Raw genomic sequence first — 57,493 nt, forward strand, 5'->3', positions numbered from 1 at the left:
CCGTCACCGTGCGCAACCGGCTCGACCGCACCACGTCGGTGCACTGGCATGGCATCGCGCTGCGCAACGACATGGATGGCGCGTCGCCGGCCACACCGGACATTGCCGCCGGCCGTGATTTCACCTACCGGTTCTCCGTTCCATATCCAGGCACCTACTGGGCTCATCCGCACACTGGACTGGACGCTGACACGGGCTTGTACTTCCCCGTCATCGTCGACGACCCCAACGACCCGGGCAGCTATGACGCCGAGTGGGTGGTCATGCTCGACGACTGGACCGACGGCGTCGGATCGAGCCCGGCCCAGATCTATGACGGGCTTCGCAATTCAATGGGCGGACACGACATGCCCGGGATGGGCGACATGCCCGGCATGTCCGGAACGGGAACCGTTCCGGGGGTTGGGGGAGCGGGCAGCAGCACACTGCTCGGTGGCGACGCCGGAGATGTCAGTTACCCGTACTATCTGATCAACGGGCGTATTCCGCAGGCCGCCAGCAGGTTTCGTGTCAAGCCTGGTCAGCGTGTGCGGATTCGGCTGATCAACGCCGGCTCGGACACTGCCTTTCGGGTCGCGTTGGCCGGGCACAAATTGACGGTGACCCACACCGACGGCTTTTCGGTCGTGCCCACCGACGTTGACGCGGTGCTGATCGGGATGGGGGAACGCTACGACGTGGTGGTCACCGCGGGCGATGGCGTCTTCCCGCTCGTCGCGGCCGCGGAAGGAAAGAACGCGTCGGCACGGGCACTGTTGGTCAGCGGGGCGGGTTCACCACCGCCCGCCGACTATGCGCCTGCGGAGCTGCGGGGTCGTGTCGGCACCATTGACATGTTCGGCGCTGCGCCGGGTGCGGCGTTGCCGGCTGCGCGCGCCGACGTGGAGCTGCCGGCCGATCTAGGCGGGTCGATGATGCTCTACGACTGGACGATCAACGGTCTGCGGTTCGCCAACACCCGGCCATTGGAAGTTCGTGAGGGGCAACGCGTCACGCTTTCGTTCAAGAACACCTCGATGATGTGGCATCCCATGCATCTGCACGGCCACACCTTCGAGGTGCTCACCACCAACGGGCGTCCCGGCGCACGCAAGGACACCGTGATCGTGCTGCCCATGCAGCAGCTGCGCGTGTCGTTCGTCGCCGACAACCCCGGCGAATGGATGCTGCACTGCCACAACACCTATCACCAGGAAGCCGGGATGATGACCAGCCTCAACTACATCGGCTGACCGCCCCTCGGTACCAGCCTGGTGGTGGCACCTCACAGCCACGCGCGGCGGCGAAGGGGATAAGACGGCCTGGCCACCTGAGGGTGTCAGTACTCGATGAGCCGGGTGACGTAGAGCATCATGCCGCTGGTACGTACCGGCGAGATCTCAACGACCGACCCGGTGTAGGGCGCTTCGATCATCTGCCCGTTGCCGAGATACATCGCCTCATGCTGGCTTGCATTGGGCCCGTAGAAGTTCAGATCGCCGCGTTGCATTTGTGAGGAGGGGATCTTGCGTCCGGAGTTGTGCTGCGTCCCGGAGTAGTGCTCCAGTTTGATGCACACTCCGGCGAAGGCGTACAGGATCAGCCCGGAGCAGTCGAAATCCGACGGTGTTGGCGCCCTGGTCGATACCGCGGGAGGGACCGCCGGCGTTGCCGCCGCCCCAGGAATAGGGCACACCCAGCTGCGACGTGGTCCGGCGGATCACGTATTCGACTGCCTGGCTGCCATACCCGGGGGATGCGCCCGTTGGTGAATCCAGGGTCGGCGGGGGCGGAGGCTTGCCGACCGGACTATCTACTATGGCAATTAGTACTAAGCTGTTGATGTTCTCGCTGAGCGTTCAGGATGGTGATCATGCGATGCTGCGCCGGATGCAATTTCGGCAGGTGACCGTGGCAGTTATGGCCGCAACCATCGTCGCGCTGCTCACGGGGGTGCCCAGTTCGCTGCTGCCCAACCCCGTTTTCGTGCGCATGACCCCGGCGCCGTGGTGGAGCTATGCGGTGTGGGTTCTCACCGCGGTACTCAGTGGAGTCCTGGTCGCCACCTATGTCCGTCACCGGACAGCAGGGTCCTTCTCTGCTGGGCGGACCGCTATCGTGGCCAACGTCGGATCTGTGCTGGCGGTGGGCTGCCCGGTGTGCAACAAGCTCGTGGTGGCCACTTTCGGGGTCACTGGGGCCCTTACCCTGTGGGCGCCGCTTCAGCCACTGATCGGGGCCGCTTCGCTTGCACTTCTGGGTTGGGCATTGTGGCGACAGCTGACGACATCGCTGTCCTGGCCCGTTCGCGACGACGACGCGCTGTTGCCGACCACCGCCATGGTGCTTGCCGCGCCGGAGCGTGACATCTAACGGTGCGGCGTCGGCTCTTTGTCTTGCTGGTTGCTGTGGCGGCCGCTATCGCTGGTGCCGTTGTCAGTCACGATCCGGTATCTGTGCCGGCGACACAGCGGCTGTCGATCGGCGAGGTGAAGTTCGCACAGACAGCTGCGGCCGAGGCCGGCGCCGCGCCATGCCCCGCCCCGAACCGCGGGGCGTCTGCGGTGCCGACACTTTCCGGGGTGATGGCCCGCTGTCTAGGATCCGCGCAGCCCGTGGATGTCGGCACGGCCGTGTTCGGTACGCCGACGCTACTGAATCTGTGGGCTTCCTGGTGTGCACCCTGTCGTGAGGAAATGCCGGTGCTCGACGCCTACAACAACGTCACCGGCGCCGTGCAGGTCATTGGCGTCAACGTGCGCGACCGGTCGTCCTCTGCTGCTGCCCTGGTCCGCGACCTGCGCATCGGCTATCCATCGTTCACCGACGCCGATGAGGTGGCCGGCGCGTTGGGAGCACCCCAACTGCTGCCGCTGAGCTACCTTGTCGGTACCGACGGATCTGTGCGCCGACTGCCGATGGTCGTCTTCCGCGACGTCGACCAAGTCCAGAAGTCAGTCGCCTCCGCCCTCGGCGAAACGCACCAACGATGACGGCCCGCAAGACAACCAGGCGGACATCGCAGCGCACACCATCGCCTCAGGGACGCCCCTCACCCGGGCTGGGCGAATTAAAGCCGCGATTATGGAGGTGTTCTGGCGCCGACGATGTGGTGCGAGTCCGCGACGTTCTCGATCAACTCGAACCGGCCCGCCAGCTCGCCTATACGACCGTGATGACGGTCATGGATAACCTATACCGCAAGGGCTGGTTGAGCCGTGAGCTCGACGGTCGCGCCTACCGCTACCAAGCCACCCGAGACCGCATTCAGGCGGCCACCGACGCGTTGCGCGAGCTACTGGCGGACAGCGGCGGCCCCGCTGCGGCCCTGTTGCACTTCGCGCGCAGCGCCACCACTGCGGAGACGCGGGCCTTGAGCCGCGGGTTGAAGCAACGGGGTCGGCGGCGGTGACCGCGGTGCTGTGGTGGACCGTCGGCGGAATCGCCATCGGTATCCTCGCGCCACCGATCTTGCGGGCGTTGACCCGGCGCGGTACCGACGCGGCAGTGCTGTTGGTCTCGTGGGGACTGCTGGCGTGTGTCACGCTCGCGGCAGTCGCGCTGCCGGGGCTGGCCGTACTACTGCACCGGTGTTGGCTCGCCCTGCACAATGATCCGCCCGGACAAGTGGACACCGTCGCAGGAATCCTCAGTGCTGCCGCGTTGAGCATCGCCGGCATTCGCGGAGGTTGGCAGCTGAGCCGCACCGGCCGGCATCGACGTCGCTTGCATGCCAAACACGTCGAGCTTGCCTGGTTGCTGACCGGCCGCGGCCCGCACGCCGGCGCGGTGCTGTGGCTGCCTGCCGGCGAGCCGCTGGCCTACAGCCTGGCTGGTAGCCCGCCGCTGGTCGTGATGAGCACTGGACTGCGGCAGTGCCTCGACAGTGCCGCGGTTAGCGCCGTCGAAGCCCATGAGCGCGCCCACCTACGCCGGCATCATCACCTGATGATCGCCGTCGCCCAAGCCGCCGCAGCCGGATTGGGATGGCTGCCGCTGATGCGTCACTCTCCGTCATTGGTGCGCGCATGGGTCGAGTTGGACGCCGACGCACATGCTGCCCGCTCCCACGGCCACCTCGGTCTGCACCGCGCGTTGAAGACGCTGCAGAGCGCGCCCGCGCCGGCGACCGCGCTGGGCATCGCCAGCGACTGCACCCAGCTGCGGCTGGCTCGGCTGGCGGGCAGGCATTCATCTGTGGGCCGCTTCGCCGGACTCAACGCGGCCTGGGGCGCAGCGCTAATTCTGGGCATGACCACGCTGCTGACCTTTGCCGCTCTGACAGGGCTAGTGTCCTGCACGGCCGGCTGACGTCGCACCGTCACCACACTGTGTGACATCGACACTCGCCGCGATTAAGACAGCCTGGTCTTGATCGGCGTGGGACCGGCGTCGTTGAGATCGCGTCGCTCAGTGGCGCGATGTCATGCGATCCGCGAGTCAAGCGACAGGCCAAGACGCGCGGCATTGGCCGCGCCCGCGCTTGCGGGACCACGCCAGAGCGGTTCGATGGCGCGACGTCGCCGCAGCCGCGGAAGCTGGAGTCCATTGCCGTAGCAGGCTGTGCACGCGCTGACCAACGGTGCACGTAGTAGATACGTAAGATGATTTTAGATTCGCATTGCGGTGAAGGGAGGCTTCGTGCACGGCACTCTTCGGGGGCTGCTGACGGTGGCCCTGGCGGCTGCGGCGGTGGTGCTGGCGCCACCGCCGGTGGGGTCTGGGTCGGCCAAAGCATGGGGCGTGGACCCCTCAGTGGAGATGCTAAGTCCGGCGCCTGGTCAGGTGGTAGGCGTTGCTCACCCAGTGCTGGTGGGATTCGGTCGCTCAGTTGACGACCGCGCCGCAGCCGAACGCAGCATCACGGTGTCGGCGTCGCGACCGGTGAAGGGTCAGTTCACCTGGCTGACAGATCGTCTCGTGGAGTGGGTTCCGCGGGGCTTCTGGCCCGCGTATTCGACGGTGACGGTTGCAGTCGGGGGCTTGAAGACCGAATTCAGTACCGGAGCGGCGGTGGTGGCTGTGGCCGATATCTCGGCCTACACGTTTACGGTGAGTATCGACGACCAAGTCGTGCGCGAAATGCCGGCGTCGCTTGGTAAGCCCGGCTTTGACACCCCGGTGGGGACGTTCAAGGTGCTGGAGAAGCAGCGCAGTGTGGTCTTTGATTCCCGCACGATTGGGATTCCGCTCGACGACCCCGAGGGCTACCTGATCGACGGGGAGTACGCCGTGCGAGTGACGTGGGGCGGTGTCTACGTGCATTCGGCGCCCTGGTCGGTCGGTTCGCAGGGCTCGGCCAATGTCAGCCATGGCTGTATCAATCTCAGCCCGGAGAACGCCGAATGGTATTTCAACACTGTCAAGGTTGGCGACCCGGTGATTGTGCAGAGCTAGCCGATGCTTGTGTGACAGGATTTTCGGCGCCACCCTCTCGGGCCGACGTGCGATGGCCGTTTCGCCAAACCCGGACACGTTCACGCCGCCATCTGCGGGTCACAGCATGGCCTAACAGGCTGCACCAGGTAGGCTCTGCAACGACATTCCTGGAGGCTAAACGGTGCGTGTACGAGGATTCGGCGAGCTGGAAGCCGTCGTGATGGATCGCGTATGGAATCACGATCCCGAGATGGTAACGGTGCGCGACATTTTCGAAGAGCTTTCGACCGAGCGTCGTATTGCCTACACCACGGTGATGTCCACCATGGATAACCTGTTCACCAAGGGGTGGCTGGAGCGCGAACGCGATGGCCGGGCCTACCGGTATTGGGCCACCATGACCCGTGAAGAACACAGCGCCCAGTTGATGCGTGACGCGCTCGACGGTGGAGGCCGCTCAGAACTGGTACTGAGCTACTTCATCGAGCAGATCGGCCCCACGGAATCCGAGCGGCTCAGGGAAGCATTGCGGCGACTGGCAAGGCGATCGAGCAGGGCCAAGAAACGGTGAACGTCGCGGCGTGCCTGCTGCTCTACAGCCTGGCGGTGATCGTGGCAGGGCCACCGGTGTTGGTTTTTCTCACCCGTGGCGGGCACGCTCCCAGATGCGGAGTCGCGGCGTGGTTGATCGCAATCGCCAGTGTCTTGCTGAGCTGGCTGACAGTTGTGGTGCTCGTGATTGTCGATGTGGTCGCGCACTGGCACGAAGGCGGCTCTTTCGTTGTGTCTTGCGTCAGGTTCCTGTGCGATCTCGCTGCGGGTAAGGCAGGTACAGCACCACAAATGATCCTGCTGGCTTCAGCGGCTGCCGTGGTGGGCGCCGTCGCTGTTATCGGTATCCGGTTCGTGCGCGTCCTTAGGCGGCTACGTGAGCATGCCTCCGGGCACGCAGAAGCTGTTCGGCTGGTGGGCCGGCCGACCGGCGAACGCGACGTGTATGTCGTCGACGCCCCCGAACGCACTGCGTATTGCGTGGGAGGAAAGCCTCCCGCGATAGTCGTCACCACCGCGGCCGTAGGAGCTCTAGGAAAGCGGGAGCTAGCAGCGGTGCTCGCACACGAGCGAGCTCACCTTGATGGCCGCCACCCCAGAATTCTCACGGCGCTGCGCGGCTTGGCGTTGGTTTTTTCCTGGCTGGGACTGATGACGCGTGGTGCCACCGAGGTATCGCGGTTGTTGGAAATGTGCGCCGATGATGCTGCTGCGCGCCGGCACGGCAAGGCTGCCCTACTGGCCGGGCTGATGGCTCTGGCTGCGGGAGCGCCGGCCGCCGCGCTGGGCGCGGCCGATATCGCCGTATTGAACCGTGCTGAGCGCCTTGCCATCCCGGCTGCCCACCATGTCCGCGTGCGTGCGCAAGCCGCGCTCACGAGCGCTACGGCGATGATGGCGATCGCGCCGCTGGGCACACTTATACTCGGTATTTCCGGGGTCCTTGTGTGCGGCTAGGTGGCTGTCGGCGCGTTTGCGGTTTCCCACCCTTCGCGTCGTGGACACCGACGGATCTCGCCGGTAAGGCAGAGGCCACACTCTGTCGGCGAGGTCTGCGCCACGGCGCTCTCAGCGCAGTGCGGTGTGGGAGAGGCCCGGTCGGTGTGGTCGGCCGAGCCTGCGTTGATGTCGGCCGAGTTCATCTGACAGACCGGCGTCCCCTATTTTGCCTAGTACTGAGCAGCTACGCGCACTGAAGCGCGTGCTCGACAGCTGACCGGCGATATGTGCGCGCACGACACGTGCGCGCTCGGCAGCAGTGCTCGCCGGCAGATCCCGACAATTGCGGCATTTCGCCGGGCTCAACGACGGCTGTCGACCCGAAGCTGGCTGGGCCGACCTACATCCAGCAGTGGCCGCCGTTCGCGGTTCTCCCGGGTCAGCCGCCCATCCATGGCGCTGTCAGCAGCGCCACGTTGGACTGCTGATGGACCTGCAGCGCGATCAAAACCACCACGGCGATCGCGATCACTGAGCGGCGGGGCATCTGGACGTGCACCCAGCGTCCGGTCCACCACCCCGCGGCGCCCCGCAAGACCAAGCCGGCCGCCGCAATCAGCAGCAGGGGAGCGGCGGGGTTGTAGCTCAGCGCCGCCGTCCATTGACCGTGCGTGGTCAGATACACCGCGCGTGTCGCGCCGCAGAACGGATCCATGATTCCGGCGTAATGCAGCGGACCATGGATGTCGACTGGCGGGACGCCGAGCGTGGCGAGCACCATGGCTCCGAGTAAGCCGGCCAGTGCCAACCACGTCCACACTGCCGACTCCGGTTGCCGCGCCGCCAGCGACACGGTGAGCCACCTGCTTGGACGAGCGGCCGACGAAGTGGTGAAGCCCATATGGTCTCCCGCGGTTCTGGACTTCTGCCATGCTACGAGTCCCCTCAGTGACAGCACCAGCGGCGCGCGGGGCCGCATCGAGACCGTAGTCGACCAGCGCGTAAAGCATGCAACCACAAGGCTTTCCGCCTCCAGCAACAGCGCGCCGGTGTCCGAGTGGGGAAGCCAGGCGCGTCCGAATGGTGCGGAGCGTCCGATGGTGGTGGGCGGGCAGCTGGTTGCGGTAGTCGTGGCCGTGCGCGTGATCAGGAGAGTGCCCAATTCCCACGGAAAGTCGGCGCCGACAAAGTGGATTGCGTCGTACAAGTGCCTGGCCTGGACCTTCGAGGAGACCACAATTCATCGACAAGCTGCCAGCGGTGTTAGCGACGCGGGCGCCAGGCGACCTTGCTCATCGCCAACAATCCCTACCGCCGGGGCCGCAACCGGCGCACCGCCGAGCACCGGCACAGGGTTGGCACCCATACCCGAGGGCACCGGGATATCGCCACCATCGTGCCACCGATGATGACAGCAACGGGGGAATGCCATCGAGGCGGCGTGAGCCGCCTGCGGCGGTGATCCAAACGGATAGTGCCCGCAGGGGTGGACTGTCCATAGCGGCAGTGGGCGCCGAAGCGGCAGTGTCTGGCGGGATTCCTTACCCAGAGTCATTCCCTTCGACCGCGCTCAACCAGGCCGACTGGCGGCCACCACCCACATGTCCCAACCGCAGAGGACCGGATCCGAGGATAAGTTAGCTGAATCACGGATGCCCTGACCGCGACGATCAGCATCTACCGGTCAGAAGTGTGCCGTGAGGTTTAACGACTTGCCCTGTTCAGAGGTGCTTGAAGACACTCACACAGCTTGCCGAGGCACATGGATCGGCTCGGCGCCGAGCCGATCCCCCTGTTACTTTTGTGGTTGCTGATGCCAGTGTGATAAGCGTCGACTGAACCTAGGACGCGACGGCGGGCCGGCAAGGCGTCAATGTGGGCGTTGTTTGAATATCTGGAATAGCAGAGCACATGAGCTGCACTTATCGGGCCGACAAGGTGGTGTGGCAGAGCTCATTCAGCGAAAAGAACTGCCCCACTGAGACAGTCATCCACATCACACAATGGGTGTGGTTTGGTTTGAACCGTCGAATCGCGACTGAATAACAACACGGACTCGACTTAGGGACCTACGGAGTATGGCCGTACAAGCTGCTACAGTGGGCGACATTGTGAGGTACCACGACGCTCCCACGAGAAGGCGACTGCGGTCGGCGGTAACGCTGGCTGTCGTTTTTTGGGTGCTGCTTGTCGGCAGTAAAGCGGCGTTGCCGTGGTCGGGCGGTCTCGATGATCACCCGCCTCACGCGCCTCACGCGCTGGTGACGACGACGGCAGATGACTTTGCTGCCGTGATGGATCACCCGCACTTACGAGAGTCGGTGGCGTGGTCGCCGGAGATTCTTTCCGCCGCCGTGGTGCCACGGATCGCCACCCTGTTAGTGGCTTTGGGCATGTTCATTGCCGTGGCCGCGGCCTGGTTGTACGGCGGTCACGGGATTTGGGCGGCGGTGCGCGGCCCGCCGCGTGGCATCGGCCATGTCGCACCGGGTCGCCAATTGCTGACCCGCTTCTGTATTTCACGGCGCTGATTAGGCAGCCCAGACCGACCGCGCTCAGGCGGCACGGCCGGTCGCTCACTGCTGCCCATCGTCAGCTGCCGCGCAGTCAAGTCGCGGCTCCAAGCAGAAGCGACACTCATATGAACCATGTCCTATCCGTCCATTCCACCGACCTGCACTTTTCACACCATCGCACGTTGGGCCGAAACCACCGCCTGGCCACCATGGTGGGACACACGCCTGTGCTGCGGATATCGGCGCCCTTCAGTGACGATGAGCGCGGCTTCTGGGCCAAGCTCGAGGGATCCAATCCCGGCGGCATGAAAGACCGTCCCGCCATGCACATGGTGGAGCGGGGTCGCGCCCGCGGCGATCTGCGACCGGGGGCCCGGATCGTGGAATCCACCAGCGGCACTCTCGGTCTGGGGCTGGCCCTGGCGGGTACTGTGTACGGCCACCCCGTGACACTGGTCGCGGACCCAGGAATGGAGCCGATCATGCACCGCATGCTGTCGGCCTACGGCGCCGAAGTCGAGGTGGTAAGCGAACCCCATCCAGAAGGGGGCTGGCAGCAGGCGCGCCGTGATCGAGTCGCTGAGCTGCTCGCCGTGCACCCACACTCCTGGTATCCCGACCAGTACAACAATCCCGACAATGTCGAGGCCTACCAGGGCCTGGCGCTGGAGCTGATTGCCCAGCTCGGCGATATCGACGTGCTGGTGTGCTCTGTCGGCACCGGCGGTCACTCCGCCGGGGTCGCACGGGTGCTACGTCAGTTCAATCCCCATCTCAAATTGATCGGTGTGGATACAGTCGGTTCGACCATTTTCGGCCAGCCGGCGGCGACCCGATTGATGCGGGGACTGGGCTCGAGCATCTACCCGCGGAACGTCGATTACGACGCCTTTGATGAGGTGCATTGGGTGGCTCCTGCTGAGGCCGTGTGGGGCTGCCGCACACTGGCGGCGACACACTATGCCACGGGCGGTTGGAGTGTCGGCGCAGTCGCGCTGGTCTCTGGCTGGGTGACCAGAACACACCCGGTCGGCACAACGATCACCGCCATCTTCCCCGACGGGCCGCAACGCTACTTCGACACCATCTACAACGACGACTACTGCCGCCAACACGATCTTTACGGTTGGCAACCGCCCGACGAGCCCGATATCGTCGCTCACCCATTCGAACGGGTGGTCAGCTCATGGACACGCTGCCTCAACGTGGTCGATCCAGTGCGGAGTGAGCACTGATGGTGGCTGGGCTCAGGCAGTTCACCAGCTTCGGATGGCCCAGCCGGATGCTGATGATCAATCAGTTCGGCATCAACTTGGGCTTCTACATGCTGATGCCCTACCTGGCCGGATACCTAGCCGGGCCACTGGGTCTGGCGGCCTGGGCGGTCGGTCTGGTTCTGGGCGTGCGCAACTTCTCCCAACAGGGCATGTTCATCGTCGGCGGTACGCTGGCCGACCGGCTTGGCTACAAGCCGCTGATTGTCGCCGGCTGCCTATTGCGCACGGCTGGATTCGGGCTGTTGGTCGTAGCACAGTCATTACCCGCCGTTTTGATCGCTTCGGCGGCCACGGGTTTCGCCGGAGCGTTGTTCAATCCTGCGGTGCGCGCCTACCTTGCTGCGGATTCCAAAGAGCGCAGGGTCGAAGCATTCGCCATGTTCAACGTGTTTTATCAAGCGGGCATTCTGGCGGGCCCGCTGGCAGGACTGGCCCTGATGGTGACGGACTTTCGCATCGTCGCCGCTGTAGCGGCCGCAGTGTTTGCCATGCTGACCGTGGTGCAGCTTTTCGCATTGCCGCAACACAGCGCCGAACCGCCCGCCGAGAAGACCGCGATACTCGATGACTGGCGCATCGTGGTGAGAAACCGGTCATTCCTGTGGTTTGCGGCCGCGATGATCGGCTCCTATGTGTTGAGCTTCCAGGTCTACCTGGCCTTGCCGCTGCATGCTGCCGTGCTGGCTCCGCAACATGAATCAATGCTGATTGCCGCAGTGTTCGTCGTCTCCGGGACCGTCGCTGTCACGGGGCAGTTTCGCATCACGCGATGGTTCTCCGCCCGCTGGGGTGCCGGACGGTCGCTGATGATCGGCATGCTCATTCTTTCTGCCTCGTTCCTGCCGCTGCTCGTTGTCCCCACCAGCGGGCGCTTCGGTTCCGTTGCCGCCGTCGTGGCGTTGCTGGTCTCGGCCGGGCTGCTGGCCGTCGGATCGGCAGCCGTCTTCCCCTTCGAGATGGACACAGTGGTGTCCTTGTCGGACAACCGCCTCGTCGCTACGCACTACGGTTTTTACAACACGATTGTCGGAATCGGCATTCTGGCCGGCAACCTGGCCACCGGCGCACTCATGCAGGCCGCTCGTGATGCCGGTGCCGACGAATTGCTCTGGGCCGGATTGGCTTTGGTTGGGTTGGCGGCGGCACTAGCGCTGCATCGACTCGATCGCCGCGGGCATCTAGTGCCCCGGACAGCACTGGCCGATGCGGCGCGATGATGAGATTTCGAGTCGACGAACGCAAGATGTGACTCCAAGCCCGTGCATCGTGCACTTGCACGACAAGGGTGACCAATCGGCTCTCAGTCGGGGCTAGCGATTCGAGGTAACACCCGCCGTTATCGCCGGAGCTGGGAACGCTTTGGTCGTCTCCGGCATTTGCTGAGCGGCGCCCGGCGCGCCAGTTGGAGTGCAGGGCTGAGACGCGGACTAGCCCGATGCTGCCTGCATGAAAGACCCTGCAACTCAAAGCTTTAACCTGTTACCAAATCGTGGCGCGTAAGGCTTGGCATGTGTCTGTAAGCAGGTACCCTAGAGTCATATACGCATTAGCTACGTACTGAGCGCGACCATAAAACGTCTTGGTACGCGAAGGGAGATCAACCGTGAAGAAATCCGCACTGGTGACCATCGCACTTTCAGCTCTCGCGACAGCCATGATTGCCGCAACAGAGCCGGCCGCTGCAGCACCGACCGGGCCCGGCTCGGTCCAGGACACAATCAACAGACTGGAAGGAAACGGCTACAAAGTGATCCTCAACAAGGTCGGGTCAGCACCGTTGGAGAAGTGCACGATCAGCGGCGTGCGCCCAGGCCGAGAGGTCACCGAGTTTCGACAGAACCGGCGCGATCAGCTCGTCGAGCGCGTCCTGTACGAGACCGTGTACGTCGACGCTTCCTGCTAAAGCAGCGGGCGGGGTGTCTTTTCCGGGTCGGCGCCACCCCGCCCTGTCGAATCCACTTCGCCGAACCCGTGACGGCCTCGCCTTGTGCCTAGCGAAAAGTGTGGGGTGCCGACGATGTGGGCCGCTCGCACGTTGATGCACTGATCCGTCATCAAAGATATTGGCCACCAAGGCAACTGCTGGACCACCCAACGGCTGCGGCGATCGTGTCATCGCAGCGCCACTGCTTGCCGCGGCGCCGAGCGGTGTTACCAGCCGTGTCGACGCGTCGCCGACTGAACCGGCATGACCTCGTCGCTTCAGATGCCCGGACACCTCGTGGTCCGCGGGAGGCCGTACGCCATGAAGGCCAGCGCTTATGCGCAGCAGGTGCGGTCGTTTTTCATAGCACGCCGACGCCTGGTGTTGGCGCCAAGCGCGCACATCAGCGCGCACTTGGCGGCCGCACGCACCGCAGGGTGCCGGGCAACGCGCACCAGCGCCCGCTCCGGCTTGACCTCGTTACTCATCCCAGTCTCCTCTCCCGCATCCTATACCCTGCCAGGGTATAGGCGGGATTCGTCTCGCGTACAGGGGACGGCCACCCTGCACGTGTGTGCTTTGATCCCAGGTCAGCGCCGCCAATGCCGAGTCATGGCCCAGTTCTGATCTACTATCACACTTAGTACGCTCAGTCAGGTGGTGTCGTTGATCCGTAATCTCTGCGCCCGTGTGGCCATCGTCGGTGCGGTGCTGACCTTGGCTGGGTGTTCTACTCCCGCCGAACAATTGACGCCGTCGGCGGCACTGCCGTCCGCAGAACAGGCCGACACTGTGCCACACGCACCGCGCTCAGTCGGACCGAGCGAATTTGCGGAGGCGATTGCCGCGCCCGAGCGGGTCACCATCAATGTGCACGTGCCCTACGAAGGCGACATCACTGGCACGGATCTCAGCATTCCGTTCGACCAAATCGAGACCAGCATCGGCAGGCTACCGTCCGTTCGCAACACTCCGCTGGCGGTCTACTGCCGCACCGGACGGATGAGCACAATCGCCGCCACCACTTTGGCCGACCTTGGGTATCACGACGTGGTGGAGTTAGCAGGTGGAATGCAGGCGTGGCAACAAAGCGGCCGTGAGCTCGTCCGGCGCTGACCTTCTGCGCTTCTGCGGATGAGGAGTCGGCATTTTCGTATTTCACCGGGCGTCTGAGTCGTCTCTACGTCTGTATCGATAGGAGCCCACCGGGGCCACGAGGCCTCGGGCGCCTTGGCCAGCTGTGAACGTGGCTGCCAAGCCCATTAGCTGCCATTGGCATTCCCAGCGTTCCTCAAGAAGCTCATCTATCAAAGAGGTGTCGGGGCGGCCACCGAGCCTGCGAATGGCCGCGCTAACCGCGCTGAGCAGTTCTAGTTGGCGGTCGATGGCTTGCAGCCTTCCCACGTCGCTCCGTTCGCTGGACCGGCGGACTGCGGCGCTGACGGCACGCGCCCGGATCTACGGTTCTGGTACACAGATGCTAGTCGATTGGTGCTTGCGATCGGCGCGATTCCTCGGTTGGCACGACCGCAGTCAGCGCAGATGGCCCAAAGCCCAATGCGGCTCTCGTCGACTCTGAAACCTGGGCGTATCGCCGGTATTCGGGCGCCTGGCGTGATGATGGCCAGCGGCCGCGGCGATGGTAGGTCATGACCGCACGGGGCTAGCCCGTCGAGGGAAGGGTATGCGGCGATTCACGATCGCACGAGTCGATTGATGGCGTCGGTGGCCTCTTTGATCTTAGCGTCGGCGTCATCGCCGCCAGCATGCGCGGCGTTGAGCACGCAGTGTTTGAGGTGGTCGTCGAGCAGGCCGAGCGCCACTGCCTGCAAGGCCCGGGTCAGGGCGCTGACTTGGGTGAGGATGTCGATGCAATATTGCTCGTCGTCAACCATGCGGTGCACGCCGCGCACCTGTCCTTCGATGCGCTTGAGACGATCAAGGTAGCGGTCCTTGTCAGTGATGTAGCCATGTCGCGGCGGCGCCGCCGAGGGTTTGCCTTCGGCTGCCGATGTGGGCATGTGTTCCTCCCAGTGGTGTGGCCGAATTTGACGTTCGGGACAAAAGGGCCCGCGCTTAACACCGGATATCTGGGCGTCGCAGGTTCAGAGACATTGTCGCAGGAATTGTGACGATGGGTGATTCTCGCCACGCGCGCCCGCGCGGGGCGCCGAGCCACCCATCGCCGATAGCTGGCTTATGCTGCAGCGTATCTCGCTGGGTCGGCGTCGAACTTGGGGACGCATCCAGCGCAGCACAACCAGTAGGTACGCCCAGCGTACTGGCGCACCCAGCCCTTGGCTTCGGCTTTGGCCTTGGCCACGAACCGCCCAGGCATGACCGGGCACTCGGCGGCGTCGACGCCAGGATCCACCGTGTCGTGGTCGTGGTCGTCGCGGTGGTGATCGTCGCTGGTGCCGGTGGCAGCACGGTGATCTGTCATGGTCGAGGATGTCCTTTCAGGTTCGGTCAGAAGTCCGGGCAACGGTCGCCAACGTGCGGTTCGGCTGTCCCAAGATTTTTAGCGGCGATAAGTCATCCGACGCGCGCCGCGGTGTAGCCAGCTTCGTCGACGGCGGCGAGTACAGCCGCGTCGTCGACCGGCTTAGCGCTGGTGACGACCAGCTTGCCGGTAGCCGCACTGACGTCGACCTGCTCGACACCGTCGATCTGGCCGACTTCCTCACGCACCGACATCTCGCAGTGCCCGCAGGTCATTCCTGTGACCTCATATTCGCTGGTGGCCATGAATTACGCCTTCCTTGCTAGCTGTGAGCAACGACTGTGTTAACAGCGCCTTTCGCCATGCGAAGGCGCCAACCGACAGTCACCTGCTTGTGCACATGACGCGCCTCCTTGCATACCCGGGCGGGGTAACCACACATAGAGACAATATACCCCTGGTGGGTATTCCACCAGGGTGGTCATTCGCCCTCTTCGCACAGCCGACGAACGGATGTCCGCTGGAATCGGGTTGGCGACGCCACGTGGATGATCGCCTGCAAGGATTCCGCGTTTTGTGTGGCCTCATGGCGCGGAGCAACGCCCTGTGTCGACGCGGGTCAGGTGACTAGTTGCCATACCGGTCCGGCGATGATGCCCAGAAGGAGGCTGAGCGTGGCGGCCGACACCGCGGCGCGGGTGGGCCAGTGCTGGGCCGCCGGTTTGTCGGCATCGCCGGTCTCGTGGGGACGCCCGAAGGCGGGGATGATCCAGCGTAGGTAGTAGAACAGGCTGACCAATGTGTTGACGAACACCATGACGGCCAGCCATGCATACCGGCCGTCCCAGGCCGCGGTGGCCGTGGTGACCTTGCCGATGAACACCGCGGTGGGCGGAGTCCCCACCAGACCGAGCAGCGCCACGACCAGCGCCCCCGCCAGCCACGGGTGACTTCCCGCCAAGCCGCGGTAGGAATCGAGATCGTGGCACCCGGGCAGCGCCGCGGTGACCGCGAACGCCGCAATGTTGGTGACGGTATAGCCGACTAGATAGAACAGCAGCGAGGGCAGCGCCAACTCGCTGCTAGCCGCGACGGTGATCGGCACCAGGAGATAGCCGACCTGGCTGACCGTGGACCATCCCAACAGCCGACGCGGGTCCTGTTGCCAATAGGCGGCTAGATTACCCAAAGTCATGCTGGCGACGGCAAATACGCCGATCAATACCGGCCACGCCAGGGTGTCGGGCAGCACGGTGGTGAGGCGGTACAACGCCACCAGAGCCCCGATCTTGGGAATGGTGGTCAGATACGTCGCCGCCGTGGCGTTAGCGCCCTGCGCGGCGTCAGGCACCCAAAAGTGCGCCGGCACACCACCGGCCTCGAACATCAGGCCCGCCAGCACACCGACCACTCCGGCGGCGACCGCTATCGTCGGAGCGCCGCCCAGGACCATCGCCAGCTGCGGGTAGCGCGTCGCGCCGGTGAGGCCGTAGAGAACCGTGACGCCGAGCATCAGCAGGATCCCGAACAATGCGCCCATCAGATAGGCCTTCATGGCGGCCTCGGCCGCGGCGGCCGAGCGGCTCAACCCGATGAGACCGTAGAGCGGGATGCTGGCCAGGAAGTAGCCGGCCACCAGCAACAACAGGTCGTCTGCGCCTGCCAGCACCAGGACCCCGGTGCTCGAAAACATCAGCAGCGCATATGTTTCGGCTTCCCGCGGCGAGGACCGCATCTCAGCGCCGGCCACCGCCCATATCAACAACAATCCGGCTGCACAGGCGATCCGTGCTACACCGGTGGCGGTGTCGACGGAAAACGCGCCCTCGAAAGCCATCTGATCCGGGCCGACCATCTGCACCACTGCGACGCCGATAACACCGACCTGCACCGCGGCCGCCATGACGCCGACCCACCACTGCCGCTGCCGGGGCAGAAACGATCCCGCGATCAGCGCCACCAGACCGGCGCCGAACATGAGCATCTCCGGCCCCATTAGCAGTGGCCGCATCGCCGCCTCGGGATTCACGGATTATCTCCCGACGAGCGCGACCAGCGCTGTCGCGGCGGGTTCGATGAGGTCCAGCAGCGGTCTGGGCAGTAGGCCGATGGCCACGCTGAGCACGAGAAGGATTGACACCGAAGCGGTCTCAGGGACCCGCAGGTCAGTGAAGTCGACAGCATGCCCACGCGTGGGACCGGTGAAGACGCGTTGCAGCGCGCGCAGAAACAGCGCGGCGGTGATCAGGATGCCGGGCAGAGCCAGCGCCGTGACCGGAGAGGCGGCGATGCTGCCGGCGAAGATCTGGAATTCGGCGATGAAACCGGAAAACCCCGGCAATCCCAGTGAGGCGAACGCGCCCACGGCGAACAGCGCGGCGAGTTTGGGCGCCGGGCCGGCCAGTCCGCCGTAGGAGTCCATGTCATAGCTGCCCGCCCGGTCGTAGAACACCCCGGCGAGCAGAAACAGGGCGGCCGTGATCAGGCCGTGGCTGACCATCTGGGTGACCGCACCGACTACCGCGACCTCCCGCGCGTCGGCGGTGCCCGCCGCGGTCAGCCCGGCAGCGCCGACGGCCATCACGATGTAGCCCATGTGGTTGACCGAGGTGTAGGCGATCATGCGTTTGAGGTCGTTTTGGGCCAGCGCGACCAGCGCCCCGTAGATCACCGATACGACCCCGACGGCGATGATGGGCCACGCCCACTCGCGCCATGCCTGCGGCAGCATCGGCATTGCGATTCGCACGAACCCGTAGGTGCCCATTTTCAGCAGCACCCCGGCGAGCACCGCCGACCCGACGGCGGGCGCATCGGTGTGCGCCGGCGGCAGCCACGTGTGGAAGGGGACGGTGGGTGTCTTGACCGCCAATCCGAGCAGGATCGCGGCCAGCACCAGGCTGCCCGCCAGCGGGCTGCGCGCCAACGGTGTGGTCGCCGCCAGCTCGACCATGTCGAAGGTGTGCGGGTCGGCGGCGATGTAGAGGCCGATAAAGCCCACCAGTAGCGCCAGCGATCCCAGGAATGTGTAGAGGAAGAACTTCAGCGCCGAGCGGGTCGCGTCGCCGTGTCCCCAGCCGGTGATGACGAAGTACATCGCCACGATCGACAAATCGAAGAAGACGAAGAACAAGATCAGATCTGCGGCGACGAACAACCCAAGGCTGACGCTTTGCAGGAACAAGAACAACGCGGCCTGCAGCCGGGGCCGGTCCTCGTTGCGCAGCCCGTAGATCGCGCAGGCCAGGAAGATCACCGCCGTCATCACCACCAGCGGCAGCGATAGACCATCGACGCCGATGTGGTAGCTGCTGTTGACGCCGGGAATCCAGGGGACCTGCTCCTCGAACGCCAGCTCGTTCGGCGCCGGCGCGTCGTAGCGCGCCCAAACCCCGACAATGAGCACCAGGTCGATTGACGTGACCACCACCCACATCACGTTGGCGGTGCGGCCGGCTAGCCGGGATGCGGCCAGTAGCACCAGCGCAGCGGCTAGCGGCAGGAACACGATCACACTGAGCATCAGGTCACCTCGCCGTCACGATGAGTACGAAGCCGGCGACCAATAGCACTCCGGCGGCCAAGTAATAGTGATGCAGCTGGCCGGTTTGCGGTCGGCGCGTCAGCTGAGCGAACCGTCCCACTCGCGCGGCTACCGCTTCCACCGCGCTGTCCACACCACCGATGTCGATGCGAGCGGCCCGACCCGCCGCGCGCAACACCGCGATCGCCCCGGCGTCGACCACCCGATCGAGCACCTTGTCATCGAATCGGGCTGCCACCCGGGCGGCAGCCATTGTCGGGGCAACCACCAGCACATTCGCCGCGCGTTGCAGCCCCAACCAGGATGCGGCCCAGCGAGGTTCGGGCACGCCCCAGCGTGCCACCACCGCCACCACGATCAGCGCAAGGACGGCCGAACCGAGCAGCTCGGCCACGCCGGGATGACTGATCGGCTGCTCGCCGTCGAGGGCACGCCCAATGATGGACCCAACCGGTGGCAGGGCCAGCACTCCCGCTACCACCGCCCCTGCTGCGAGAACCACAAGAGGCGCCTTTTCGAGACCGGTGAGCCGTCGTGGGACGGGTCGGGCCGCCGCGGTCGGCGGCCCGGCGGTCTCCTCGGTCGAGGGCAAAGCCCACATCACCACCAGCATCTTCGCCGCATACGCCGCCGACAGCGCCGAGGCCAGTAGTCCCAGGCCGTACAACACGGGGGAGTGCTGCGCGGCAGCGGTCAACACCGCATCCTTGGTAGCCCACAACGACAGCGGCGCGATCCCCGCCAACGTCAGTGCCGCGATCGTCGCCGACCACCCCACCACCCGCCAGCGCCGCGCCACACCGTGCAAGTCGTCCAGACGCTGGGTGCCCAACAGCGACAACCAAGCGCCCGCGGCGAGGAACAAACCGGCCTTGGTGGCGGCGTGCGCCACCAGGTGCGCGGCGCCCCCGCCGACGGCGGCCACCCCGGCGGCCATCACCACGAATCCCAGCTGCGCTGCGGTGGACGCGGCGAGCAGCTGTTTGATGTCGCGCTGGGCGACCGCGACGGCGCCGAGCATCACTGCGGTGATAACGCCCACCCATGCCGCCGCGGTCGCCGCCCAGCCGGTGGCGGCCAGCAAGGGTTGCGTCCGCAACAACAAGAATCCGCCCATCGCCACCATCGCCGCCGAATGCAGCAGGGCGCTAACAGGACTGGGACCCGACATCGCCCGCGACAGCCAAAAGGAGAACGGCAGCTGCGCCGCCTTGCCGAGCGCCGCCACGAGCACGCCGAACGCCATTACATCGCGCCACCCACCCTGGGCATCGGCGAAACTGTTCAGCGCCATCCCAGCGCCGCCGGCCAGCGCGGCACCCGCGGCCAGATACAAACCCAGATCGGCGGTGCGGGTGGTCACGAACGCGGTGAGCCCATCGGAGACGCGGTATTGCTCGCGCCACCAAAACCCGATCAGGGCATAGGACGCCGCCCCCATCATCTCCCAACCCAGCAGCAACGTGGGCAGCGTCGCGGCGGTCACCGTCAGAATGGCGGCCGCGGCGAACACCAGCATCAACCCGTGAAATCTGCTCCGCGCCTGGCGGATGCTCCCGGCAGAAAACATCAGCACCAGCAACGTCGCGGTGGTGACCGCCGGCAGCACGGTCGCGGCGAGCGCGTCGACCCGAAGACCCAATGGCGCGCCCGCCATGAACGCCACTTGCACCGACGGCCGCGCGACGGCCACCACGACCGACACAGCGACGCACCCGAGCATGCTGGCCAAAGAGATCACGTTCACCCACCGATCGTCGCGGCGGGAGATCAACACAACGACTCCCACCGCGGCCGGCGCAGCGACCAGCAGCCACAGCAGCGCCGAGATCACGGGCTGCTCATCGGGAAAGGTCGCTTGCCATGTCGGTCATGTCAACACGACGCTCGCGGTGCAGCGCCGTGGCCACCGCGAACCCCATCGCCATCTCCACCGTCATGGCGGCGATGACCACCAGCAGCAGCACCTGGCCGCTGGGTGCGGGCATCACGAACCACCAAAACCCGGCGGCGGCAAGGATGATCGCGTTGATCATCAACTCCAGGCCCATCATCACCATCACCACAACTTGCTGAGACAGCGCACCGTAGAGCCCGACGCTAAAAATCGCTGCCGCTACCAATAACACCGTCTGCAAGGTCATCGATCGACTCCCCCGGGCTGCGGGTCACGTGCGGGCCGGCGTTTGAGATCGTCACCGAAACGGTCATAACGAGTACGGGCGGCCGCCAACACCACCCCGGCGACGATCGTGGCGACCATCACCGGGCTGATCACCACCATGGTCAGCATGTGCGGGCCCATCAACGCCTCGCCCAGTGCCATGGTGACGTCCGGCGGCGGCTGGCCCTGCCGGGCGGGCCAGTCGATCAGCGCAATCCCCGAAGCCAGGAAGACAAAGGTGGCCCCGGCAGCGACTAGTGCGCGGCGGTTGTCGTGAACCATGCTCATCGGCATCAGCGCCGGGTTCATGCCCATGAACATGACCATGTAGACCGCCATCACCGCCATCTCCATCACCATCATCAAGATGGTGACCACGCCGATGTAGTTCTGCTGCAGCAGCACAACTGCGACACCGACCGCAATGAACGAACTCGCCAGCGCATATGTTGCGCGCGCCATCGAATTGACCCAGAACACCGCGGCACCGGCAGCGACGGCGATGACCGCGAGCAGCCAGAACACGATATGAACAATCATGGTGTGTCAACTCCTCCAGATGGCGATGAGCGCCACCACTAGGTCTTGGGCCAAAACGGCTGGCAACAACACGACCCAGCCGACCTCCATGAACTTGTCGGGTCGCAGTGCTGGAATTGTTCGGCGCAGCCATACCAAGACGCTCAGCAGCGCAAGGGTTTTCACAACTGACCACATCCAGTCCGGCAGCAGCGGACCAGCACCGCCGCCGAGAAACATCGGCACGGCGAACGCCGCGCCCGCGGCCAACAGCGCATAGCGGCCTGCCTGAAACAGCAGCCGGTCTACGCCCGACAGCTCGGAGGTCACGCCACCGGCGATGTCGGCCCCCAGCGCCGGCGCGAAGGGGCCCCCTACCGAAAAAGCGACCACCCCAAGGCAATACACCACGAATGCGACGGGCATCCACACCACGAACCACACGCCGTGCTGGGCGTTCGCCACGTCACCAACCCGCAGGCTACCCGCCGCTACGGCGGGCGCGACCAGGGCGAACATCAACGGCAACTCATAGCCCAACGCGTGGGCGAGGAACCGATAGCCACCGATCAATGCGTGCACCGAATTAGGGCCCCAGCCGGCCAGCCACACCAGCGCCCACATCATCACATCCATGGCGTTGAACCACACCACGCCGACCTCGATATCCAGCAGCGTCCAACGGCCCAGCGGCACAACCACAATCATCAGCAGAGCGACCACGATCGGGCCGGCGCACCCGATGCGCCACAGCAGCGTGTCGGCAGCCACCAGGGTCCGGCGACGCTGACGCATCAGGCGGGCCGCCTCAAACAGCGGTGCGGCCACCGCGCCGCTCGCGCCGTCGGCTCGTGCGGAAAGAGTGCTGTCCAGGCTCGCCGCGAACAGGACGAGCACGGCCAACAGGGCAGCGGCCGCCAGCGCCCACACGCCACTGACTGTCGTCACCTCAGGCATGCTGACCCCGCTCCGAGGGTGACAGCTCGATACCTAAACCGGCGACCACCAGCCGTGCCGTGGCCACGTCTAAACCCTCGACCAGATCGGGCAGTATGTCCTTCACGGCGCCGTGGGGCACGTGCAACTGGGGCGCATCGGCCTCGTCTCTAACCGCACGTTGCACCACGTCGAGCCTTGTGAGCAGCCGATCGTAGGTATCTCCGGCCAGAGCCGCGGGCATTCCATATCGGTCGATGTCATCGACCGCGATTGGGGCGAGATCGCGCAGCGCCCACCGCAGCACCCGGGAGCGGCGCACCACGGTGGCCAACGCGTCGGCCTGCTGGCGGGCGGCGCGGCTGTCGACGGTGTCACCCAGCAGCACCTCGCGTAGCCGTCGTGCGCGCCCCGCCGCGCGAGGCCAGCCGGCCAGTACCAAGAGGTCGACGATATGGTCGGTGTGGCGGGCTGCCTGCATCCAGCTGCTCAGTAGCGGCTGCGGTTGTTCGTTGGAGGCGGCGCCCATCATCTGAGGCTGAGCCGCAGTGATGACATCGCCCTGCAGCGCGCAGCGCAGCACCAGCCCGGCTGGCCAGTACGCGAGGAACGGACCCAGCCGCACGTGCAGCTCGTCCATCTCCAAGCCGTCGCGGTCTTCACCGCCCTGGGCCAACGCGATTCCCGCCGGAGCCATTTCCATATCGCCGTGGTCCATGTGGTGACCGCTGTGGCCCATATCGTGATGACCATCCTCGCCGGGGTCACCGTGTGCGCCGCGGTCGTGGTGCTGGTGTGCGCTGTGGTCAGCCGGCTCGTGGCTGTTCTCCTCGGGATGGTGAAGATCTGAGCCGCCGTGCGGTGAAGCGTCACCTTGCCCTTTGTGGTGATGGGTTGCGTGGTCGTCGCTGCCGTCGTCTCCGTTCGCATCGTGGCCGCCGTGGGCTGTTTCGGAGGGGGCACTGTCGGCCGGGCGGCCGTGCCCGGCGGCGCTGTGGGGCATGTGGTGACCTTCGGCGCCGGCGTCGTGCTGAGGCATCGGTGCGGCGGACTGTATTCGGTCGCGGGCATCTGTGCGCTGCCACTTGGTGTCGACAAGGACGCCGGCCGCGCGGTCCAGTTGCGAGCGCGTCGCCGACAGATCTCGGATGACGACCCGAGCGCGGGGGCCTGGCAGCTGGTCCCAGAGGCGATCGATGAGGTCGGCGAATTCATCGTCGACTGCGGTTCCACAGACCGCCAACACGTCGGCGCCGGCCGGTGAGACGGCTTGCCGCCATCCGCGCGCAGCGATCAGGTTCTGTGTTGCGGCGCGAAGCGCCCAATTGCCTGGCAGCTCGGCGATGAACACATGCGGACGCCGGGCGGCGTACTTGGCCAGCCATCGATTCAGGTCCACCGCAGCGCACCCTCTCGCCATGCCCAGGCGACCGCGACGAGCAGCGCGGCCAGAAACAGAAACATCTCGATGACCGCGGTGGCGCCCATCTCGACGACGACGACCGCCCAGGGATACATGAACAGCATTTCGACGTCGAAGGCCAGGAACACTAGCGTGGCCAAGTACCAGCGGACGTGATAGCGCGACAACGCGTGCTCCTCGGGTAGCCATCCAGACTGGAAGGGCAGCGAGACCAGCGGTCTAGACGACACGGCCGTAAATCGGTGGGCAGCGTAGAGACTGGCCACCCCACTGACGGCGACCAGCAAGACCCCCGTCAACCCGGCATACATACGCACCTCCGGGGTTCGCGATGTCCGAGCCGCGACACGCAATGATTGGTGACGCCCTCTAGACATACCCCGAAGGGGTATCTGAAAGCAAGGGAATGCTGACCGTCAGTTCGCCCTCCGGAAAGGAGCGCACGAAGCCGAGATCCTGCTCGAGCTCGAAGGCGAGAGCCGTATCCGGTCACGGCCGTGGAGACAGCCTGGAAACCTGGCTTTGACGAAGAGCACGACCAGCCGGCCAACCTGTGCACCTGCCATCGCGAACAAGTTCGTCGTGTTCATGCTGTGCGCGCCCGAGGTGCCCGATGATGACGTTCCAGGATAAAGACGAGATCGGGACGCAGGCGCAGTTGCGCCACCCCGCGGCCGCCAGCTGAGCAGGTCACGTCAAATTTCTGTGTCACTGATACTTTCTTCGCTACAGCGGTCGTAGTCGTCGAAGTGAGCTGAATGTTGACCGACGCGTCCGGATAATCCCGCGCTAATCGCACCACCGCGCCGCGATCGGCGCGGTGGCATCGGCATCGCGTTCCCGACAGAGGAAGAAGCCGGCGTCAGCTCCACCCGGTTCGGTACGGTCGGTGGTTCCATAATCTCGGCGAGACGTCAGCGGGCAGCATGGTCTGCCCACTAGGTCTCGTTGACCGGGGAGATCCTCGAACCGTCTCGCTTACCAGGGGAGGTTTCGGACCCGCGCCCATGCCGCCGCGGACGTTGAGCCTTCGAATTGGCCCTCGGTCTCCGCACCGGATAAAACGGCATTACGCTGTGAGTACGTAGACATACGCATTCCGCCGAAGGGGCGCACCATGCGTGACACAGGCTCGACAGGGACAGCCGGGAGGCCAACGGTGCGCGCACGCGGATTCGGCGAACTCGAAGCCGTCATCATGGAGCGCATCTGGAACCGTGGACCCGAGACGACCACGACGGTGCGAGAAATTTTCGAGGAACTAGCCGCAGAACGCGACATCGCCTACACCACAGTGATGTCCACGATGGACAACTTGCATAGCAAGGGCTACCTGGCTCGCGAGCGTGACGGCAAGGCCTACCGGTATTGGCCAACCTTGACTCGGGAGCAACACAGCGCAAGCCTCATGCGGCAAGCCTTGAACTCCGGCGGCCAACCAGACCTGGTGCTCAGTTACTTCCTTGAACAGATCGGCCCCCAGGAGTCGGCGCGCCTACGCGCCGCGCTACGACGACCCAGGAAGCGAGCAGCCAAAGGCTGAGTGGCCGGCTCAGAAGCGAATCGGTCGCCGGGCGCATACGCCAACCCCGGGCGTGATCCGATACCTGAGCACGTCCAACGACGCACCATGCCTCACTCCAGCCTCGTCCCTCGACGTGGCGTTGCCAGTTCATGTGCCACGACCGACCTTCTCCGAGCTAGCGGCCGACTACAACTTGTCGCCGATGACATGCTCTGCATCGGAACTGCAAGACCAGCGACTAGATCCAGTATGCGGCTCCGCGCGCGGCCGAGCGGCAGATCGAGACGCGTTGGCCGCCTTTGAAGCCGGCGATCTGGCGGGGGGGAGGAGTCGCAACCCCGCCAGATCTCCGCCGCGGTTGCCACGCCGCGCAATCTGGTTATCGCAGCAAGTGAGCGACCCGTTAGCGACAAGAGTTGGATTTGTCGGACCTCTAATGGCCAATGTCGAGATTAGGCATCTCGGCGCAATGGTCGAAGGTATGCACCGGTGCAGTACTACTCGCCATAGTAAGTAGTCGGCCGGCTGCACGCATGGCGAAGCCGCTGACAGTCCGAACATGCGTGATTGCAGTAAAGGCAGATGTCTGCCCTGACCGCGAAGTCAACCGTCGCTGTCGAGCCGCAGAGGCTGCGGTGAATCTGGTCGCGTCCGTGCCTCGCCGCCACAAGGAGTTGGCATCTTAGCCCGCTGCCGATCCGCAGCGTTCGCACTGTTCATCGTCGCCGCTCTGCTGACCGGAACCGCCCGCCTGGATCGCCAGAGACGACGGGTCCCAATGGTGACTGGCACGCAGGTGAATATATCCCCAGCCGACCATGTTGAACAGGACCGTCGCGGTCACTGTCTCGGGCCAGAAGCTGCTCGCCGCAGCGTGATTGGACTAGCAATCCACGGATTGGTCACAGAGAAGAGCTGATTAGGGGTACATGTCCTTCCCCAATTCGTTGCCCCCTGGCTGCATCGATTGGCACGAAGAGCCGACAGCGGATCAACGTGAGCCCGATAGGTTTTGAAGGAAGTCGTGGATGGGGGGGGGCGAACGCCTGCCCCATGTCATCGGCTGTGCTCAGGGCCCGGGACATCCTGACAGGTGCCATGCGCGCATTTGGGATCAGCTTGCTGATGAGGTGAGCAAGCGCGACCGGGTGCCGGTCATCGTCGCCTGGGATGATCAGCACGGGCGTTGTGATGGCCGCGAGTTCGTCGGGCGACTGGAATGCTCGATCGTGGCCGATTGCCGCTGCGGCTGCGACGCTGGCTGCATGGGCTCGCGGGATCGCATCGCGGACGAGATTGGCGATGAGCGGCTGCAAATGCGGCAGGTACAGTTCCCATCCGGCTTCGATGCCGTGGGCGCGGACGCGGTCGGCGAACTCGTCCATCATCGCCGTTTCGGTAGCCTTTGCTTCGTCGTCCTCAATGTCTTCCGGACTGATCACCACAGTGCACCAGATCCGGTCGGGATGCTTGGCACAGGCCCGAAGCGCAATGGTGCCTCCTAGGCCCGCACCGATGAGTCCCGCCGTTTCCACGTCGACGGCATTCATGAGCGAGATGACGTCCTGCACGTACTGATCCCATGTGTGGCGTTCCTGGTCCGCGCAGATGGAGCGCCCGTAGCCCCGGATGTCGGGCAGCACGACGCGATAGCGGTCGGTCAGCTGCTCGGCCAGGGGCTGCATGCTGTGGTGATCAGGACCCCCGCCGTGCAGCATGATCAGAAGTGGTCCCTCGCCCATGCCAGCCGCGTGGAGCCGCCACCCGTCGGAGCCGATGTAGGTCAGTTCTGTCATCGTCGGACCATCGTCAATCTTCTTCTAGATCATGGGGGATTGGGGCTCTGATGACAGGAAGTGTGATGGAGGCGCCAGGTCGGTAATGAGTTACGGCGACAGCTTGCCAGCCAACGAGGTGAAGCTGTCAATGTTGGGTGTTGTCAGTTGCCCGGTGCGCGGCCCGAGATAGCGCGCCGCAAAGGTGGATCCTGCACGGTCACCCACCGAACAACAGGAACAAGCCGGTCAAGGTGTAGGCGACCATCGTGGCCATCATCGCGAGCTGTCCGGTCAGTTGATGGCCCACAGGCAGCGCACGCAACGCCTGATCGTGAGCGGAAACCACGGCGACCACATGCCCGATGACAACGCACGACACCTTGATAGTCCACAGCACCGTGGGATTCAGCGAAAGAAAGTACTGCACATCTTCGGAATCCAGCCCCAGCAAATGCCAGCCTCTGCCCAACGGATCTGCCAACCGCACGATCGTCTCCTGGCCACGCTCCACCAGGTACGAGAGGTAGTGCGCGAAGATGTATCCCACCACAATTGGGATCAGACAGTGAGCGAGTCGGCCCGGTAACTCGCGGCGCTGCTCACGGCTCACACCACCGGTTGCACGGGCAGCAACCGTAAACGTCCCTCCTACAACGAAGACGAAGAGCAACAGACCCAGGGTGCGCAACACCGCGCCCCCCGTCGACTCCGCCACGAGTGGGATGGCCGCGGCATTATTGTCGACGAAATTTCGGAAAGTCTGTGACTGCGAGAAGCTGTCGAAAGCGGTGGAGCCCAGCAGCACCGCCATCACGGCGACCGTGCCCGGACGCACCGGCATGGTCGGCAGATGATCGAGCGGATTCCCCACCACTAGGCGACCGGTCGCAGGGTCTCGCCGAAACGGCGCCAGCCGCGAGACCGTCACACTGTACACCTCAAAGGGGTCGGCCCGCGCGAACCACGTCGAACCGAAAACTGCTGCGCCCAAGAACATCACGACGACATAGGCGAGAATCCAAGTCTTGATCGCTGTCAGCGAGCCAGGGTCGGGGCTCGCCAACTCCAACCACACAAAGGCGAACAGGCCCAGCACTGCTGGCCAGTAGCCCATGCCGGACGGATACCCTCGGCGAGCATCGCTGGTGACCCGGCGGCGAGAGCCGATGCTGACGAGCCGCCACACAGTGCGCACGGGCGAGATCAACCGCCAAATCGGGCCGACGACAATCGATACAGCGACCAAACCCACCCACAACAGCACATAGAACGTGCCTGGAAGCGCGTTGCTGCTATCTTGTGGCCCCCATATCGCCGCCACCGCGACCCACACTGTGAAGACGAGGGCAGCCGCCGCGACGATCCACCGGACGACCGGATTATCAACGGTTCTCGATACCCACGCCGGTAAGACGCTGCCCGGCTTGGCCGGGTCAAATCGCGGAGTTCTCCACGCGACGATCACCACAGCGAACGTGAACACCAACGCCCACACGCCCGCAATTAGTGCGTACGACAGGGGCACCGGCAGATCCGTCGATCCACCTACACCGTGCGCTAGGAACGTCACAGCGGTCTCGGGCATCAAGGCTTGACTTCGATTGTGACGACCGTGCGGTGCAGCTCGTGCAGCTCCACATCGACACGCCCAGGAACTCCGACCATGAACTCGAATCGCTGACCCGGGCGTGCTTCCACGTCGAAGGTGCGTTCCGGAACCGAGTGGACATGGATGCTGTCGACGGCATCACTGCTGACCTCGAGCACGATCGGTTGACCGACCACAGCCTCGGCTTGGGCGTTGACAGGTGTGACCACCCCCTCGGCGATCGTGACCCCGATGACCGTTCCGGCCAGCGCACCGGGTGAAGATGTCGTGACAGCCCCTGTCGGGCCACGAAAGGAGGGAGACCCTGCGGGTAAGGGCGAGGCCGACTGATTTGACCCGCATGCCGTCAGAGCAACGATCACAGCCCCAACCGCCGCAGTCAGCAGAACACTGTGCTTCATATGAAAAATTCAGTCCTGTCGTGATTCACCTGGATTAGCTGCTGTGGTTTGCCTGCATCAGGTGGTGGACGGTTCACTCGCTGCAGAAGACGCCTCGGATGTCGCCGCATTCGGCGCAGCCGATCGTCGAGCGGCCCGGTCGATCGCAAACACTCCGAGTGCGAGTGCGACAACGGACAAGCCTAGCGCCGTCCATGCAATGACGGGAAGCAGATCGCCGCCCCCACTCGCCGCGGCCGGCGCTGCTCCGATGGTCACACTCGGGGCCGGAAACTCCGGATCGCTACCCTCAGGCGCCGGCTGCGTCCACTCGTCGGCTGTGCCATCGGAGAAGGTCTGAACGGTGGGCAGTGCCAAGGTGGCGGACTCCGGCATCGGGCCGGCATCCAGGCCGAACTCGACGAACTGCCCCGGAAGAATCCCGGGACCGGTCGCCGTCCAGGTCACCGAACTGACCACCTCATGCACCGGCGTGCCATCGTCTTTATAGAGGGGCGGGTCGATCTTTCGCTTCGTGGACGCGACTTGCCAGCCCGGCACCGGCTGCACCAGCACGGTCCGCAACTGCACGTCGTCGGGAATGCGCACTTCCACCTTTGTGGTGGCCGCAGTACCGGACTCTGTCGGCACTCGCAACGTGATGAGTCCGAACTCTCCCGGCCCAGCCCCATCGAGATAGGCATCGATATGAGCGGCGGCAGAGGGACTTACAAGCACAGCCACCACCGCACTGACCGAGAAAGCTCCGACAATACGTAGCAGGTATCTAAGCACGGCACCTCCATGTCCGCGGGCTCACAGGCCCTCAGCTGACTGGTCAACACAAGACGGCCATCGCGGCACACCTCGAACCGCCCGAACTTGCAGCGCCCAGCTCAAGTACTGATCAAGCTCAGTACGTATTAGGTCCCGAGAACGATAACAGCCGACATATGCCACCGCAGGTATTGATCACATGGGGAATGTCGGCCGGAACGCTCCACGTCGACGGCTTACCGGTTGATGCTAGCTCCAGCAAATCGAGTGAGTGCCCACATGCGAAGTTGGCGGAAGCGACGCGGGGACCGCGAATGCATGCTGATCCGGCCTTGTATCGGGTCGCCACCTCGAGCAACCAACATCGCACACTCAAGTGGATGCGAAGAATTCCCTAGTGCTTAATGTCGGTCAAGTGGCGGTCGGCCGAGGAACGCAAGCGCTGCGTCTTACCGAAACCGAGCCGCCTCGATTCCATCCTGGTTGGTGTCTGTGAAACGTCGCCTCGTACATCCTGAAACCCTTCGTAGGGCGAGCGGACAGATGCCGCTCGAGATCTGACCGCGACCCAATCGAAGATCTGAGATTCCCATCGAAAGGCGGTCGCCGAATCGCGGAAACCGCACTGACTCATCGGTTGTTGCGCGTAGTTGGCGGCCGGGCCTCACTGGTCCCCAGGGCGACTCGTGGCCTGAAGTGGCCTAAGCGACGCGAAGGGCCGCACCGGTGCGGGTGAACGTTCACTTAGAACCGGAAGCGGCTCGCCTCAGCGACTTTGGGCTGCCCCGCACGGGTTTGTCGTATACAAGGGCTTACTGCTGAGATTGGCGACGTAATGGCCGAACCGCCGTCCGTCGCACGCGAAGAACATTGCACATCTACGGACTTTGATAGTATTTGACTGCGGCTGGGGCGTCGACCCCACCCCTAGCTGGCGTCGCCGCCTCAGTCGCCCACTGTCAACCAGCAGAAGCCGTTGGCATGGGGCCAACCCGCCAAATCCAAGTGAAGGCTCTGACAAGGCAACGACCCTTTGCGGCGCCCATGGCCAACAGCACGTTCACCCTAGGGCCTTAAGGCGAGTGCGTAGGGCCACCGCGAACACGAACGAAGAGGATTTTGACTCGACGCTGCCAATGGCAGGCCCTTGAGTAGCCGATGCCATAGAGCTGCCCAATGGTGACCTGTCGGCCATTCACCATGATCAGACAAGCCACGGACGACGAGGTCGAAGGTACCTCGTCAATACCCCCAGGGGGTACTTGCGGGGAGGCGGCCGGAGAGCTACCCTTTCGTCGTCCCGGGCATTACCCCCCGGGGGTATATGGGAAGGAGTTCTGATGACTACAACATCGGCCACGGTTGACTGGCATCTTCGTGGTGACTGGTTCGACGTATGCAGCTGCAAGCTCCCCTGCCCGTGCAGCTTCGCACAGGAACCAACCCACGGCGACTGCCTTTTCACATTGGTTTGGCATATCCGAGAGGGGCACTTCGGCGGGGTGGACCTCACCGGTTTGAACGTGGTTTCGCTCGGCGAGTTCACCGGCAATATGTGGGTCGGCGACCCCGACGCCATGATGAGGTTGATGTTCTATATCGACTCCAGCGCCGACACCGCCCAGCGCGATGCCTTGGAGCGGATTTTCACCGGCAAGGAGGGCGGCTGGCCGGCCGAATTCGCCAGTCTCATTGAAGATCTTCGGGCCATTGAGTACGCACCCATTACGTTCGAGGCAGCCGATGACCTCGCCTTCTGGCGCGCCGAAATCCCGGGAAAGGTCGACCTACGTGTGGCTGCGTTGACGGGACCGACCTCGGACCCTGATCGCCGTGTGACCACCGCCAACGCGCCTGGTGCCGAAGTCGGGCCCGGCCAAATCGCAACCTGGGGGGTTGTAGAGCGAGACCACGCTGTGGGCTTTGACTGGTCCCACGATCACCGCGGCGGTTCGAGCAAGCATTTTCCCTTCGACTGGCGGCCCAACAGCGCAGGCGAATCCACGGTCACGGCAGAAATCACTTCGGACAAGGCGTCCTCATGCCAGTGCCACGCCTGAGCGCTGATACCGCCCGAAGCATCACCCACCGCCGGGTGGCCGCCCAGAACCTCGACCGTCCTGGGCTGGCCGCCGGTGGCTCAGCCGCTCCACCCGGCTTCGACTACGCGTGGGCTAAGGCCACCGGCGGCGCTTTGACGTCGGCGCAACGCCGCCAGCTGCTGACACCGCTGGCCCATGTCGTGGTGTCCCACGCGATCGGACGGCTTCGAGTGGCGCTGGGTTGGCGCGGCGCTGGGGGCATCGACCTCGACCGTATGCGGTGGCCGGACTCCCAACTGGCCAGAGATGCCGAACAGCAGGCACGCGAGGAGCTTTCACCTCATATGCTCCAACACTCGTACCGCACGTTTCTGTTCGGGCTTGCACTTGCCGCCCTCGATGACGCACCGGTCGACCACGAATTGGTCTACGTCGCCAGTCTGTTGCACGACCTGAATCTCGAGCAACCGACACCCGGCCATTGCTTCGCCGTCGTCGGCGGCGAGCGCGCCGAGCAGTTCGCGCTTCAACGTGGTGTCTCATCCGAGCGGGCGGCGGCGATCGGCGCCGCCATTTCTGGGCACATCACCGTAGGCGCGGCCGGTAATCTGGCCGACCCAGCCGGGTTCGTCTCGGCAGGGGCATTCGTCGACGTAGCCGGGGTGCGGCTACACGAACTACACCCTGCATGGGTCGAGCAGGTACTGCGACGGCATCCCCGGCTGGGCTTTCGAGGCCATCTCCTCACGGCCTTCGCCGCCGAGGCGGCCGCCGTTCCCGATGGACGCATCCATTGGTGCCTGCGCTACGCCGGCTTCAAACCTCTTGTGCGGCTCGCGCCGTTCGCGGAGTAGCAACAACGGCTTACCCGGTTCGGCGGCGCTGCCACACCGAGGACAATCGTATAGCAAAGCCATCGCCGCCCTCACCTACTATCTAACTACATAGATCATCGCCTAGGCTGCCGCATATTGCTTGCGCGATCTGAGCGGTCAACCACCGCACAAACCTTCGAAAAGGAGTTACGATGCGACGACATATCCGGCTCATCACCGCGGTCCTGGCCGCGCTCATGGGTGTGGCCACAGCGGTGGCGGTACCCGCCTCAGCCCGCGACCACGCCCACCATCAGTTCGGGACGCCTCAGCAACTTGTCGACGCCGGCGGCGCCATCGTGCAGGAGTGGACTGTCACGGGTTTGCAGAGATCAACGGCCGCGCTTCCGGGATACGCTGCGCGGGGCCAGATCTGGGAAGCCACTGCTACAGTGCGGGCGGTCACCGGCACTGTGACGCCAATCATCCCGAACCTCCACGCGGTCACCCCTGGTGGTCAGAGGTGGCCGGTGCTATGGCAGATCGCCAACCCGCAAGGACTCCCGGGCGCAACGTTGGCGCAAGGTCAAACTGCTAGCGGGAAAGTCTATTTCGACGTCATCGAAGCAGAGCCAATGGCCGTGATCTACGACAACGGCAGCGGTGAACCGCTGATGTGGTGCTGTGCTGACGGCATGACGATGCCTATGCCGATGGACAACTGCCCCATGTGCGCGACCATGAGCCAACCCTGTCCACACTGCCGCGATGCGATGTAGCCGGCGCGCCTGCACAACCACAGTCGCGACGGCGAGCCGGTCAGCAGTTCCTCGCATCTCGCACCATCGAGACGTCCGAGACGGAACAAGCGGCTTGATCCAGACCATCTCACCAACAACTTCTTTCTGCGGCCTCACCGAATCGACATTCATCTGGTCCCCGGACAGCGCCTAGTCGTGGCGGTGACAGTCTGATTCGGGACCAGTGTGACGGTCTGATTCGGGACCCACCCGGGCTTCGGCGTGGCGTCGTGACGGCTTGATCTGGACCCACTTCCGTGGCGTCAGGAGGACCCGCATCCAGCGGTCCTCGCGGCACCGGAAGTGGGTTTCGGGATGAGGGTGCGTGTGGAACTGTTCGCTGCGATCCGTCGGGACGCCCGGGTCGAGGGCATGTCGATCCGAGCGCTCGCACGCAAGCACCAAGTCGGACGCGGCACCGTTCGCCGGGCCCTCACGTCCGCGGAACCACCGCCGCGGAAGACCCCGGTGCGTTCCTCGCCCCGGTTGGATCCGTTCAAGTCGGCCATCGACGACATGCTCCGCGCCGACCTTGAGGCGCCGCGGAAGCAACGGCACACCGCCCGCCGGATCCACGTCCGCCTCATCGAGGAACACGACGCCATTGAGGTGTCGTACTCGACGGTTCGCGACTACGTCCGCATCCGCCGCACGCAGATCGGCCTCGAAGCTGGCCGCCGGGTCGAAGTCATGATCCCCCAGGAGCACGCGCCAGGCGCAGAAGCAGAAGTCGACTTCGGCGAGCTCTACGTCATCCTGGCCGGGGTGAAGACGAAGGTCTTCCTCTTCACATTCAGGTTGAGTTACTCCGGGAAGGCGGTGCACCGGATCTACGCCACCCAAGGCCAAGAGGCGTTCCTCGAGGGCCACATCGCCGCGTTCAACGAGATCGGCGGCATCCCCGCCCGGCACGTCCGGTACGACAACCTCACCGCCGCAGTCACCCGGGTCGTCAACGCGCGCGGTCGTGAGCGGGTAGAGAACGACCGCTGGGTGCTGTTCCGCTCTCACTTCGGGTTCGACGCGTTCTACTGCCAGCCGGGCATCGCCGGGGCACATGAGAAGGGCGGTGTGGAAGGCGACGTCGGCCGGTTCCGCCGCCAGCACCTCGTGCCCATGCCCGTCGTCGACTCGCTCGACGAGCTGAACGAGAAGGTCCGTGCCTTGGACGCCGCCGACGACCGCCGACGGATCTCGTCGCGGATCCGGACCGTCGGCGAGGACTTCGCGACCGAACGCGAGAACCTCGCGCCGCTCCCGGTCGAGGGGTTCGACCCCGGGCTGATGCTGAACCCGATGGTCGACCGCTCCGCGATGATCACCGTCCGCATGGCCCGGTACTCCGTCCCGGCGCGGTTCATCCACCGCCGCGTCCGCGTCTCCTTGCGCGCATCCGAGGTCGTCGTGTTCGACGGCCGACTCCAGATCGCCCGGCACGCCCGCGTCATCACAAGGGGTGGCCAGTCGGTGAACCTCGACCACTACCTCGAGGTGCTCAAGGGTAAGCCGGGCGCATTGCCAGGCTCCACCGCGTTGGCGCAGGCCCGCGAATCGGGGGCGTTCACGCCTGCGCATGAGGCGTTCTGGGCGAACGCCCGCAGGCGGCTCGGGGATGCGGTCGGCACCCGGGAACTGATCGACGTGCTCCTACTGCACCGCGCCATGGCCGCCGACGAAGTCGAAGCCGGGCTGCTCGCCGCAGTGAGCGTCGGTGCAGTCTCAGCTGATGTGGTCGCGGTCGAAGCACGCCTGCACACCACCCTCGCAGCGCCCACCGGGGCCAGTTCAGACCGTCATCCCGTTGCGCAGCCCAGCGATGGCGAACGACGAGATGGCGACGCCAAGCGCAGCCGGAAGGTCGTGTCCCTCACCGAACGCCTGCTGCTCGACCCGGCCGCGGTCATCGCCGGCCTCCCGCCCGACACCCGGCCGCTGCCGTCGATGGAGAAATACCAGCAACTGCTCGGCCGCCGCACCGGCACCGACCACCACCCCGACCCGATGAGTCCCGATGAGAGCGGAGCACCCCGATGAGCACAGTCACCAGCGTGACCACCACCTTGCGCCGCCGCCGCGGCCTGACCGAGGAAGCCGCCGTAGCGGCGGTCGACCAGGCCTGCCGGAGGCTCCGGCTCCCGACCATGCGGGCCCTGCTTGGCGACGCGGTCGCAGCGGCGAACAAGGACCAGTTGACCTACACCGGATTCCTCGCCGAGCTGCTCCTGGCCGAGTGCGACGACCGCGACCGTCGGTCCACCATCCGGCGCGTGAACGGCGCCGGGTTCCCGCGGAGCAAGTTCCTCGCGGACTTCGACTTCGACGCCAACTCGAACATCAACCCCGCCACCATCCACCAGTTGGCGACCGGCGAGTGGGTGCGGAAGGGCCAGCCGCTGTGCCTGATCGGGGATTCCGGCACCGGCAAGTCTCACCTGCTCATCGGCATGGGGACCGCAGCCGCGGAAAAGGGATTCCGGGTAAAGTACACCCTCGCCACGAGGCTGGTGAACGAGCTTGTAGAAGCAGCCGATGAGAAGCAGTTGGCCCGCACGATCGCTCGTTACGGCCGCGTCGACCTGCTCTGCATTGACGAGCTCGGCTACATGGAACTGGACCGCCGCGGCGCCGAACTCCTCTTCCAGGTCCTCACCGAGCGAGAGGAGAAGAACAGCGTGGCAATCGCGTCCAACGAGGGCTTCGCCGGCTGGACCAAGACCTTCACGGACCCGCGCCTGTGCGCGGCCATCGTCGACCGCCTCACCTTCGGCGGCAACATCATCGAAACTGGTACCGACTCCTACCGGCTGGCGTCGACCCGGTCAGGGAACGCGTCGCGGTGACGCAATCAACCGAGCCTGTTTCGTGCGCACGCCGCACCCGGTGGGCTGTCACTGCGTGCTGTCCCGCGTGGTCATCGGGCGCCCCCGAAGGATCCGGCGGCGTCGCTGGAGAACCCCGAGCGCCAGCACTACCAGCGCAGACGCGGCAGCGAGCGCGCCGATGAGTGTCGCCCGTGTCTGGATCCAGCTGGAGACCACCGCGGAGACGTCAGTGAGTCCGCCACCACGGCCCGCGGCGACCGGGGCGTCGCTGGTGGCCGCCGGGTACCAGTACCAGGCCAGATAGGCGCCGGTGAGCAGCAGGACGACAGCGGTGACCCGTGGGCCATGGCGGGCCAATCGCGCGACGTGGCGGGTGAGTCCGCTGCCTGCCGCGGCGGTGGCCAGGGCGAGCAGCAGCAGGACGGTCGCCGAGCCAGCAGCGTAGACACCGAAGACGAGCAGGAGCCCGGCATAGCTGTAGGTGGCCTGCGCCTGCGCGATGACCGCGAGGATCACCCCGAACGTGCACGACAGCGAAGCCAGCGCGTAGCCGACCCCAAACGCAGCCATCCGGGCAGTGGGTGGGAGTCCCGCGGCTGCCCGGCCGGGGATCCGAGGCACCCGCACCGAGACCGAGCGTCCGGCTAGCATCCACAGGCCGAGAACCACCAGCAGGATGCCGACGGCCAGGCCAAGCGACGGCGCGGCGCGAATCAGCCCTCGGGCGCCGGCGCTGACTACCAGGCCAGCTGCCGCGAGGGTGCCGGCGAACCCCACCGCCAACACGAGACCGGCCCGCAGCGCCCGCAGCAGCCGCACCGGGACCGTTGAGGCATCGGTGTCGCCGAGGGTGTGGGTGATCCAGGCCGGGAGTAGCGCGAACCCGCACGGGTTCACGGGCGCGACCATGCCGGCCGCGAAGGCGAGGGTGAGCAGTCCGCCCATGGGTCAGGCTCCGGCCTTTGCCAGTTCGGCGGTGATCGTCGCGGCGTCGGGGTCGGTGGCGCGGAAGGTCACCGTGCCGTCGGCGTCGACGACGATCAGGGTGGACAGAGCGGCCACCTCGAATCGCCGGGAGAGTGCCGCGCCATCGTCGATTGCGGCCGGTACGTGTTCGGCGTCGACGGACTCCATGAAGCCGCCGATCAGGGCCTTGGATTCGCCGGGGTCCATGTCGACGGCGAGGAAGCTTGCCACGGTGCCGGCGTTCTCGGCGGTGGTGGCGGCCTCGCCGAGGGACCGGACGCCGTTGACGCATTCGCCGCACCCGACGGAGAAGAAGAACACCGCGGTGGGCTTCCCGTTGGCGGGCAGGCTGATCTGCTGGCCATCGACGCTGGTCACGGTGGCGGGTGAACCGGAACCGGCGGTCGCGGGGTCGGCACTGTTGCCGCAGGCGGTCAGGGTCAGCGATCCGGCGGCGAGTACGGCGGCGATCGAGAGCGCGGCGTGGTGGCGGCGGGTGATTCTCATCGGTTCTGCTCGTCCTTCGGGTCGACGTTTTCGTTGGTGGGCATGGGCGGGCAGCAGCCGTGGCCGGCGGTGCCGCCGCCGCGGCGGGAGATGGCAATCAGCGCGAGGATCGCCAGGGCGATCCCGGCGCCGATGACCCACGGGTTGCGGAGGAACGCGCCGATACCGGCGATCGCGCCACCGGCGATGAGGATGGGGAGCAGGGCGCAACAGGCGACCATGAGCAGCGCGGCGCCGGCTCCGAGGAGCAGGCCGCTGCCTCCCGGGCGATCGTCGTGGTTGGACATCATCGGTGTTCTCATTCCCTTCAGTGGGTATGGGTCAGCAGCAGCTGTGGCTGTCGTCGGCCGCGGCGGGCGCCTGGAGGCGGTTGAGCAGGCCGGTGGCGAGGGCGGCCCCGATCCGGCACGCCTCGGCCACCGGGACCACCTCCGCGCCGGGGTGCTCGGCCAGCCAGCCCGCGGCGTCCTCGGGGGAGGTGAAGTAGTGCACCTGGTTGCAGAAGGAGGAACGGATCGAGGTGATCTGCTCCGGGTTCACCAGCGACACCACCGCGGTGGGCGGATCGACGCTGGTTGCACCTTCTGTGGGGTCGACGTTGACCCGAACCGGCTCGCCGCTGACCGGGGAGGCCGACTCCACCTTTGCCGGGCGGTCCAGCAGGGCGGGGAAGATCAGCGTGTCCAGCGCACACCAGGTGTAGAGCTCCTCACCGGCCACGGTGAACCGGTGCGGGGTGGGGCGCAGGGTGAGGCCCTGGCCGATGATCCGGCCCTGATCGTCGTACTCGGTGTCCGGCACCGCCGCGAGACCGCGCCGTACGTCATCGAGGGTGCGGCTCGCAGCCGCGGCGAGTTGCTCGACGGTGACGGGGTCGCCGTCGACGAGCAGCCGCAGCAGCGGGATCAGCAGGCCGGCGTCAAGGCCGGTCTCCTCGGGTCGGGTGAGTCGTTGGGGCAGTTGGGTGCTGAGGTCCGACATCGCGGATGCCTCCTTCGTTGAGTGGGGTGGGTGCGGGTCAGGCGCAGCAGGAGAGCTTGGAGACGTCGGTGGTGAAGGCCTTCGCGACGATCCGGATGCCCTCGGTCATGGTCAGGTAAGGCGCCCAGGCGTCGGCGACCTCGGCGATGGTCTTGCCGATGATGTGGACGCCCGCGGCGGCCAGTTCGCCGGCGTCCTTGGCGACCGCGGTCAGGCCGAGGATCTCGCCGGTGTCGGCGTTGGCGACCATCTTGATGAAGCCGCGGGTGTCCCGGTTGACCAGCGTTCGCGGCACGTATTCCAGCGGGAGCACCCGGCAGTCGCAGCGGATCCCGGCCGCGAGGACTTGGGCCTCAGTCATCCCGACTGCGCCGATCGCGGGACTGGTGAACGTGACCCGGGGCAGCCGCATGTAGTCCACCGACCGCTCGGCGTCGGTGAAGGCGTTCTCGGCGACCACGGTGCCGTGGTGGGCGGCGACATAGACGAACTCGGGGTGCCCGGTCACGTCACCGGCCGCCCAGATCCGCGGGTTGGAGGACTGCAGCTGGTCGGTGACCACGATCTCGCCGACCTCGCCAGTCTTCACCTCGACCGCGTCGAGGTTGAGCCCGTCGGTCACCGGTCGGCGGCCGAGAGCGACCAGAACCTCGTCGGCGCGGAACTCCTGCGCGCCACCGGAGACGTCCGCGGTCACCACCACCTGGCCGGTGGCGGCGTCGCGGGTCACGCGGGTCGGGACCGCTCGGCGGACCACCCGGATGCCCTCATCGGCGAAGACCTCCTGCAGCGCCTTGGAGACCTCCGACTCCTCCTTCGACGCGAGCCGGGACCGAACCAGCAGGGTCACCGTCGACCCGAGCCGGGCGAACAGCTGCGCCTGCTCCAGGGCCACGTAGCCACCACCGAGCACCAGCAGCGAGTCGGGGACCTCGGTCAACTCCATCGCCGTAGTCGAGGTCAGGTACCCGGCCTCCTCCAACCCTTGGATCGGCGGGGCCCAGGGACGGGACCCGGTGGCCACCAGGTACTGCGCTGCCTCGATGGTCTCGACGCTGCCATCCGCCGCGGCGACCTCGAGCAGGGGCGAATCCGGAGTGCCGGCGAACGCGGCGTTGCCGCGGCGGACCTGCCAACCGTAGGAGTCGGCGACGTCGACGTACTTCTCACCCCGCAGGGCCTCGACGAGATCCTGCTTTCCGCCGATCAGGGCCGGCATGTCCACCGCGCCCGCGACGCTGGCGATGCCCGGGAACCGGGTCGGCGCGTCCGCGGCCACGTGCCGGGCCTCCGCGGCTGCGATCAGTGCCTTCGACGGCACGCAGCCGGTGTTCACACACGTGCCGCCGAACGTGCCACGCTCGACCATCACCACCGACTTGCCCAGAGAGGTCGCACGAATGGCCGCCGCGAACGCACCGCCGCCGGATCCGATGATCGCGAGGTCGTACCTGGTCTGCATCCCGATTCCTCCCAGAACTGTTGGGAAACGCTCCTGATGCAGCGATACTGGACCTTCCAGTAAAGGGGAAGGTCAAGCGAGACCTGCGACACGATGGAGGCCGGGATGCGGATCGGAGAACTCGCCGAGGCGGCAGGCACGACCACCAAGACTCTGCGGTTCTACGAAGAGCAAGGGCTGCTGCCCCCGGCCGAACGCACACCGGCCGGCTACCGCGACTACACCCCCGACGCGGTCAGCCGGATCGACTTCGTCCACCGCGGCCAAGCGGCCGGGCTCACCCTCGCCCAGATCAAGCAGATCCTCGACATCCGCGACCACGGCCAAGCTCCCTGCGGCCACGTACGTGACCTGCTGGACGCGCGCCTTGCCGACATCGACGCGCAGATCGCCGACCTCACAACACTTCGCGACAACGTGGCTGCGCTCCGCGACGATGCAGCCCTCCCAGAGCCCGAAACCTGTAGCCCCGATCAGGTCTGCAGATACCTATAGCCCTCGCCACTCGGCAGTGACCACCGAGACCAAGGGCGTGATTAGCCGGTGCCAGGTGGGTCCCAGTCAGGCCGTCATCGTGGTCCCAGATCGGGTTGACACAGCCAGCCTAGTCGACTGTACCGACTTCAGCTGCGCATTAATGGCGGAGTCGTGTGCTTCTCATGGCCATTTGCATGCGTCGTTGGGCCGCGGCTCGCTGTGGCCAGGTGGGTGACAACTAATTGGGCAGTAGGGGAGACCGCCCACTGGATGGAGCTGGTCTCCGGCGCGGGCACCCGGTGTGTCGGGAGTTGTGAGGTACCGTCGCCCTTTCCTCTCGAGCCATTTTTGTGATTGCAGTGGCGATCCCGTAGTCGACAGCTTGATCTCAACCAGTACGCGGCCACGTACCACTTTCACGATTCTGACTCTGACTCATCGCTAGCGGCGGCACTTCCTTACGCCTGTCAGCTCGCTGACGAGGCGGCCCGAAGCTCGAAACCGCATACACGGCTGGCGGCGGCAATGCTCGTTGCGGCCCTCGACAGCTTCGCCAGAAGTGTTAGGCGACCAGTTTTTGCATAACCGTGGTGATACTAACGAAGTCATCGGGGCCTACGCCGACGACCACGCGACGCCCGACCGGCACATGGATTGAGGCGGCACGGTGCCGGCCCGTCTGTAGCGACGGCGAGCCATCCGCACATGACTTATCTGTCCGCGATTCATCTCTACGGGGTTCAACCGTAGATCGTTGGGTATGCGGCTGGTGCCCTACGTTGACGCGTTCGGCACAACTGTTGCGATGGATCGGAGGAGAATTAATGAGCAGCGCAGCGAGAATGCTGGAGACCTACCCTCAAGACCTCGGTGAGGTCGATCGGGCGGCGCTGGCGAAGTGTATCGACGCATGCGGTGACTGCGCGCAAGCTTGCACCACTTGTGCTGACGCCTGTCTGAGTGAGGATTCAGTGCAGGAGCTGACCAAGTGCGTTCGTACGAACCTCGACTGCGCCGACATGTGCGCTACCACGTTGCGCGTCTTGTCCCGACACACAGGGTATGACGCGAACCTCACCACCGCGATCCTCGAAGCGTGCGCCTCGGCCTGCCGTTCCTGTGGTGACGAGTGTGAAAGCCATGCCGGCCACCACGAGCACTGCCGGATCTGCGCAGAGGCATGCCGGGCGTGTGAGCAAGCATGTCGGGAGCTGCTGACGTCACTGGGTTGACGCGGCAACACGACAGCGCCGGCACGACAGCTGGGCAGCTCACCCGGTCGGGCATGCGTTCCATGGATACGCGCTACGGAGTCCTTGCTGCGATGGCCTAAGCGTTTCACGCATGACACAACCAGTTGGAGGGAGTTTGTCATCAGCGCCGTCCCGGCTACGAGTGCAGACATACACTGCGTTGCCGTCAGTGCGGTAATGGCAGGTGGTCTTGTCGAGCCGACAGCCCAACACCGAATCAATCTGCAGGGCCGGGCGCAACAACCGCGCACTAATGCGCCGATATGGAAAGCCCCGAGTGTGGGGTACCTTGTCCACATGCCGGCAGACGGCTGGTGGCTGACGCGGATTACGCCGGAATGTAGCCTGCAGTACGAAGCTGCGAGACCGTCGTCTTGATGTTGCCGCCGTCCTACCAGGTCGAGTCACCAGGCGCATGCATTGCCGTCCCAGCGTTCTGTCGGTGAGCCGGCGAGCCAAAACTGTGAGTGGTTGACCTCGACGGCTACATCGTCGACGAGGCCGACAACCTGGACTGGTTGACCTCTCGTGATGTCGACCAGACGGGGCCATTCAACTACGACGAGTTCATCGCGACCATCGGCACGGTGGTGATGGGATCGGCGATCCAAGAGCGGATCATCGCCATCCATCCGGGCCCGTGGATGCACGAGCAGCTGTCATGGGTGCTGACGCGACGACCTGACATCGTCGCCGACGGGCATTCGGTGCAGACGTTCGACGGCGACGTCACCCGAGTTGCATCCCAAGCTGGGTGTCCGCGGCGTCGGGTAAGGACGTCTGGTCGGGTAAGGACGTCTGGGGTGGTGGTGGGTGGCGGTCACATCGCCGCGCAGTTCGTCTCGGCCGGACCCGTCGACGAGATGATCGTCAACTACGCGCCGTGTTCGCTGGGCGCGGGTTTGCGGGTGCTGCCGGTGCGCTCAAAGTGGGTGCTGGTCGACTCGGCGGTCAATCGGGAGTTCCTCTGCGCCCGGTGGCATAGGGCCCGAGGATCGGCCAAAGTCTTCGGCTGCTGTCGTTTGGTGCGCAGGCCGCCGGGTAACCACGGCGGATTCACACCATTTCGACAATTCAGGAAGGCGGCAGCCTGGTGTTCATTCACAACAAGGGCGGAATGTTCGCCGCGGCTGTCCGGATTCACAGCGAATAGCGGAACCACATTCGTTCGCAACATTGTGTAACCACAAAGTCGTTGAATGCGGCGTCTCATGGATAATAGAGATTATCCATGCGCTCAGGATGCGCTGGGCGGCAACTGGATTGGGACGCGAGCCGCTCGAAACGTCTGTGAGACCTACCGATATATTGCTGCGCAGCTTGCGCGAGTGTGTTCTAAAGTATTGATACTGTGAAGTGGCCTGGAAGGCAGGATAAATTAGTCAGGACTGACCCCTACCTCGGCGGATAGTCTTTACCGTTCTGGACAGAGCGCTCTGCTGTGCTTCTAGATTTTTGTCGTCAGCTACTGCGATGGGTCGGGGCGAGGAGATCTCGCGGACCTCGGTAGTGCAATTTAATTCCTGAAGAACCCGATAGCCGACGGGCGTGCAGAACGCCCTGCCGATGTGGATTGATGTCGACCATCGCTTCGCCTAGAGCGTCAAATCCTGTGGACCACAGAGCGATCCTGCCCGGACCAGCGTCTGTTACGCGCAACCACGCACCCGCCTCTGGGATAGTACTGCGCCAAGCAACTTCCTCAACGCTCTCGACATGGAGTGCCCAACTATTCGAGCGCAGGCGGTCGGCGCGGTTCACAAACTGCTTCCACGCGGCGTGCGACTCAACGGTTGGCCAGTCCGGTGATTCGGTGAGGTCTGGGTCTAACTCTCGGATCCAGTCGCGCATCTCGGACGATGAGCTGAAGGTCGCCTCGGAGTCGGTTACCGCAGCGATCGCCGCGGCGCGGTGGTCGAACCCGGACCGGATGAGCACCGATGCCGACCGGTTGAACGTTCCAGTCTCGATGGCCGTCAGAGCGGTACCGGTAAGCGCTGTGGCGACTATATTTTCGTGAGCAGTCTCGTAAACGCGGGCGGCCTCCATACCCCAAACAAGTCGGTACACGACGTCTGCTTCGATGAACTGCGCAACTTCGACAGGATCCTCACCGAGAAGACCCAGAGGCGCTCCGCTCAGCCAGTGAACAAGGACCGGCTGCCATATGAGCGACGTCTCGGGCTTGAACTCGCTCACGGCAAAGAGGATCGTAGCGATCTCGAGAAGGTTGCCTACCGCAGCGTCGGTGTCGTTCTTTTCGATCGCGTTCTCAGCGTGAAAGATCAGTTCAACGACTCGAGCTGCGGCTAGTCCAAGCTCGTACCCAGACGCCGCACCCAGCCCCGCGAGGTACCAGCCGCGGCGCTGAGCCGCCGTTGAGTTGCTCCACACAAATCGGGCGCGGCTGCTCACGAGTTCGCGTAATGCGTTGGCCGCCTGCTGATTCTCGAGTCGATTGAGCTGACGCTCCCACAGGGAATCCCGCAGCGCATCAGCGATGAGTTGCGTCACTTCATCTGGATCAGACTCGTCTTCGCCACCGATGCTAAGCAGCGCGGTGTCAAGCAGGGCCAGGCTTGAGGACCACGTCTGCTCGGCAGTGTCGCGCACCTCGGTGTCCTCACCAAGGATGACAGGGAAGGCCCAGTCGACCCCTCCGGTGAGGTAGTCGATGAAGGTTTGCAGCTGAGGAGAGCCTGCCGCTGCGTGCATCCGCCGGACTAGGTTTTCCGCCACGGTGATCAGCCCTGAACGCAACGACTTGCCGGCGTCTCCGACAGTCAGGTCGAACCATTCGCGTCGATGGCGTGGGGTCGGCTCGTAGCGGGGGTAGAGCACCAAGCCCTCGGTGTCGACGAACGCTCGACCAGCCCGCCCTATGACGTTGGCGAATTCGGACCCCGTGAGCAGAGCTCGCCCTCGGCGGATGCCGTGAAAGAGCACGACCGATGCGGACAGGTTCAGTCCCTGGGCCAGGGTGGGAGAGGCGACGGTCACCTTGATCACTCCGCGGTGCAGAAGTCGTTCGACCTCGCGGCGGAACGGCCCGGGCAGTGCCCCATGGTGGATGGCGACACCGACCCTGAGACATCCCAGGATCGGATGGTCGGCACCGAACCACTCGGCGCCGATTGCGAGCGCCTCGTCAAGATCGACCTCCGACGGAAGGACTGAGTCAATGAACCCCTGGCCACGGAGTTTAAGGATCTCACGTGCGTATGGCTCAACCGAGTTTCTCTGCGGACAGAAAATGAGGACCGTCTGCCCTTCTTCCACCAGCCGCCACGCGGTCGCGATGACGAGTTCACGGTTGTCATGCGGGAACGGATTTCTACGTTTGCCGCCACTCGGTGTCTTCGCTTCGATGTAACGGGGAATGAAGGACTGTTCTTGTTCGAAGGTCATCGCAAGGCGGGCGTGGTCGGTTAGCCATTCGACGAGCCCGAAGCGCTGGCGAGTGGGTCTCCAGTTTTCGCGGTGGAGTCCGTCGGGCTCGTCGTCTGTCACCCATGCGACAAAGTCGTCGAGATCTGGGCCGGAAGGGAAAACCGCGGAAAGGCAGACGATGCGCCGCGTGTCGGCGTCGGCGCGCCTGATCAGGCGCTGGACCTGAGCCTCGTACCGGACTTCGCGGTCTGATGGCCCGATCATATGTCCCTCGTCGAGGACGACCAGTCCGACGTCGTCGAGGACGGTCCGGTCCGAGCGCAACGCGAAATCGAGCTTCTCGGGCGTCGCCACGACGATCTGGCTTGATCGCAGCGCGTCTTCGTCGACGTCGCTGACGCCCATGCTCCCGTACAGAGTCGAGACTTCGGCGCCCAACGGGGTAAACGTCCGCTCTAGAACTCGTTCGGTCTGAGCGGACAGGGCACGCAACGGCGTGACATACACGACTCGACGCCCTTGGGCCAGGCAAGCGAGGATGCACAACTCAGCGATGCGTGTCTTGCCGGCGCTGGTGGGCAGGGCAACGACGAGATCCTTGGTGTCTTCGAAGATGCGTTGCACCACGTGCAATTGCGATGGCCACAAGTCGATTTCGGACTGCCCTCGTGCGAACAACGCTGATACAAATGTTCTGCGGAGATGGTCCCAGTCGATTTCGCCGGTTCCGGGCGTCTCGTCCGATGCGGTCGCCGCTGGTGGGCGCGGGACAGGGATATTGGCCCTGATACTGGTCTGCCCGAGGTCACCGAACAGGCGCCGTGTAAGCCGGTACACCCACCAGGGCCCCGGAACACTAATCTCTTGCGATGCTTGTTCACCGGTCGCGAGATCCGCCAGTGCTGCCTGCAGCATGTTTGTCTGGTTGTACGCGAGGGCGAACAGTGCGCTGGAGACAGCTGAAAGGTAATGCTCGCTGAGCAGCAGTGCGATGGGTCCCACACCACTCGCATCGCTACTCGTCGTTGCCTCGGAAGTAGGTGTCGTTTCCGGCTTCTCGTCGTCGTCAGTGGGATCGTCGAAGCTTTGCGTCTGTAGGGCGTCGAGGAGTGCCCCGTCTGTGAGTTCGGCAGACGACCGTAGGGCAATCGCGCGCGTCTCGATCTGCGTGAGGTTGCGAAGGACGAGATCGGCGAGTGTGTGTTCCATCGGCGTTAGTCGTCCGGAGTCGATGCTTGTTTGCATCAGGGAAAAGGCGCGTGCCGCATAACCGGCCAAATGGCTTGCAGCCCCGGCGATCAGGCGGTGGAAGGCCATTCCTTCGTCGGGTTCGGCGTTGCGGGTTGCAGCCTCCAGTGCATAGGACGCTTCGATGAAACCAGTCTGCGCCTGTTGTTGCCGCTCCTGCGCTGTCGGAACGCCGTCGCTGTTCTCTGGGTCGCCCGCTTCCAGGAGTTGAAGACTCGTCGCGATCAGCGCGTAACCGTAACTGAGCAGGTCGTCATCGAGATTGGCGCCGAACTGGGGCGCGTCTTCGGGCAGTATCCCGTCGCGCCGGATCATGGACTGCGCCTGCCCTCTGGCTAGAAGCCGCCGACGGAATTCAGGGGCGGTCGCCTCTTGCACGCTCGCCGCGAGGGCGCTGGCATCACGTGTCATCGGCCAGCGCCTTCTCGTAGGCGGTGCGGATGAAGTCTTGGTGGGCGTTGACTCTCAGCGTCATCGCTAGCTGCTTGATCATGCCGTTGTAGGCGGTGAGGTCATTCTGGACGAGCTGGCTCGGGTCACTCGCCGTGAACAAGAACATCACGTGAGTCATTGCACCGGGTCGTACTCCCTCGACCAGCTGCAGTCTTAACACCGCCTCACCCAGCGCGTCGTCCGGGGTACCGAGAAGCCGTTCCGCGAAGTGAGTGAGTGAGTGCGGCGAAGGTAGACCGTCGGTTCGCTGTAGCCCTTCGCGAGCATCCTTCACGACCTTCTCGGTGATCGAAACTCCGCTTTTCGCTTCGACTTTCACCAGGTGTACGCGAGACTGAGCGTCGACGAAAGCCCCGAGAACGTCGTCTCCGCGCATTGCCCACTCTTGATGGTCGCGGTGGATGAGTCGGCTCGGGCCGACAACGTAGTCATGGTCTTCATGAACAAACGCCGTTGCGAGGATCTCCCCCATATCGCCCGACCGCGCATTCGCCTTGGTGGGAAACCTATGCCGAAGAAACTTTGCGACCTCCTGCTTGCCCAGCTTCTCGGCGATGAGCGCAAGAGTCTCGGTTTCCGCGTACTTCTCCGCCAAGGTGGCCGCGACAGCATCGACGCCCACTGAGTCGTCGTTTGACAGCAGCATACCCGCGGTGTGCTTCTTGACTTTCACGAATGCCGCTGGCTGACACCAGCTCTCGAAGTCAGTCACATGGTTGCTCCGCGTTGCCGTCGTGCTCGGCGTGGGCGATATGAACAGAGCCCGCCCCGCTTTTCATTGGATTATCTGACATCAACCCGTAGAGGCAGCCCGGATCGTCCAGGGATTGAGTGGCACGAGGGTGTTCCGTCACTGTACGGCCGCAGGATGTCGGCCCGGGGACACGGTTTCGACGAATGCGCGTGCCGCGGCGGCGAGTTTCGTGTCCGCGGCGGCCAGCGCGTCCGCCTGCAGCTGGGTCAGTGCGATGTACTCGGCCCGGTAGGTATCCGGCCAGTTCAGTTGGGCGGCTGTCCGCCATGCGTGGTCCTGCAGTGCTCGGTCGCCGAGGAGCCGGATCCGCAGCCCACGGTCGTCGAGAACGTTCCGACCGCTCGGTTCGTCGATCTCGCCGCGGTGCACCGTTCGTGCACGAGGGCGAGCGTCTGACGACGCAGCAGTGTGGGAGCCGCCAGGCTGTGTTGTGGTGGAATGGTCGCTCCGCCCGGGGCGAGGTCGATGGCCGCCGCTGCATCGATGACGAATGTTGTCATACCAGTACCTTCGCATGGGACCGCAGTGTTCCGACGGGTTTCCCTGTCGTCGTTTCTCCAGGTACGCGACAGCGGTTGCAGGTGTCGGATCGATGGAGGCCCATCCGCCGGCTCGCTTTGACTTGGTTGGTCTTATGGCGAGCGGGCCCTTGAAGGTGCTCGCTGTTGGGATCCGATCCGGCGTTAGGCTGGCGAGTTGATCGCGATCTGCTCGATGCCTCGCCGCAGGTATGGGAGGCGACGTGCACACGGATCGCAACCGGGGCTTCGGCGCACGCCTGCTGGCTTTGCAAGATGCTGATGGCCAGTGAGCTGGCCTTTCCTTCGAGTGATCTAGCTCGAGTTCTTATCCGGCGCGACGGTCGCTCTGAACGCGAATTGCATCAGCCACTGTAGTTAGCGCCCGAAAACTCGACTCGGGGACTCTCTCCTTGATGTCCGACTTGGCTAGGATCTCGTTAGCTGAGCGGGCGACGTCGGCTGCCCGCTCAGCAAGGCGTGCGACGTGATTGAGCCGCCAGCTTGCATCGGGCATGCGATTGAGCTCATCAAGCTCGCGTGCGCGTGATCGGACGGCATGTTGGCGCCAGTCGGTCGTCATGCTGGACGCCCCGTTCGGACAGCAGGTGGGCTCCGTGCATGTGAGAGTTCCCCGGAGATGGCCGTTATCTATCAGGGCTTGGGCAACGCGGCCAGATACGCTGCGACCAAAGCGGCTCAGGTAGATGTGCCGGGGCATCTTCAGTTCTTTCTTCTCCTTGGGTGGCGGCTTCGGTCGCCGCGCACGGGAAAGCTGTGCAAAGTCGCACCGCTCGTCAATACCGGGTCCCGTCTGGTACCCCACTGCACCGGCGGCGACCGCCGCAAGACCATATTGCCCCTGACGCCAAGCGATGACCGGAACTGCGGCGCCTACATGTCGTACGGTGGCCAAATACGCGCCGAGCCTGTCCTCGGTATCACCATTTAGGGCACGGCTAGAAGACAGGGCTACCGGCACATACCGGACGTTGAGATCGGCCAGGCTGCGTAGGAATTCATCGACGCCAGTATCCCAATACCTTTGAGCCCCAAAGCTTTTTAAGCTACCGACGAAGATCGGTGCGACTGGGAGGTTGATTCGTTCACCTGTAAGGTATTCCGCGGCTTTCCTGTTGGCGGCGAGCTGAACCCGAAACCAGGGATCTGTTGGAGATTTCGCGTAGAAGTACGGGGGCACCAGAATCGACGCGCCATGCTCAAGCTGAAAGGCAAGCGATTTCTGCACCAGCGTGCCCAGTGCTGTCTCCTCAAAGAAATGGTCAGCTGAAAATGCCTTAGCGTCGGCGTAATCGAGCGCAGCCCAGCCCTTATTAGGGACCTGCTCGTCCTGAAACAGATGGGTTAGAGGGTCGACGATGATCGGCAAGCCAGCGCCCTCGGCGGCCTGGCGCAGCGCTGGCTGTGCGACGGCGGTCGGTGCGTCGATGACGAGACCGCGCATCGGCACGCTGCGCCCACCAAAAGGCACGCCCGCAGTGGCCGGCGCCAGAAGTTCGTCGACAACGAGGTTGTCGGATCGGCCGGCGCGCACGAAGAGGTTCACCGCTGCCCTCCTATCCAGTGTTTTTTCCTGTTGATCGGGATCTTTATACGTACTATAGTGCGAAGTGCAGAGTGAAATCTAGCATGAATTCTGAGGAGAAGTATGAACATGGCCGCTGGCAAGGCGCAGTCCCTCGTCTACACCAGGGTTGTGGCTGACGCGCGTCGAGGGCTGACAGTTAGTGAGATCGGCGGGGTCACCGGTGTCAGCGAGCGGGCGGTTCAGAATTGGGCGGCCGGCAAGAGTAGGCCGGAGGGCGAATCGAGGGAGCGCCTCCTTGAGCTCAAGTACGTGATCGAAGGACTAGCAGATGTCTATGAAGACGAAGGGATCGAGATCTGGCTACACTCCCGCCAACGAAGCCTCGGCGGCCGATCCCCGCTAGAGCTGTTGAGGGACGGTCGGTTCACTGAGGTACTAGACGCCATCGACCGACTGGCCGGTGGTCCTAAACGATGAACCGGCCCAGAACGCTGACGGAGCGGGTCGCCGGAGTTGGTGGCGTCGACGTTGCCGGCGAATTCCTGCGCCACGCCGCACCTGATCGTGATGCGTTCGCGGGTGGATACGCTGGTCGCTGGGGCGAGTCGTTTCCAGTCATATATTTGGGCAGGCCGCTCGACAGCTGTGTCGAAGAGGCGTATCGGCACCTCGTGGATGACGCCGGTGTGCCGGCACATTTAGTGAAGCCGCGTGTCTTATATCGAGTGCAAGTGGAGGTCGAGAACGTCCTCGACCTGCGCTCGGCTTATGCGCGTGGGGAAACTGGTTTGGACGACGATGACATCGCTTCGCCGGTAGGAGATTACAGAGCCTGTCAGCGCGTCGCCGCGACAGCTCATCAGCTCGAGTACCACGGGATAATAGCGCCAGCGGCGACTGGCCTGGGTGAAACGCTTGCTCTGTTCCGTCAGCGCGTCAGCATTGTCGAACTTCCGGTGGTTGTGGATCGGCAGCAGTGGAGTCAACTCCCACCGCGGCCCGGTACCGAACCTGCGCGCTTGTCCATCGTGAGCGATTGAGTCACCTCGCGCACACCCCGCGCAACATTTGAACGCGTTGTGACACAAAGCTGTTGGCGCGTCTTAAGTCCCATTGACTAAACAAACCCATGTAACGTACTTCACGCTCCGGCGAGGAGACGCGCGTCGGTTCGTCCCGACGCTCAGGGGTTATGCACGCGTCAGTTCCTCGAGGTTCTGGTCAGCCCACGATTCGGCGAGCGCCACCGCCTCTGGGTGCTTCGACGCCCACTGGTCATGAGCAGCGCAGCGCCGGCGCATATCTTCGACGTCGAGTAGTGATTCGATCCACGCGTTCATCGACTGCTGATCCTAGTCGGCGTTCCGTTTGACCCCATCTTATGTGACTCCCCGCGTTGAGCGGCTCGAACGGTGGTGCTCAGAGCGGCGGACGGCTTGTGCATTTGGATGTGCCCGGCTCGCGTGTATGCCCGACAGTCCACTGCCTGATCGCGTACGGCGCAGCTATCTGCTCTGATGCGGTTGGCAAGTCTGCCAGTGGGGCGAACACGTATCGAAACCCTATCGATATAGCGGTTATCCATGGGGCCGCGGTGTTGGGTACCGGGTTCTCAACCGTCGTCAACAGGTTCGATCGCAGTATCGCGCACCACATATCTTTGCAGGTCAGAAGCGGGTTTCTGGGACTCAAAACAGGCGGCGTGAGCTCGCCGTGAACTCCCGTTCGATCGTGGCCAGGTGCGCGCTCGGGGGTCTTTTTGGGGGCTTATCCGGCCGCAAATAGAGTGGTCTGCTCGAGGGTGACCGTGTGTTTCTGCGCGGCGATGTAGGGCAGGAAGGTCGGGGGTACCTGCGGGCGTTTCTTGGCGAGCAGATCGGCCACGGTGATGTGCTGCAGGCGCGGGTACTGCTCGCCGTTGGCGGGGTGGGCGAAAACGCCTCCGTGGTTGATCGCGTCGGTGACGCCTTTGGTCGCTGGTGCCAGGGTGATGAGCAGACCCATCTGTGCTTTGCGGGCTTCTACGGTGCCGGAGAGGTCGCGCACCATCGACGGGTTGATTGTCTTACCGCCTTTCACCGACACCAGTAGTTTGCCGATCTTGCCGGTGCCGAGCGGGAACCTCGCTACGCCGTCAACGCCTTTGTCTCCGACCTGTTTCTCGTTCGGTTCGGCGTTGACCATGGAGACAGCCCAGCGTTCAAATTCCAGCGGTGACCGGTCAAACAGTGCGCGGGCACCACCGAGATCTTTCGGGATGCCGGAAAGCTCGATGGAGCCGAACACTCCGCCGCCGTACGTGTGCAGCAGCCGTTTGGTGATGACGTCGATCGCGAGGTGGGTGATATCGATACCGATCCACTGACGACCCAGCCGTTGTGCGGCGTCGACTGTAGTACCACACCCGCAGAAGGGGTCCAGAACGACATCGCCGGGGTTGCTGCTCGCTTGAATGATTCGCTCAAGCAGTGCTAAAGGCTTCTGCGTCGGGTAGCCGAGGCGTTCCGCGGCACCGGAGTTGATGGAAGGAATATCAGTCCACACGTCGCCGACGATCACCGACCGTTCGCTGGGCACGTACGGATCTTGTGCACGCTCGCGAGGCATGCCATTCTTCTGCCAATAGAGACGGCCCTCCATATCTAGTTGTTCGAGCGTGGTGTGCCCCACACGCCAATGTCGGCCAGCACCAGTCGGGTTGACGCTGCGCCAGGGTTGTCCAGTTTCTCCCTTCCGCGTTCCCGGACCAGTCAAATCCTTCGTGCGGTAACGATTACCATCGGTCCAAGTCACAATGTCGTGGGGCTCAGACATAGCTCCCGATGGCACCCGAGTTTCGAAGAATGTGCCAATACGACTCCTGCCGTAAAAGAGCAGTGTGTCGTGGAGGCGCGGCGAGATTGCCTGCTTCACGCTGCGGGCATTGTGCCGTTGCCAACTGACCTCATCACGGAAGTTCTCGGCACCGAATATCGAGTCTAGGAGGACTTTGAGGTAGTGGCTCATTGTCGGGTCGCAATGCAGGTAGAGGGATCCGGTGGGCTTGAGCACCCGGTGCAGTTGAAGCAGGCGAGGCGTCATATTGACGAGGTAGGCAAGCGCCTCACTTTCTTCTAGGAGCGTATAGAACCCAGAAAGGGTGTCAGCGACCCGCCGCGGTGCCGTTTGCGACAGTTGACCTAAAAGCACTTCGGTGGTGTGCGTCCACCGCCACGTGTCTTCGAACGCTTGGATCTGCGCCGCCGACTCGTCGACGGCTCGATTTCGCCCGAAGATGACGGAGTAGTTACGGTTCGAATTGAACGGCGGATCCAGATAGACTAAGTCGACGGATCCATCGTCGACGTGCTCGTCGAGCACCTCGAGATTGTCGCCGAAATATAGTCGGTTCACTGACCCACCTCAGCAGGCTGGGCGCGCCCCGCACAATGGGAGTTTTCAATTTGCTGTGAAACGGTTACCTAATTCGCGAGTTTATCAATTTGCTCCGAAACGGATACCTATTCGAGAGCACGATGTGTGCCCGCTCGCGGCGGCGGTAATCGGCTAATCGGATTCCTTCACGGGAGGTCAGGCGGGCGTCGCGCACTACTGGACGACGCCCGCCCGCCTCTTTGTTATCCGGCGGTTCGATCCCAACCGCGACCAGACTCTCCTGACCCGTTCGTGGCAGCGGGCGGTGTCCGCGGCGACCCTCCGGGTCGGGTAGGTGCCCGGCGATGCGTGGGTGGTGCCAGTTTCGACGCCCTGCAGCAGCGTCGCCGACCGGTGGCGGCAAGTGACGCCTTAGGTTGTGAACGAATTTGTGAACGAAACAGGGCGCAACTGCCGTGATGATGTGAGACGCACCGTGATGGCTGGGACGGGCGGTTGATCGCGACCTGCACGTTTCAGACCCGGGAGGCCATGCGAGACCGGAACCGGCCGGCTCATAACCCAGAGGTCGCAGGTTCGAATCCTGTCCCCGCTACGAAAGTGGAACGGCCCCCGGAGGACACTCCGGGGGCCGTTTCCGTTGGCTTTTGGAACGCGTCTCGAGTTCTCACCGCTCAGCCGGCCGCTTCGGCCTTCGCCTTGAGACGCTGCAGCGTGAGCTTGATGTGTTCGGCGTTGGCGGTGTCGCGGTCGCGTACGCCGATCGCCATCCCCGCGACCGTCTTGAACCACCCCGGCCGCCTGTCCCATGTGCGTTCGGTGACGGTGCAGCCGCTGTCGGTGGGTGTGATGTCGTAGCGCCAATGCGCAACCGGAATGACGAAGCTCTTGACGTCGAAGGCAAACGTCCGGCCTGGCTCCGCGTCTGTCACGGTGCAGGTGGTGGTCCACTCCTTGCCGCGGTTGCTGTTGTGGCCCCTGAAGACGGCGCCTACAGCGACGCGGTCGCCCTTGCGCCACTCCATCCGGTCGGCTTCCTCGGCCAGCGACCCCAGCGTCGGAAGGTCGGTGATCAGCGCGTAGACCGCGGCTGGGTCGGCAGCGATGGACGTCGACGCTTCGGCAGAGGCAGGCCCGTGTTCACTCATGCCGCGATCGTAATCAGCGGTGCAGCGATCCCGGGCGGTGCTTCAGCGGCCGGGTGCTTGCCGCCGCCTCACCCCGCACCGCAGACTGCTCTGGAGTTCACACGAAGGAGTCCGCGATGGCGTTGGTGGTTGATCCGCTCGACGATATCGGGGTCATCCGCCTCTCCCGGTGGATCTTCAACTGCTACCTGATCCGTGGCGAAGACTCCTACGTCGTAGTCGATGCGGGGATGCCCGGCAGCCCCGACGACGTCGCGGGTGCGCTGCTGGTCCACGAAGGCACCGTCGGAGCGGTCGTGGCCACCCACGGCCACAGCGACCACGTTGCCGGGGCGCCGCGACTGGCCGCCGAGTACGGGGCGGCGCTGCATCTTCCCGAGGTCACTCTCGGCTACCTCGACGGCACGCGGAGGCCTCGGACCCCTGCGCTGAGCAAGGTCGCCCAGATCTGGCCCACCCTGATCAGCCAACCGCTGGATCTGACCGGGTTGCGCGGCTTCGTCGACGGCGCCCGCATCGCCGGTTACGGCGGAGCCAAGGGGATGGTCGGCGACGCCCTGGGCGGAGCACAGCCGCTGGCCGACGGTCAGCCACTACAGGGTGCGACGAGCTGGGAGGTGCTGCACGTGCCCGGCCACACCGACGACTCGACCGCGTTCTGGCATGCCGACAGCCGGACCCTGATCTCCGGTGACGCGGTGCTCAGTGCGGGCGGGCACGCGTGGTTCACCCCGGAGACCGTCGACGACGCCGCAGCAGCACGCAGTGAGCAGCGCATGCGGGCGCTGCCCGTCGAGCACCTGCTACCGGGCCACGGTCTGCCGGTGCACCGCGCCGACGTGTGGGCCGATACACGCTGAAATACCCGGGCTGACATCAACGTCCGTCGAACCAACCCGCGACTCACGCCCTCTCGCAATCCGGTGAGGTCGCAACTGCCGGTGTAGGTTCTGTCGGGGAGAAGCCGACGTCAGCGCCCGACGGACCATCATCGCGGCTTTTCGCCGTCATGGTGCGCTTCGACCAGAGCCGATGGGAGACCTTTGTGAGTGCGCAGTCGGGTGCGTCGCCGTTCGAAGACATCGTGTCGCTGCTGGACTATCCGATGTTCATCGTCACCACCCATGCCGACGACGAGCGGTCCGGCTGCCTCGTGGGCTTCGCGAGCCAGACGAGCATTAGTCCGCCGCGCTTCCTGGTCGGCTTGTCCCGGCGCAACCGGACTTTCCGTATAGCGCAGTCCGCCACGCACCTCGCGGTACACCTGGTGTCGCGCGAACACCTTGAACTGGCGAAGTTGTTCGGCGGGGAAACCGGCGACCGCACCGACAAATTCGGTCAGTGCGCGTGGCACACCGGTCCCGAAGAGATGCCGATTCTCGACGACGCCGCCGCGTGGTTCGTCGGGGAGGTGGTGCGCCGGTTCGACGTCGGAGACCACGTCGGTCATCTGCTCGAACCGGTCGCCGGTGCCCCGCCCCAAGACCTCGACGAATGGGTGACCTTCGCCGACGTGCGCGACATCGAACCGGGACACGAGGCGTGAGCGCAGAGCTTCCCCTGCGCGCGGTCTCCGGCCTCGATGAGCTGATCGACTACTACCGCGCCGCACCCGTCGGCGTGCGCGCCAACATGATCTTCAGCGCCGACGGAGCAGCCGCGTTCGCCGGGCGGGTGGGGCCGCTGTCGGATCCGACCGACCAACAACTGCTGGTCGCCCTGCGCGGGTTCGCCGATGTCGTCCTCGTCGGCGCCGCGACGGCGCGCGCCGAGAGCTATGGCCCCGTGAAACCATCAGCAACGGCCGGGAGCACCGCCCGGATCGCCGTGGTGAGCCGATCCGGCCGACTGCCGGACTCGCTGCTCGCCGATCCTGCGCAACGTCCGATCCTGGTGACCAGTGCACGTGCGGTGTCCGAACATGGATTGGATCGCGACAAGCGTTGGGAACTACTGATCGCCGGTACCGACACCGTGGATGTCAGGGCCATGGTCATCGAGCTTGCTCAGCGCGGACTGGGTCGCGTCCTCTGCGAAGGCGGACCCACTCTGCTCGACGAACTTGTGGGCGCGGACCTGGTCGACGAGATCTGCGTGACGTTGGCGCCCAAGCTCGCCGGCGCCCGCCTCCCGGGTGGGGGAGACGGTCTGCTTTCCACGCCGACCGCGCTACGGCTGGACCACGTTCTGAACCACCAGGACTATCTCTACCTGAAGTACTCCCGACGGTGAGCAAGCCCGTCTGACCCTCTGACCGGGCGGCCGCCGCGCGCAAACTGTCTTCGGTTAGCTTAGACGGAATTGACCTGACCGAAAATCGCTCGTTCGAGCGAGTAAGCAGTGCGAGGGTGTCCATGAAAACGTTGGCAGCGGCATTTGCCGAGCGGCTGACCAGCACCGACAACAGCCTCTACGTCTTCGGCGACGGGACCTGGGCTCGCCACCCCTGGCCAGAGGTGCACGCCCGCTCGGAGAACGTCGCCGACTGGCTGCTCAACGAGGAGGTCGCCGCACTCGGCCTGGCCAACGAGCCCACCGTCGAACTCATCGCGGCCATCCTCGGCGCCTTCCAGGCCGGCGTCCCGGTGACGATCGCCCCCGGCCCCGTCCGGGGCGCCGACGCCGACAAGTGGGCGCATTCGACGGTGGCCCGGTTCGCGGGCATGGGCGTCAGCCACGTGCTCAGCCGGGGGCGGCAACTGGAGCAACTCGGCCTCGTCGACAGCGGCCCGACGGTCAAGGAATTGGATTCGGTTGCGCCACTGACCAAATCGACGAACTTCCGGCGGCCCGACCGGGCGCCCGACGTCGCGATCCTGCAGGGCACGGCCGGTTCGACGGGCGTGCCGCGCGCCGTGCAGCTGTCGCCGGATGCGGTGCTGGCCAACCTCGACGGCCTGAACACGCGAATCGGGGTCGGAGCGGGTGACGTCGGCTGTTCCTGGCTGCCGCTGTATCACGACATGGGCCTGAGCTTCGTGCTCGCCGGAGCGCTGGGCGGCATCGACGTGTGGCAGGCGCCGACCGCGGCGTTTCAGGCGTCGCCGTTTCGGTGGCTGAACTGGCTCACCGAGAGCCGCGCAACGATCACCGCCGCACCGAACATGGCCTACGGCCTGATCGGGAAGTACTCGCGACGCGTCACCGACGTCGACCTTTCTGACCTGCGGTTCGCGCTCAACGGTGGCGAACCCGTCGACTGTGCGCTCACCGCGCGGTTCGCCGAGGAGATGGCCCGTTTCGGATTCTCCGCCGGTGCCCTCGCGCCC

56 protein-coding genes and 1 pseudogene (1 of these 57 cut by a window edge) are annotated in these 57,493 nt (G+C 64.6%); 28 read left to right on the plus strand and 29 right to left on the minus strand.

Features of this window, described 5'->3' with window-relative positions:
- A partial coding sequence (locus tag AU072_RS03640; RefSeq protein WP_064412528.1) for a multicopper oxidase family protein occupies positions 1-1,232 on the plus strand: 1,232 nt, incomplete at its 5' end.
- 86 nt (positions 1,233-1,318) lie between these two features.
- On the opposite strand, the pseudogene AU072_RS03645 reads toward AU072_RS03640, so the two are convergent.
- Positions 1,319-1,767 (minus strand): annotated as a pseudogene (locus AU072_RS03645) (NlpC/P60 family protein); the annotation flags it as partial.
- A 117-nt stretch (positions 1,768-1,884) separates the two neighbouring features.
- Between AU072_RS03645 and AU072_RS03650 the strand changes: the two are divergent.
- From AU072_RS03650 to AU072_RS03680, 7 genes are all read left to right on the plus strand, one after another.
- Positions 1,885-2,352, plus strand: coding sequence for a hypothetical protein (locus tag AU072_RS03650; protein ID WP_328586879.1), 468 nt, complete (start codon positions 1,885-1,887; stop codon positions 2,350-2,352).
- A gap of 212 nt (positions 2,353-2,564) precedes the next feature.
- Entirely contained in the window at positions 2,565-2,972 is a 408-nt protein-coding gene (locus tag AU072_RS03655; protein WP_235630303.1) for a TlpA family protein disulfide reductase, read from the plus strand.
- On the plus strand, positions 2,969-3,391 hold the full coding sequence (locus tag AU072_RS03660) for a BlaI/MecI/CopY family transcriptional regulator (protein ID WP_064412530.1): 423 nt from the start codon (positions 2,969-2,971) through the stop codon (positions 3,389-3,391). The genes AU072_RS03655 and AU072_RS03660 overlap by 4 nt, the downstream gene beginning before the upstream one ends.
- Positions 3,388-4,290 (plus strand): M56 family metallopeptidase, encoded by a 903-nt coding sequence (locus tag AU072_RS03665; RefSeq protein ID WP_231987884.1) that lies wholly within the window; start codon positions 3,388-3,390, stop codon positions 4,288-4,290. Before AU072_RS03660 ends, AU072_RS03665 begins: the two co-directional genes overlap by 4 nt.
- Before the next feature lie 330 nt (positions 4,291-4,620).
- Positions 4,621-5,376 (plus strand): L,D-transpeptidase, encoded by a 756-nt coding sequence (locus tag AU072_RS03670; RefSeq protein ID WP_407937582.1) that lies wholly within the window; start codon positions 4,621-4,623, stop codon positions 5,374-5,376.
- Positions 5,377-5,539: 163 nt separating this feature from the next.
- The gene (locus tag AU072_RS03675) at positions 5,540-5,929 is read left to right on the plus strand and encodes a BlaI/MecI/CopY family transcriptional regulator (RefSeq protein ID WP_064412531.1); all 390 of its coding nucleotides are present in this window, start codon (positions 5,540-5,542) and stop codon (positions 5,927-5,929) included.
- A complete protein-coding gene (locus AU072_RS03680) occupies positions 5,926-6,867 on the plus strand; it encodes a M56 family metallopeptidase (RefSeq protein ID WP_064412532.1) in 942 nt (313 codons plus the stop codon). The genes AU072_RS03675 and AU072_RS03680 overlap by 4 nt, the downstream gene beginning before the upstream one ends.
- A gap of 421 nt (positions 6,868-7,288) precedes the next feature.
- On the opposite strand, the gene AU072_RS03685 is transcribed toward AU072_RS03680, so the two are convergent.
- Positions 7,289-7,750, minus strand: coding sequence for a DUF2752 domain-containing protein (locus AU072_RS03685; protein ID WP_064412533.1), 462 nt, complete (start codon positions 7,748-7,750; stop codon positions 7,289-7,291).
- Positions 7,751-8,927: 1,177 nt separating this feature from the next.
- Here AU072_RS03685 and lpqS point away from each other — a divergent pair.
- The 5 genes from lpqS (at position 8,928) to AU072_RS03710 (ending at position 13,682) form a co-directional block, all read left to right on the plus strand.
- Positions 8,928-9,380 (plus strand): putative copper homeostasis (lipo)protein LpqS, encoded by a 453-nt coding sequence (gene lpqS, locus AU072_RS03690; protein ID WP_064412534.1) that lies wholly within the window; start codon positions 8,928-8,930, stop codon positions 9,378-9,380.
- A 110-nt stretch (positions 9,381-9,490) separates the two neighbouring features.
- Positions 9,491-10,600 carry a PLP-dependent cysteine synthase family protein gene (locus tag AU072_RS03695; RefSeq protein WP_064412535.1) on the plus strand — a complete coding sequence of 370 codons (1,110 nt, stop codon included), beginning with the start codon at positions 9,491-9,493 and terminating at the stop codon, positions 10,598-10,600.
- Positions 10,600-11,859: an MDR family MFS transporter gene (locus tag AU072_RS03700; protein ID WP_064412536.1), complete on the plus strand. Its 1,260-nt coding sequence runs from the start codon at positions 10,600-10,602 to the stop codon at positions 11,857-11,859. Before AU072_RS03695 ends, AU072_RS03700 begins: the two co-directional genes overlap by 1 nt.
- Positions 11,860-12,245: 386 nt before the next feature.
- Positions 12,246-12,545 (plus strand): hypothetical protein, encoded by a 300-nt coding sequence (locus tag AU072_RS03705; RefSeq protein WP_064412537.1) that lies wholly within the window; start codon positions 12,246-12,248, stop codon positions 12,543-12,545.
- Between the two features lie 678 nt (positions 12,546-13,223).
- Complete coding sequence (locus tag AU072_RS03710) at positions 13,224-13,682, plus strand: rhodanese-like domain-containing protein (RefSeq protein ID WP_231987880.1); 459 nt, start codon at positions 13,224-13,226, stop codon at positions 13,680-13,682.
- 578 nt (positions 13,683-14,260) lie between these two features.
- On the opposite strand, the gene AU072_RS03715 is transcribed toward AU072_RS03710, so the two are convergent.
- The 11 genes from AU072_RS03715 to AU072_RS03765 form a co-directional block, all read right to left on the minus strand.
- Positions 14,261-14,587, minus strand: coding sequence for a metal-sensitive transcriptional regulator (locus tag AU072_RS03715; RefSeq protein ID WP_064412538.1), 327 nt, complete (start codon positions 14,585-14,587; stop codon positions 14,261-14,263).
- Between the two features lie 176 nt (positions 14,588-14,763).
- Positions 14,764-15,009 (minus strand): YHS domain-containing protein, encoded by a 246-nt coding sequence (locus AU072_RS03720; protein ID WP_064412539.1) that lies wholly within the window; start codon positions 15,007-15,009, stop codon positions 14,764-14,766.
- Positions 15,010-15,101: 92 nt separating this feature from the next.
- The gene (locus tag AU072_RS03725; protein ID WP_064412540.1) at positions 15,102-15,314 is read right to left on the minus strand and encodes a heavy-metal-associated domain-containing protein; all 213 of its coding nucleotides are present in this window, start codon (positions 15,312-15,314) and stop codon (positions 15,102-15,104) included.
- 314 nt (positions 15,315-15,628) lie between these two features.
- Entirely contained in the window at positions 15,629-17,020 is a 1,392-nt protein-coding gene (locus AU072_RS03730) for an NADH-quinone oxidoreductase subunit N (RefSeq protein ID WP_064412663.1), read from the minus strand.
- Between the two features lie 21 nt (positions 17,021-17,041).
- Entirely contained in the window at positions 17,042-18,532 is a 1,491-nt protein-coding gene (locus tag AU072_RS03735; protein WP_064412541.1) for a complex I subunit 4 family protein, read from the minus strand.
- Between the two features lie 4 nt (positions 18,533-18,536).
- Positions 18,537-20,387, minus strand: coding sequence for a proton-conducting transporter transmembrane domain-containing protein (locus tag AU072_RS03740; RefSeq protein ID WP_407937583.1), 1,851 nt, complete (start codon positions 20,385-20,387; stop codon positions 18,537-18,539).
- Positions 20,388-20,394: 7 nt separating this feature from the next.
- A complete protein-coding gene (locus tag AU072_RS03745; protein ID WP_064412542.1) occupies positions 20,395-20,697 on the minus strand; it encodes an NADH-quinone oxidoreductase subunit NuoK in 303 nt (100 codons plus the stop codon).
- Complete coding sequence (locus AU072_RS03750; RefSeq protein ID WP_064412543.1) at positions 20,694-21,257, minus strand: NADH-quinone oxidoreductase subunit J; 564 nt, start codon at positions 21,255-21,257, stop codon at positions 20,694-20,696. Before AU072_RS03750 ends, AU072_RS03745 begins: the two co-directional genes overlap by 4 nt.
- Positions 21,258-21,263: 6 nt before the next feature.
- Complete coding sequence (locus AU072_RS03755) at positions 21,264-22,193, minus strand: complex I subunit 1 family protein (RefSeq protein ID WP_064412544.1); 930 nt, start codon at positions 22,191-22,193, stop codon at positions 21,264-21,266.
- On the minus strand, positions 22,186-23,571 hold the full coding sequence (locus tag AU072_RS28515) for an ICP22 family protein (RefSeq protein ID WP_231987879.1): 1,386 nt from the start codon (positions 23,569-23,571) through the stop codon (positions 22,186-22,188). The genes AU072_RS03755 and AU072_RS28515 overlap by 8 nt, the downstream gene beginning before the upstream one ends.
- On the minus strand, positions 23,562-23,906 hold the full coding sequence (locus AU072_RS03765; protein WP_064412545.1) for an NADH-quinone oxidoreductase subunit A: 345 nt from the start codon (positions 23,904-23,906) through the stop codon (positions 23,562-23,564). Before AU072_RS03765 ends, AU072_RS28515 begins: the two co-directional genes overlap by 10 nt.
- 806 nt (positions 23,907-24,712) lie before the next feature.
- Here AU072_RS03765 and AU072_RS03770 point away from each other — a divergent pair.
- A complete protein-coding gene (locus AU072_RS03770; protein ID WP_369829813.1) occupies positions 24,713-25,138 on the plus strand; it encodes a BlaI/MecI/CopY family transcriptional regulator in 426 nt (141 codons plus the stop codon).
- Between the two features lie 884 nt (positions 25,139-26,022).
- Here the strand turns inward: AU072_RS03770 and AU072_RS03775 are convergent.
- The 4 genes from AU072_RS03775 to AU072_RS03790 form a co-directional block, all read right to left on the minus strand.
- Entirely contained in the window at positions 26,023-26,916 is an 894-nt protein-coding gene (locus tag AU072_RS03775) for an alpha/beta fold hydrolase (protein WP_082681038.1), read from the minus strand.
- Between the two features lie 199 nt (positions 26,917-27,115).
- Positions 27,116-28,486, minus strand: a complete 1,371-nt coding sequence (locus AU072_RS03780) for a hypothetical protein (protein ID WP_369829812.1) — start codon at positions 28,484-28,486, stop codon at positions 27,116-27,118.
- On the minus strand, positions 28,483-28,716 hold the full coding sequence (locus tag AU072_RS28520; protein ID WP_231987878.1) for a hypothetical protein: 234 nt from the start codon (positions 28,714-28,716) through the stop codon (positions 28,483-28,485). The genes AU072_RS03780 and AU072_RS28520 overlap by 4 nt, the downstream gene beginning before the upstream one ends.
- Positions 28,717-28,965: 249 nt before the next feature.
- A complete protein-coding gene (locus AU072_RS03790; protein ID WP_082681037.1) occupies positions 28,966-29,682 on the minus strand; it encodes a YcnI family copper-binding membrane protein in 717 nt (238 codons plus the stop codon).
- A gap of 1,322 nt (positions 29,683-31,004) precedes the next feature.
- Between AU072_RS03790 and AU072_RS03795 the strand changes: the two genes are divergently transcribed.
- The 5 genes from AU072_RS03795 (at position 31,005) to istB (ending at position 36,161) form a co-directional block, all read left to right on the plus strand.
- Positions 31,005-31,724, plus strand: a complete 720-nt coding sequence (locus tag AU072_RS03795) for a DUF1326 domain-containing protein (RefSeq protein ID WP_064412550.1) — start codon at positions 31,005-31,007, stop codon at positions 31,722-31,724.
- The gene (locus AU072_RS03800; protein ID WP_231987877.1) at positions 31,706-32,560 is read left to right on the plus strand and encodes an HD domain-containing protein; all 855 of its coding nucleotides are present in this window, start codon (positions 31,706-31,708) and stop codon (positions 32,558-32,560) included. The genes AU072_RS03795 and AU072_RS03800 overlap by 19 nt, the downstream gene beginning before the upstream one ends.
- A 173-nt stretch (positions 32,561-32,733) precedes the next feature.
- A complete protein-coding gene (locus AU072_RS03805; protein ID WP_064412551.1) occupies positions 32,734-33,300 on the plus strand; it encodes an MPT63 family protein in 567 nt (188 codons plus the stop codon).
- A gap of 336 nt (positions 33,301-33,636) precedes the next feature.
- Complete coding sequence (gene istA, locus AU072_RS03810) at positions 33,637-35,355, plus strand: IS21 family transposase (protein WP_008720624.1); 1,719 nt, start codon at positions 33,637-33,639, stop codon at positions 35,353-35,355.
- Positions 35,352-36,161: an IS21-like element helper ATPase IstB gene (gene istB, locus AU072_RS03815; protein ID WP_006246577.1), complete on the plus strand. Its 810-nt coding sequence runs from the start codon at positions 35,352-35,354 to the stop codon at positions 36,159-36,161. The genes istA and istB overlap by 4 nt, the downstream gene beginning before the upstream one ends.
- A 48-nt stretch (positions 36,162-36,209) precedes the next feature.
- On the opposite strand, the gene AU072_RS03820 is transcribed toward istB, so the two are convergent.
- Genes AU072_RS03820 through merA form a run of 5 tightly spaced genes read right to left on the minus strand, consistent with a single transcriptional unit; the run spans position 36,210 to position 40,059 of the window.
- On the minus strand, positions 36,210-37,088 hold the full coding sequence (locus AU072_RS03820; RefSeq protein WP_048472691.1) for a cytochrome c biogenesis CcdA family protein: 879 nt from the start codon (positions 37,086-37,088) through the stop codon (positions 36,210-36,212).
- 3 nt (positions 37,089-37,091) lie between these two features.
- Positions 37,092-37,616 (minus strand): TlpA family protein disulfide reductase, encoded by a 525-nt coding sequence (locus AU072_RS03825; protein WP_064412552.1) that lies wholly within the window; start codon positions 37,614-37,616, stop codon positions 37,092-37,094.
- Positions 37,613-37,906 (minus strand): mercuric ion transporter MerT, encoded by a 294-nt coding sequence (locus AU072_RS03830; RefSeq protein WP_006246581.1) that lies wholly within the window; start codon positions 37,904-37,906, stop codon positions 37,613-37,615. The genes AU072_RS03825 and AU072_RS03830 overlap by 4 nt, the downstream gene beginning before the upstream one ends.
- Positions 37,907-37,937: 31 nt before the next feature.
- Positions 37,938-38,597, minus strand: a complete 660-nt coding sequence (merB, locus tag AU072_RS03835) for an organomercurial lyase MerB (protein ID WP_006246582.1) — start codon at positions 38,595-38,597, stop codon at positions 37,938-37,940.
- A 37-nt stretch (positions 38,598-38,634) separates the two neighbouring features.
- Positions 38,635-40,059: a mercury(II) reductase gene (gene merA, locus AU072_RS03840; RefSeq protein WP_006246583.1), complete on the minus strand. Its 1,425-nt coding sequence runs from the start codon at positions 40,057-40,059 to the stop codon at positions 38,635-38,637.
- A 105-nt stretch (positions 40,060-40,164) separates the two neighbouring features.
- Between merA and AU072_RS03845 the strand changes: the two genes are divergently transcribed.
- From AU072_RS03845 to AU072_RS03850, 3 genes are all read left to right on the plus strand, one after another.
- Positions 40,165-40,554: a heavy metal-responsive transcriptional regulator gene (locus tag AU072_RS03845; protein WP_006246584.1), complete on the plus strand. Its 390-nt coding sequence runs from the start codon at positions 40,165-40,167 to the stop codon at positions 40,552-40,554.
- A gap of 806 nt (positions 40,555-41,360) precedes the next feature.
- Complete coding sequence (locus tag AU072_RS28525; RefSeq protein ID WP_064416756.1) at positions 41,361-41,768, plus strand: four-helix bundle copper-binding protein; 408 nt, start codon at positions 41,361-41,363, stop codon at positions 41,766-41,768.
- 488 nt (positions 41,769-42,256) lie between these two features.
- Positions 42,257-42,973: a dihydrofolate reductase family protein gene (locus AU072_RS03850; RefSeq protein WP_066850046.1), complete on the plus strand. Its 717-nt coding sequence runs from the start codon at positions 42,257-42,259 to the stop codon at positions 42,971-42,973.
- 277 nt (positions 42,974-43,250) lie between these two features.
- Here AU072_RS03850 and AU072_RS03855 read toward each other — a convergent pair whose 3' ends face one another.
- The 4 genes from AU072_RS03855 to AU072_RS03870 form a co-directional block, all read right to left on the minus strand.
- Positions 43,251-46,838: a DEAD/DEAH box helicase gene (locus AU072_RS03855; RefSeq protein ID WP_064416755.1), complete on the minus strand. Its 3,588-nt coding sequence runs from the start codon at positions 46,836-46,838 to the stop codon at positions 43,251-43,253.
- Positions 46,828-47,592: a Hachiman antiphage defense system protein HamA gene (locus tag AU072_RS03860; protein ID WP_064412554.1), complete on the minus strand. Its 765-nt coding sequence runs from the start codon at positions 47,590-47,592 to the stop codon at positions 46,828-46,830. The genes AU072_RS03855 and AU072_RS03860 overlap by 11 nt, the downstream gene beginning before the upstream one ends.
- Before the next feature lie 138 nt (positions 47,593-47,730).
- On the minus strand, positions 47,731-48,003 hold the full coding sequence (locus AU072_RS03865) for a hypothetical protein (RefSeq protein WP_231987876.1): 273 nt from the start codon (positions 48,001-48,003) through the stop codon (positions 47,731-47,733).
- Positions 48,004-48,480: 477 nt separating this feature from the next.
- Positions 48,481-49,719, minus strand: a complete 1,239-nt coding sequence (locus AU072_RS03870; RefSeq protein WP_064412555.1) for a hypothetical protein — start codon at positions 49,717-49,719, stop codon at positions 48,481-48,483.
- A gap of 108 nt (positions 49,720-49,827) precedes the next feature.
- Between AU072_RS03870 and AU072_RS03875 the strand changes: the two genes are divergently transcribed.
- The gene (locus AU072_RS03875; RefSeq protein ID WP_066850065.1) at positions 49,828-50,178 is read left to right on the plus strand and encodes an MbcA/ParS/Xre antitoxin family protein; all 351 of its coding nucleotides are present in this window, start codon (positions 49,828-49,830) and stop codon (positions 50,176-50,178) included.
- Positions 50,175-50,741, plus strand: coding sequence for an RES family NAD+ phosphorylase (locus AU072_RS27465; RefSeq protein WP_082681036.1), 567 nt, complete (start codon positions 50,175-50,177; stop codon positions 50,739-50,741). The genes AU072_RS03875 and AU072_RS27465 overlap by 4 nt, the downstream gene beginning before the upstream one ends.
- A gap of 150 nt (positions 50,742-50,891) precedes the next feature.
- Here the strand turns inward: AU072_RS27465 and AU072_RS03885 are convergent, their stop codons facing one another.
- The 3 genes from AU072_RS03885 to AU072_RS03895 all read right to left on the minus strand — a co-directional run bounded on the left by AU072_RS03885 (position 50,892) and on the right by AU072_RS03895 (position 54,224).
- Positions 50,892-51,041, minus strand: coding sequence for a hypothetical protein (locus tag AU072_RS03885; protein ID WP_197696874.1), 150 nt, complete (start codon positions 51,039-51,041; stop codon positions 50,892-50,894).
- A gap of 427 nt (positions 51,042-51,468) precedes the next feature.
- Positions 51,469-53,094 (minus strand): DNA methyltransferase, encoded by a 1,626-nt coding sequence (locus tag AU072_RS28850; protein ID WP_064412558.1) that lies wholly within the window; start codon positions 53,092-53,094, stop codon positions 51,469-51,471.
- Positions 53,095-53,750: 656 nt separating this feature from the next.
- Positions 53,751-54,224, minus strand: a complete 474-nt coding sequence (locus AU072_RS03895) for an SRPBCC family protein (protein WP_064412559.1) — start codon at positions 54,222-54,224, stop codon at positions 53,751-53,753.
- Between the two features lie 116 nt (positions 54,225-54,340).
- Between AU072_RS03895 and AU072_RS03900 the strand changes: the two genes are divergently transcribed.
- The 4 genes from AU072_RS03900 to mbtM form a co-directional block, all read left to right on the plus strand.
- Complete coding sequence (locus AU072_RS03900; RefSeq protein ID WP_064412560.1) at positions 54,341-55,084, plus strand: MBL fold metallo-hydrolase; 744 nt, start codon at positions 54,341-54,343, stop codon at positions 55,082-55,084.
- Between the two features lie 149 nt (positions 55,085-55,233).
- Positions 55,234-55,770 (plus strand): flavin reductase family protein, encoded by a 537-nt coding sequence (locus tag AU072_RS03905; RefSeq protein WP_082681035.1) that lies wholly within the window; start codon positions 55,234-55,236, stop codon positions 55,768-55,770.
- Complete coding sequence (locus AU072_RS03910) at positions 55,767-56,456, plus strand: pyrimidine reductase family protein (RefSeq protein WP_064412561.1); 690 nt, start codon at positions 55,767-55,769, stop codon at positions 56,454-56,456. The genes AU072_RS03905 and AU072_RS03910 overlap by 4 nt, the downstream gene beginning before the upstream one ends.
- A gap of 122 nt (positions 56,457-56,578) precedes the next feature.
- On the plus strand, positions 56,579-57,493 hold the 5' portion of the coding sequence (mbtM, locus tag AU072_RS03915; protein WP_064412562.1) for a long-chain-fatty acid--ACP ligase MbtM. It continues 606 nt past the right edge of the window; only the first 915 of its 1,521 coding nucleotides appear in the window; the start codon lies at positions 56,579-56,581; the stop codon falls past the right edge of the window.

This window comes from Mycolicibacterium novocastrense (assembly GCF_001499835.1).
GTDB classification, from domain to species: Bacteria; Actinomycetota; Actinomycetes; order Mycobacteriales; family Mycobacteriaceae; genus Mycobacterium; species Mycobacterium novocastrense.

What these genes read in the sequence shown, in the direction of transcription:
- AU072_RS03800 (WP_231987877.1), top strand. Translation starts at nt 31,706, where the DNA reads ATGCCAGTGCCACGCCTGAGCGCTGATACCGCCCGAAGCATCACCCAC.
- AU072_RS03900 (WP_064412560.1), top strand. Translation starts at nt 54,341, where the DNA reads ATGGCGTTGGTGGTTGATCCGCTCGACGATATCGGGGTCATCCGCCTC.
- AU072_RS03715 (WP_064412538.1), bottom strand. Translation starts at nt 14,587, where the DNA reads ATGCCCACATCGGCAGCCGAAGGCAAACCCTCGGCGGCGCCGCCGCGA.
- AU072_RS03720 (WP_064412539.1), bottom strand. Translation starts at nt 15,009, where the DNA reads ATGACAGATCACCGTGCTGCCACCGGCACCAGCGACGATCACCACCGC.
- AU072_RS03830 (WP_006246581.1), bottom strand. Translation starts at nt 37,906, where the DNA reads ATGATGTCCAACCACGACGATCGCCCGGGAGGCAGCGGCCTGCTCCTC.
- AU072_RS03655 (WP_235630303.1), top strand. Translation starts at nt 2,565, where the DNA reads ATGGCCCGCTGTCTAGGATCCGCGCAGCCCGTGGATGTCGGCACGGCC.
- AU072_RS03825 (WP_064412552.1), bottom strand. Translation starts at nt 37,616, where the DNA reads ATGAGAATCACCCGCCGCCACCACGCCGCGCTCTCGATCGCCGCCGTA.
- AU072_RS03685 (WP_064412533.1), bottom strand. Translation starts at nt 7,750, where the DNA reads ATGGGCTTCACCACTTCGTCGGCCGCTCGTCCAAGCAGGTGGCTCACC.
- AU072_RS03805 (WP_064412551.1), top strand. Translation starts at nt 32,734, where the DNA reads ATGCGACGACATATCCGGCTCATCACCGCGGTCCTGGCCGCGCTCATG.
- AU072_RS03775 (WP_082681038.1), bottom strand. Translation starts at nt 26,916, where the DNA reads ATGACAGAACTGACCTACATCGGCTCCGACGGGTGGCGGCTCCACGCG.
- merA (WP_006246583.1), bottom strand. Translation starts at nt 40,059, where the DNA reads ATGCAGACCAGGTACGACCTCGCGATCATCGGATCCGGCGGCGGTGCG.
- istA (WP_008720624.1), top strand. Translation starts at nt 33,637, where the DNA reads ATGAGGGTGCGTGTGGAACTGTTCGCTGCGATCCGTCGGGACGCCCGG.
- AU072_RS03845 (WP_006246584.1), top strand. Translation starts at nt 40,165, where the DNA reads ATGCGGATCGGAGAACTCGCCGAGGCGGCAGGCACGACCACCAAGACT.
- AU072_RS03795 (WP_064412550.1), top strand. Translation starts at nt 31,005, where the DNA reads ATGACTACAACATCGGCCACGGTTGACTGGCATCTTCGTGGTGACTGG.
- AU072_RS28525 (WP_064416756.1), top strand. Translation starts at nt 41,361, where the DNA reads ATGAGCAGCGCAGCGAGAATGCTGGAGACCTACCCTCAAGACCTCGGT.
- AU072_RS03700 (WP_064412536.1), top strand. Translation starts at nt 10,600, where the DNA reads ATGGTGGCTGGGCTCAGGCAGTTCACCAGCTTCGGATGGCCCAGCCGG.
- AU072_RS03885 (WP_197696874.1), bottom strand. Translation starts at nt 51,041, where the DNA reads ATGAACGCGTGGATCGAATCACTACTCGACGTCGAAGATATGCGCCGG.
- AU072_RS27465 (WP_082681036.1), top strand. Translation starts at nt 50,175, where the DNA reads ATGAACCGGCCCAGAACGCTGACGGAGCGGGTCGCCGGAGTTGGTGGC.
- AU072_RS03735 (WP_064412541.1), bottom strand. Translation starts at nt 18,532, where the DNA reads ATGCTCAGTGTGATCGTGTTCCTGCCGCTAGCCGCTGCGCTGGTGCTA.
- AU072_RS03770 (WP_369829813.1), top strand. Translation starts at nt 24,713, where the DNA reads ATGCGTGACACAGGCTCGACAGGGACAGCCGGGAGGCCAACGGTGCGC.
- lpqS (WP_064412534.1), top strand. Translation starts at nt 8,928, where the DNA reads ATGGCCGTACAAGCTGCTACAGTGGGCGACATTGTGAGGTACCACGAC.
- AU072_RS03725 (WP_064412540.1), bottom strand. Translation starts at nt 15,314, where the DNA reads ATGGCCACCAGCGAATATGAGGTCACAGGAATGACCTGCGGGCACTGC.
- AU072_RS03660 (WP_064412530.1), top strand. Translation starts at nt 2,969, where the DNA reads ATGACGGCCCGCAAGACAACCAGGCGGACATCGCAGCGCACACCATCG.
- merB (WP_006246582.1), bottom strand. Translation starts at nt 38,597, where the DNA reads ATGTCGGACCTCAGCACCCAACTGCCCCAACGACTCACCCGACCCGAG.
- AU072_RS03755 (WP_064412544.1), bottom strand. Translation starts at nt 22,193, where the DNA reads ATGCCTGAGGTGACGACAGTCAGTGGCGTGTGGGCGCTGGCGGCCGCT.
- AU072_RS03820 (WP_048472691.1), bottom strand. Translation starts at nt 37,088, where the DNA reads ATGGGCGGACTGCTCACCCTCGCCTTCGCGGCCGGCATGGTCGCGCCC.
- AU072_RS03855 (WP_064416755.1), bottom strand. Translation starts at nt 46,838, where the DNA reads ATGACACGTGATGCCAGCGCCCTCGCGGCGAGCGTGCAAGAGGCGACC.
- istB (WP_006246577.1), top strand. Translation starts at nt 35,352, where the DNA reads ATGAGCACAGTCACCAGCGTGACCACCACCTTGCGCCGCCGCCGCGGC.
- AU072_RS03765 (WP_064412545.1), bottom strand. Translation starts at nt 23,906, where the DNA reads ATGTATGCCGGGTTGACGGGGGTCTTGCTGGTCGCCGTCAGTGGGGTG.
- AU072_RS03730 (WP_064412663.1), bottom strand. Translation starts at nt 17,020, where the DNA reads ATGCGGCCACTGCTAATGGGGCCGGAGATGCTCATGTTCGGCGCCGGT.
- AU072_RS03695 (WP_064412535.1), top strand. Translation starts at nt 9,491, where the DNA reads ATGAACCATGTCCTATCCGTCCATTCCACCGACCTGCACTTTTCACAC.
- AU072_RS03905 (WP_082681035.1), top strand. Translation starts at nt 55,234, where the DNA reads ATGGTGCGCTTCGACCAGAGCCGATGGGAGACCTTTGTGAGTGCGCAG.
- AU072_RS03750 (WP_064412543.1), bottom strand. Translation starts at nt 21,257, where the DNA reads ATGATTGTTCATATCGTGTTCTGGCTGCTCGCGGTCATCGCCGTCGCT.
- AU072_RS03875 (WP_066850065.1), top strand. Translation starts at nt 49,828, where the DNA reads ATGGCCGCTGGCAAGGCGCAGTCCCTCGTCTACACCAGGGTTGTGGCT.
- AU072_RS03895 (WP_064412559.1), bottom strand. Translation starts at nt 54,224, where the DNA reads ATGAGTGAACACGGGCCTGCCTCTGCCGAAGCGTCGACGTCCATCGCT.
- AU072_RS03745 (WP_064412542.1), bottom strand. Translation starts at nt 20,697, where the DNA reads ATGACCTTGCAGACGGTGTTATTGGTAGCGGCAGCGATTTTTAGCGTC.